Origin of the sequence: Rhodococcus sp. A14, assembly GCF_011603105.1 — a bacterium.
Taxonomy (GTDB): domain Bacteria; phylum Actinomycetota; class Actinomycetes; order Mycobacteriales; family Mycobacteriaceae; genus Rhodococcus_F; species Rhodococcus_F opacus.
Map to the genome: position 1 here is coordinate 1 of NZ_JAAOQS010000026.1, position 57,671 is coordinate 57,671.

General features: G+C 62.3%; 46 protein-coding genes and 6 pseudogenes (1 of these 52 running past the window's edge). 5 read left to right on the forward strand and 47 right to left on the reverse strand.

Going from position 1 to position 57,671, the window contains the following annotated elements; genetic code table 11:
- The 4 genes from G9373_RS16010 to G9373_RS16025 all read right to left on the reverse strand — a co-directional run.
- Nucleotides 1-376: helix-turn-helix domain-containing protein (locus G9373_RS16010; RefSeq protein ID WP_167115731.1), on the reverse strand; the 376-nt coding region annotated here is incomplete at its 3' end.
- Between the two features lie 2,098 nt (nucleotides 377-2,474).
- A complete protein-coding gene (locus tag G9373_RS48190) occupies nucleotides 2,475-3,119 on the reverse strand; it encodes a PaaI family thioesterase (protein WP_164065580.1) in 645 nt (214 codons plus the stop codon).
- Nucleotides 3,120-3,507: 388 nt separating this feature from the next.
- On the reverse strand, nucleotides 3,508-4,374 hold the full coding sequence (locus G9373_RS16020; protein WP_141471507.1) for an enoyl-CoA hydratase/isomerase family protein: 867 nt from the start codon (nucleotides 4,372-4,374) through the stop codon (nucleotides 3,508-3,510).
- A 362-nt stretch (nucleotides 4,375-4,736) separates the two neighbouring features.
- On the reverse strand, nucleotides 4,737-5,486 hold the full coding sequence (locus G9373_RS16025; RefSeq protein WP_240960532.1) for an SDR family oxidoreductase: 750 nt from the start codon (nucleotides 5,484-5,486) through the stop codon (nucleotides 4,737-4,739).
- A gap of 304 nt (nucleotides 5,487-5,790) precedes the next feature.
- On the opposite strand from G9373_RS16025, the gene G9373_RS16030 reads away from it, so the two are divergent.
- A complete protein-coding gene (locus tag G9373_RS16030) occupies nucleotides 5,791-6,360 on the forward strand; it encodes a TetR/AcrR family transcriptional regulator (RefSeq protein ID WP_206032248.1) in 570 nt (189 codons plus the stop codon).
- A 194-nt stretch (nucleotides 6,361-6,554) separates the two neighbouring features.
- Here the strand turns inward: G9373_RS16030 and G9373_RS16035 are convergent, their stop codons facing one another.
- The 35 genes and pseudogenes from G9373_RS16035 to G9373_RS16195 form a co-directional block, all read right to left on the reverse strand.
- Nucleotides 6,555-8,084, reverse strand: a complete 1,530-nt coding sequence (locus G9373_RS16035; RefSeq protein WP_164065579.1) for a carotenoid oxygenase family protein — start codon at nucleotides 8,082-8,084, stop codon at nucleotides 6,555-6,557.
- A 712-nt stretch (nucleotides 8,085-8,796) separates the two neighbouring features.
- Nucleotides 8,797-9,012, reverse strand: coding sequence for a hypothetical protein (locus tag G9373_RS16040; RefSeq protein WP_167115734.1), 216 nt, complete (start codon nucleotides 9,010-9,012; stop codon nucleotides 8,797-8,799).
- A gap of 30 nt (nucleotides 9,013-9,042) precedes the next feature.
- A complete protein-coding gene (locus tag G9373_RS16045; protein WP_164065122.1) occupies nucleotides 9,043-10,212 on the reverse strand; it encodes an acyl-CoA dehydrogenase family protein in 1,170 nt (389 codons plus the stop codon).
- Nucleotides 10,209-11,408 (reverse strand): acyl-CoA dehydrogenase family protein, encoded by a 1,200-nt coding sequence (locus G9373_RS16050; RefSeq protein WP_164065121.1) that lies wholly within the window; start codon nucleotides 11,406-11,408, stop codon nucleotides 10,209-10,211. The genes G9373_RS16045 and G9373_RS16050 overlap by 4 nt, the downstream gene beginning before the upstream one ends.
- Before the next feature lie 1,028 nt (nucleotides 11,409-12,436).
- On the reverse strand, nucleotides 12,437-13,288 hold the full coding sequence (locus G9373_RS16055; protein WP_241962034.1) for an alpha/beta hydrolase: 852 nt from the start codon (nucleotides 13,286-13,288) through the stop codon (nucleotides 12,437-12,439).
- A gap of 488 nt (nucleotides 13,289-13,776) precedes the next feature.
- A complete protein-coding gene (locus tag G9373_RS48195; RefSeq protein ID WP_346842828.1) occupies nucleotides 13,777-14,073 on the reverse strand; it encodes a hypothetical protein in 297 nt (98 codons plus the stop codon).
- Nucleotides 14,070-15,341, reverse strand: coding sequence for an AMP-binding protein (locus tag G9373_RS16060; protein ID WP_346842829.1), 1,272 nt, complete (start codon nucleotides 15,339-15,341; stop codon nucleotides 14,070-14,072). Before G9373_RS16060 ends, G9373_RS48195 begins: the two co-directional genes overlap by 4 nt.
- Complete coding sequence (locus tag G9373_RS16065) at nucleotides 15,310-17,148, reverse strand: class I adenylate-forming enzyme family protein (RefSeq protein ID WP_240960533.1); 1,839 nt, start codon at nucleotides 17,146-17,148, stop codon at nucleotides 15,310-15,312. The genes G9373_RS16060 and G9373_RS16065 overlap by 32 nt, the downstream gene beginning before the upstream one ends.
- Nucleotides 17,149-17,158: 10 nt before the next feature.
- Nucleotides 17,159-17,275: pseudogene (locus G9373_RS16070) on the reverse strand (SDR family oxidoreductase); the annotation flags it as partial.
- A gap of 70 nt (nucleotides 17,276-17,345) precedes the next feature.
- Nucleotides 17,346-18,125 (reverse strand): 3-oxoacyl-ACP reductase FabG, encoded by a 780-nt coding sequence (gene fabG / locus G9373_RS16075; RefSeq protein WP_141471500.1) that lies wholly within the window; start codon nucleotides 18,123-18,125, stop codon nucleotides 17,346-17,348.
- A 409-nt stretch (nucleotides 18,126-18,534) separates the two neighbouring features.
- Nucleotides 18,535-19,416: an enoyl-CoA hydratase-related protein gene (locus G9373_RS16080; RefSeq protein WP_164065117.1), complete on the reverse strand. Its 882-nt coding sequence runs from the start codon at nucleotides 19,414-19,416 to the stop codon at nucleotides 18,535-18,537.
- Between the two features lie 25 nt (nucleotides 19,417-19,441).
- Nucleotides 19,442-20,611 (reverse strand): thiolase family protein, encoded by a 1,170-nt coding sequence (locus tag G9373_RS16085; protein WP_164065116.1) that lies wholly within the window; start codon nucleotides 20,609-20,611, stop codon nucleotides 19,442-19,444.
- Nucleotides 20,612-20,692: 81 nt separating this feature from the next.
- On the reverse strand, nucleotides 20,693-21,481 hold the full coding sequence (locus tag G9373_RS16090) for a crotonase/enoyl-CoA hydratase family protein (protein WP_105417939.1): 789 nt from the start codon (nucleotides 21,479-21,481) through the stop codon (nucleotides 20,693-20,695).
- Nucleotides 21,482-21,506: 25 nt separating this feature from the next.
- On the reverse strand, nucleotides 21,507-22,658 hold the full coding sequence (locus G9373_RS16095; protein ID WP_164065115.1) for an acyl-CoA dehydrogenase family protein: 1,152 nt from the start codon (nucleotides 22,656-22,658) through the stop codon (nucleotides 21,507-21,509).
- A gap of 55 nt (nucleotides 22,659-22,713) precedes the next feature.
- Nucleotides 22,714-23,478 carry an SDR family NAD(P)-dependent oxidoreductase gene (locus G9373_RS16100; protein WP_164065114.1) on the reverse strand — a complete coding sequence of 255 codons (765 nt, stop codon included), beginning with the start codon at nucleotides 23,476-23,478 and terminating at the stop codon, nucleotides 22,714-22,716.
- A 443-nt stretch (nucleotides 23,479-23,921) separates the two neighbouring features.
- Nucleotides 23,922-24,355, reverse strand: a pseudogene (locus G9373_RS46465) (DDE-type integrase/transposase/recombinase); the annotation flags it as partial.
- Nucleotides 24,356-24,531: 176 nt separating this feature from the next.
- Nucleotides 24,532-24,841, reverse strand: a pseudogene (locus G9373_RS16105) (IS701 family transposase); the annotation flags it as partial.
- 96 nt (nucleotides 24,842-24,937) lie between these two features.
- Nucleotides 24,938-25,813, reverse strand: a pseudogene (locus tag G9373_RS16110) (IS5 family transposase).
- Between the two features lie 64 nt (nucleotides 25,814-25,877).
- Nucleotides 25,878-26,039: a hypothetical protein gene (locus G9373_RS16115; protein WP_167115739.1), complete on the reverse strand. Its 162-nt coding sequence runs from the start codon at nucleotides 26,037-26,039 to the stop codon at nucleotides 25,878-25,880.
- Entirely contained in the window at nucleotides 26,036-27,169 is a 1,134-nt protein-coding gene (locus G9373_RS16120; RefSeq protein WP_167115742.1) for an IS701 family transposase, read from the reverse strand. Before G9373_RS16120 ends, G9373_RS16115 begins: the two co-directional genes overlap by 4 nt.
- 66 nt (nucleotides 27,170-27,235) lie before the next feature.
- On the reverse strand, nucleotides 27,236-27,406 hold the full coding sequence (locus G9373_RS16125; RefSeq protein ID WP_164065113.1) for a hypothetical protein: 171 nt from the start codon (nucleotides 27,404-27,406) through the stop codon (nucleotides 27,236-27,238).
- Between the two features lie 111 nt (nucleotides 27,407-27,517).
- Nucleotides 27,518-28,303 carry a hypothetical protein gene (locus tag G9373_RS16130; RefSeq protein WP_164065112.1) on the reverse strand — a complete coding sequence of 262 codons (786 nt, stop codon included), beginning with the start codon at nucleotides 28,301-28,303 and terminating at the stop codon, nucleotides 27,518-27,520.
- A 122-nt stretch (nucleotides 28,304-28,425) separates the two neighbouring features.
- Nucleotides 28,426-28,551: pseudogene (locus G9373_RS16135) on the reverse strand (IS701 family transposase); the annotation flags it as partial.
- 425 nt (nucleotides 28,552-28,976) lie between these two features.
- Nucleotides 28,977-29,834, reverse strand: a complete 858-nt coding sequence (locus tag G9373_RS16140; protein WP_164065111.1) for an SDR family NAD(P)-dependent oxidoreductase — start codon at nucleotides 29,832-29,834, stop codon at nucleotides 28,977-28,979.
- Between the two features lie 749 nt (nucleotides 29,835-30,583).
- Nucleotides 30,584-31,306, reverse strand: coding sequence for a hypothetical protein (locus G9373_RS16145; protein ID WP_206032249.1), 723 nt, complete (start codon nucleotides 31,304-31,306; stop codon nucleotides 30,584-30,586).
- Nucleotides 31,307-31,374: 68 nt separating this feature from the next.
- Nucleotides 31,375-32,340, reverse strand: coding sequence for an MlaD family protein (locus tag G9373_RS16150; protein WP_206032250.1), 966 nt, complete (start codon nucleotides 32,338-32,340; stop codon nucleotides 31,375-31,377).
- On the reverse strand, nucleotides 32,337-33,356 hold the full coding sequence (locus G9373_RS16155; protein WP_167115745.1) for an MlaD family protein: 1,020 nt from the start codon (nucleotides 33,354-33,356) through the stop codon (nucleotides 32,337-32,339). The genes G9373_RS16150 and G9373_RS16155 overlap by 4 nt, the downstream gene beginning before the upstream one ends.
- The gene (locus G9373_RS16160; RefSeq protein WP_141471490.1) at nucleotides 33,353-34,384 is read right to left on the reverse strand and encodes an MlaD family protein; all 1,032 of its coding nucleotides are present in this window, start codon (nucleotides 34,382-34,384) and stop codon (nucleotides 33,353-33,355) included. The genes G9373_RS16155 and G9373_RS16160 overlap by 4 nt, the downstream gene beginning before the upstream one ends.
- Before the next feature lies 1 nt (nucleotide 34,385).
- Complete coding sequence (locus G9373_RS16165) at nucleotides 34,386-35,387, reverse strand: MlaD family protein (RefSeq protein ID WP_240960539.1); 1,002 nt, start codon at nucleotides 35,385-35,387, stop codon at nucleotides 34,386-34,388.
- Nucleotides 35,384-36,397, reverse strand: a complete 1,014-nt coding sequence (locus G9373_RS16170) for an MlaD family protein (RefSeq protein ID WP_164065108.1) — start codon at nucleotides 36,395-36,397, stop codon at nucleotides 35,384-35,386. The genes G9373_RS16165 and G9373_RS16170 overlap by 4 nt, the downstream gene beginning before the upstream one ends.
- Nucleotides 36,394-37,485, reverse strand: a complete 1,092-nt coding sequence (locus tag G9373_RS16175; RefSeq protein ID WP_206032251.1) for an MlaD family protein — start codon at nucleotides 37,483-37,485, stop codon at nucleotides 36,394-36,396. The genes G9373_RS16170 and G9373_RS16175 overlap by 4 nt, the downstream gene beginning before the upstream one ends.
- 4 nt (nucleotides 37,486-37,489) lie before the next feature.
- Nucleotides 37,490-38,278 (reverse strand): ABC transporter permease, encoded by a 789-nt coding sequence (locus tag G9373_RS16180; RefSeq protein ID WP_240960552.1) that lies wholly within the window; start codon nucleotides 38,276-38,278, stop codon nucleotides 37,490-37,492.
- A gap of 85 nt (nucleotides 38,279-38,363) precedes the next feature.
- Nucleotides 38,364-39,281, reverse strand: a complete 918-nt coding sequence (locus G9373_RS16185; RefSeq protein WP_167115751.1) for an ABC transporter permease — start codon at nucleotides 39,279-39,281, stop codon at nucleotides 38,364-38,366.
- Nucleotides 39,282-39,689: 408 nt separating this feature from the next.
- Nucleotides 39,690-40,757 carry an ABC transporter ATP-binding protein gene (locus tag G9373_RS16190; protein WP_167115753.1) on the reverse strand — a complete coding sequence of 356 codons (1,068 nt, stop codon included), beginning with the start codon at nucleotides 40,755-40,757 and terminating at the stop codon, nucleotides 39,690-39,692.
- Between the two features lie 1,990 nt (nucleotides 40,758-42,747).
- Nucleotides 42,748-43,200, reverse strand: coding sequence for a MaoC family dehydratase (locus G9373_RS16195; RefSeq protein WP_167115756.1), 453 nt, complete (start codon nucleotides 43,198-43,200; stop codon nucleotides 42,748-42,750).
- Nucleotides 43,201-44,208: 1,008 nt separating this feature from the next.
- On the opposite strand from G9373_RS16195, the gene G9373_RS16200 reads away from it, so the two are divergent.
- Complete coding sequence (locus G9373_RS16200; RefSeq protein WP_206032252.1) at nucleotides 44,209-45,414, forward strand: FAD-dependent oxidoreductase; 1,206 nt, start codon at nucleotides 44,209-44,211, stop codon at nucleotides 45,412-45,414.
- A gap of 229 nt (nucleotides 45,415-45,643) precedes the next feature.
- Here the strand turns inward: G9373_RS16200 and G9373_RS16210 are convergent, their stop codons facing one another.
- Together G9373_RS16210 and G9373_RS16215 are read right to left on the reverse strand one after the other, a co-directional pair.
- The gene (locus G9373_RS16210; RefSeq protein WP_167115762.1) at nucleotides 45,644-46,438 is read right to left on the reverse strand and encodes a DUF2971 domain-containing protein; all 795 of its coding nucleotides are present in this window, start codon (nucleotides 46,436-46,438) and stop codon (nucleotides 45,644-45,646) included.
- Between the two features lie 49 nt (nucleotides 46,439-46,487).
- Nucleotides 46,488-47,153, reverse strand: a complete 666-nt coding sequence (locus tag G9373_RS16215) for a DUF2510 domain-containing protein (protein ID WP_206032259.1) — start codon at nucleotides 47,151-47,153, stop codon at nucleotides 46,488-46,490.
- A 463-nt stretch (nucleotides 47,154-47,616) separates the two neighbouring features.
- On the opposite strand from G9373_RS16215, the gene G9373_RS16220 reads away from it, so the two are divergent.
- Entirely contained in the window at nucleotides 47,617-47,919 is a 303-nt protein-coding gene (locus tag G9373_RS16220) for a hypothetical protein (protein ID WP_167115765.1), read from the forward strand.
- A 55-nt stretch (nucleotides 47,920-47,974) separates the two neighbouring features.
- On the opposite strand, the gene G9373_RS16225 is transcribed toward G9373_RS16220, so the two are convergent.
- The 4 genes from G9373_RS16225 to G9373_RS16240 form a co-directional block, all read right to left on the reverse strand.
- A complete protein-coding gene (locus G9373_RS16225; RefSeq protein ID WP_167115768.1) occupies nucleotides 47,975-48,139 on the reverse strand; it encodes a hypothetical protein in 165 nt (54 codons plus the stop codon).
- 266 nt (nucleotides 48,140-48,405) lie between these two features.
- On the reverse strand, nucleotides 48,406-49,665 hold the full coding sequence (locus G9373_RS16230) for a hypothetical protein (RefSeq protein ID WP_167115772.1): 1,260 nt from the start codon (nucleotides 49,663-49,665) through the stop codon (nucleotides 48,406-48,408).
- A gap of 845 nt (nucleotides 49,666-50,510) precedes the next feature.
- Entirely contained in the window at nucleotides 50,511-50,981 is a 471-nt protein-coding gene (locus tag G9373_RS16235) for a hypothetical protein (protein ID WP_206032253.1), read from the reverse strand.
- Nucleotides 50,978-51,172, reverse strand: a complete 195-nt coding sequence (locus G9373_RS16240; protein WP_167115775.1) for a hypothetical protein — start codon at nucleotides 51,170-51,172, stop codon at nucleotides 50,978-50,980. The genes G9373_RS16235 and G9373_RS16240 overlap by 4 nt, the downstream gene beginning before the upstream one ends.
- Nucleotides 51,173-51,360: 188 nt before the next feature.
- On the opposite strand from G9373_RS16240, the pseudogene G9373_RS16245 reads away from it, so the two are divergent.
- Both G9373_RS16245 and G9373_RS16250 read left to right on the forward strand, forming a co-directional pair.
- Nucleotides 51,361-52,154: pseudogene (locus G9373_RS16245) on the forward strand (phosphoadenosine phosphosulfate reductase family protein).
- A 94-nt stretch (nucleotides 52,155-52,248) separates the two neighbouring features.
- Entirely contained in the window at nucleotides 52,249-52,674 is a 426-nt protein-coding gene (locus G9373_RS16250; protein WP_167115778.1) for a YciI family protein, read from the forward strand.
- Nucleotides 52,675-52,888: 214 nt separating this feature from the next.
- Here the strand turns inward: G9373_RS16250 and G9373_RS16255 are convergent, their stop codons facing one another.
- Nucleotides 52,889-54,217, reverse strand: coding sequence for an MmgE/PrpD family protein (locus G9373_RS16255; RefSeq protein WP_167115781.1), 1,329 nt, complete (start codon nucleotides 54,215-54,217; stop codon nucleotides 52,889-52,891).
- Between the two features lie 571 nt (nucleotides 54,218-54,788).
- Nucleotides 54,789-57,671 carry the 3' portion of a protein kinase gene (locus G9373_RS16260; RefSeq protein ID WP_167115783.1) on the reverse strand. 369 nt of this gene lie beyond the right edge of the window, so the window shows 2,883 of its 3,252 coding nt (coding positions 370-3,252); the start codon falls outside the window, past its right edge; the stop codon is at nucleotides 54,789-54,791.

The following is a 57,671-nucleotide window of genomic DNA, read 5'->3' on the forward strand; positions in this document are numbered from 1 at the left end:
CCTTCGAGACTCCGACATACTCGGCCATCGTCCGGCAACTCCAATGAGTCTCGCCTTTCGGGCGGTAGTTCTGCGTCAGGTCCACGATCTCGTCGATCTTCTCCTGCGGGATCGAGGGCTTGCGACCTCGACCCTTGCGCACCTCGCCCAACCGCGCCATGCCATCCTCAGCGAACCGTGTCCGCCAGTTCGCCACCGATCCCGGCGATACCGACAACGCCTGCGCGATAGCCGTGTTGGCCACACCCTCGGACGCCATCAACAGCGCCTTGGCCCGCACCACCTCCCGGTGCGCACCCGTCTGCGACCGCGCCAACGACTCGAGCACAACACGCTGCCCATCGGAAATCTGCAAAGCGGGTACCGGATTCCTCATGCACGGATTCTATCGAATCAATCCATATTTATTTGCGAGACACACCACTAGCTGCGTCGGGCGAGGGTGGTGAGAGCTCCCCGAGTTACACACGGTCGGCCGGCGGCATTGATGTACACGCACGATCGGGAGGCAGCCGTGACAGTCGAGAATTTTGCGTAAGTCATTGCTGCTCTGATTTTTTGACACAACAAGCCGGGTTGCCGAAGGCTAGGATGAGGGACCGAGTCCGGCGCTGCAGCCGACAATGGCGCAACGTCCACGACTGCGGTCGTGAGCGCCATCGATGAACTCAGACTCTGACAGTCACGGGTGGCGTTTCACCTCGATGTCATGGACGGTCACAGCAATGTGGCCACAGCTTGGTCGCTGCAACCGCTCCCGGGAAACTCCAAGGCGCGACTGCGGCCGCGTGCGTGTGTCAGGTTCGAATGGCTCTGGCTCATTCTCCGTGATGGTTCCTGAGTATGTCAGTGGCTGAGGTGTATTCGCATGTGTGGGAGGTCGAATCCGGCGCGTCCATCCCTCTGCCGCTCGCGCGTTTTGATTCGATTTACGTTTCCCTCGACAGCGCCGGAGTTGTCGGGCAGGTGGTCAGCCCGTTGAGGACCGCGGCTCGGTCGCGTCCGATCCCCCGGACGAATCGATGCAGGTTCGGCAGATCGTTCGAGGAGACGGCCGCCTTCCAAGGTTGACACGGTCGCCGTGTGCTGGTCAGCATCTCGGGCGAACGAGGTACGAACGCGGCGGTGGTCTCAAGGTGCTGGCAGTTGGCGAGGACTTGCTGCTCGTCGTCGGTGATGCCCTCAGGTCGGTGCAGGATCCGCGAGGCGACGCGCCGAACGTTCGGGATTTTCGACCGTGCAGATGTACGGTGGACTCGTCCAACCCGAGTGCCGACCGGCCTGCGGGGCGGCCAGCAGTTGGCGACGCTGCCAAACGGCCGACGCACGGTTCTCCTCAGCGCGCCCGAGCCCCGTTGGATCGGTTTGATCCACTTGCCCTGGGCCTCGAGCGCGGAAACCGCTTTCATAGCGGCGCTGGGTGGAGGCGACGAGGACGGATTGCTCGCGGCGCGCGGTCAACGCTTGTTCGGCGGTCCGCCGGAAGTCCTCCGCGGCTGTGAGTTCGGTGTGCCGTTCGGGATCGTCTGCAGCCCTGAGTCGGAGACAAACGCTTTGAGCGGCAATGTTTTCCGCGCGGCTTCGGCCAGGTTATGCCACAGCTGTCAGCTTTCGGCGACCTCGATCGCGTCGGGCGCCCCCGTGCGCGCCCCTTCGACGCAAGCGCCGGCGCCAACACGGCACCACGGTCGTGCCCGGGCACGCGGTCGGCCAGTCGGCGAAGGTAATCGACCTTCCTGTCGGTGAGGACGTCGCCGGGGAGGGCGGTGGCCATGTCGATCAGGACGATCCCGGACCGGTGCCGTCGTCGAAGGGCGAAGTCGTCGACTCCGAGGACCTTCAGCGCCCGATGCCGGGTCTGGAAGCGCACGGACAAGTCGTAGCTGGGTGCTGTGTCCCGACAGTTCTGTCGCTGGGTTCCGGAGCGGCCGGCAACCGCCAGCCAAATTCTTTCGAGGCTTCCCTTCAGCATCTGGGGGTGCGCCGTGCACATCACACCGTCTATCTGCTCGGCGAAGGTACGCCCGGGTCGCAGTCGGTGGTCAGACGCAGGAAGCGCCACATCCCGCAGCACGAGGCGACTCAGCCGGTTTCCGATCGATGTCGGCCGCACCGTGCATTCGTAGCTATGTTGACCTTCGTGCAGGACGCCGGCGTCCGGAGACGTGTGGATCCCCGCAGTGAGGGGCGCACCGGCCTCACGGAGGCGATCGAGGCAACCCGTGCCGACCGCCACCGGATTGGCCGGTTCGGCGCAGACTCTTCGAGCAGTCGCTAGAGCCAGGCCTGGCTTTCCCTGAGCGAGACGACGTCTGCAATCTTCGAGATCGTCTCGTGGCCCCGAGGACCGGTGGCACGGCGAGGCGTGCCACCGGATGTCCGGTAATGCTCCGACGCCGAAGGCCAGTTGTGCGGGCATCCTGCGGAGGTCCCGGTCATTCTGCTCGCAAGAAGCAGAAGCCAGTCGATTCCAGTCAGGCGAACTGCTTCATAAGCTTCGCCGCCTGCTCCGGGCGCAGCAGGCGGAAGTGCCCGTCCGCCGTCACCAGTCGCGTCCCCGGCTCAGCAGCGGCGGCTATCCACGCCTGAGCGAAGACATCGCCGTCCCCGCTGGCGACCACTCGCCCGCGCACGAGCAGCTCCACCCCGGAGGGGACGGGGCGCAAGTATTGGACGACGAGCTTCCGGGTCAGGCCCGGTTTGCCTGAGTCTGCCACGACATGCCCCAGCGCGTGATCCATCAGCATTGCCGAGATCCCGCCATGTACGTGGTGCGGCGGGCCTTCGAATGCCTCACCGAACGTACAGGTGGCGCTGGCCACGCCGTCGACAGTCTCGAACGATAACGGAGCAACGAATGGACTCCCCTCCCCGGTCATTGGTGAGAACATTCGTACGCCGTTGTACGGGTCGTCAACCGAGGAGGGCACACCGGCCTGCCGGCTCGTCGCGCCTAGGATCGAGGTGGCCTCGGCGACCAGAAGCCTCGCCTGGCAGAGGATCTTGGTAGGCACCTCCGACATGACCGAGGCGGTCCCGAGGGCGCGGAGCGCCCGACCGAGATCACGGACCGCGCGTCGTCTATCGACGAGATCGCCCGGGACGTCCTGCTCTGCCACAGTTGTCGCTTGACCGAGCAAGGGTCCCCAGGCGATCGTTGGTACCGGGCCGATTCCCTCCAGGTCCTCGCCGTCCCTTGCCCCTCGGCCGACCCTTTCAGATGGCGACTTTACGAATCCCTCATTCACGCGAGGACTCCTGGAATCTACCCGGTTGAGGCCTCGACGGGTCAAACAAATACCGGAGAGTTCCGCATCCCGCATCCCGTATGCCGGCGCCTGCAGCAGCGCCGAACTTGGGGATGCGCATGCTCGGCGCCGTCGGCACTTCGTCGCGGGACGGCTCGGCGCGCCGCTCGCGGATCGATCGTACGACGATGGCGTCCATGTCTTCAATGCCCTGCATGGTGTTCCTTCGAATCGTGGATGAAGACCGGATCACCTCCGGTCAACGGCCGACGTACGTCCCCTTCGTGCGTGTTTTAAATGCCTCGAAGGCCGCGGCAGCGTCCTCGGTGGCAAAGGTAATGCGCTGGTTGTCCCACTCCAGGTCAAGCTGCTCGGCCAGGGTATTCGTCTCAGCACCTCGCAAGGCACGGACCGTCGCCCGCAACCCGAGTGGCGGCAGCTGCGCTAGATCCTTGGCAACCTTCAGCGCGTGCTCCAGCACCTGGCCGTCAGGGACCACCTGGTTGACGAAGCCTGCACGGTGCGCATCTTCCGCCGACATCGGCTGGTCCCGCAGCAAGAAGTCCGTCGCCGCCGATTGTCCCATCAGCTTGGTGACGAAATAACTGGCTCCCATGTCGGGGCCGAATCCAAGTGTGCCGAACGCAGCTTTGAACTTCACCGACTCGCCCGCAATGCGGTAAGTGTGCAGGCCAGCCCATCCGATGCCTCCGCCAGCCACGGCTCCATTGATGGCCGCGATGGTGGGCTTCTGAAAGTTGTTAAGCATCTGAAGAATCCATCGGCCCGGCCCCAACGGGTCGAAACGTCGAGCTTGAGCCGAGACCCCGAGCGAGGCGTGATCACCCTGCATCACTCCGCCGTAAAACATGACATCCGCGTCCGCGCCGGGACCGAGCTTGCCGTCCAGCTGGGCAAAGTCGACGCCGGGGCTCCACGCCGTCGCGCCGTCCGAGACGTTCGCGGTCGTGACGATGACGCGAACGCTGTCGTCACGTTCGAGCTCGGCGGAGACGTCCAAGAGTTCTCTCAGCAGAGACCCTCCGAGTGAGTTATTGGCGAGCGGACGATCGACCGTAAGCACGGCGACGTGCTCATCCACCGACACGTGCAGTTCCTCCGACATAGGCAGCCTTTCCTCGCGCGGGGGCTCCGGCGGACCGGGGAAGCTCCCGAGACATTTTACTGTACATTAAACTTTGGGCGAACAGAAGCATTCGTTCGAACCCCCCACGCGATCAATACCGCGTGGTCGATGATCTGAACCACATCTTCGACGCGCCCGATCAGGACCAGCGATGCCCGCACGGTCGCCGTCGGAGGACCTTGGCCGCTCACTTTGGGTCGGCGCGGTGTTGCCCGAAAAGAGGGCCAGGTCTTCGCACCCCCGACCGCGAGCCACCCGAGTCCCGTGTGACGCAGCCGGGGATTTACCGGTGACACTCAAACGCATCGCGCACCAGAGGATGCTCACGACGCGAATCGCGATCAGACTCCGTACCCTCCATCGACGTTGAGAGTCTGGCCGGTAATCCAGCCGGCACGATCTGACATGAGGAATCGGACTGCCTCGGCCACGTCAGTCACGTCCCCGAACCGACCAAGGGTCGTCTCCGACTTCGCCAAGGCCAGGCCTTGTTCCGTGAAGACCCCCGATTTCACCAACTTGTCGAACATGCCCTCCCCCTCGATGACGCCGGCGCCGACAGCATTCGCGCGAACGCCGAATCGCCCCTCTTCGCCGGCGATGCCCCTGATCAATGCCTGAACCCCCGCCTTGGGGGCCGACGACATCAGGTCCATCTTGCTGTACCGCTCGATCACCGGTGTGACGATGGCGGTTACTGCACCCGACGAAGCACGGAGCATCGGCAGGAAAGGCTGCACCAAGTTGAAGCAGCTCTTGAGGTCGTTGTCGATCACGCGTGAGAAGGTCTCGAGCTCAGTCTTGGCGATGAACGACATCGGAATCACCGGGCCCGCCGCGTAGACGACACCTCGCACGGCGCCGGCATCCGCGACTCGGCTCGCAAAGGCCCGAGCCTCGTCGGGAATCGCAAGATCAACCTGCTCAATCATGGCCTTTCGACCACTCGAACGGACGAGCTCCGCCGTCTCGTCGGCCCCCGCACGATTGCCTCGATACGCCACGACGACGTCATGGCCATCCTCCGCCAGGCTACGAGCGATGGCCCGACCCAAACCACCCGACGCCCCGCCGACAACCGTCCAGCTCATCGATTCCACCATCTTCTCTTCTCACTCCAAACTCAAGGATCGTTCGGCACACGAAACACATCGCGCGTCATCACGACTTCACGGCGCGCTACGGGCCAGCTGAACGAGGACCAACATTCCCGGAAGTATCTAATTCAGACTAAATAATAGGTGCATGTGACCGGGATCGTCAACAAAATCAGGGTGTCGCAGGCATGACCGTAGAAGGGCAGTTAGAATCGGGTTTGTGCCACGCCTAGCGACGAACAATGCCAGCAGCGCTCCCTTAGCGACTACCAAGTCCGCCAAGACCCGAGCCCGGATCTTGGATGCCACGGCGCACATTTTGTGCCGCAAAGGTTTCTCCGGAACTCGCCTGAGCGATATCGCCGACCGCGCCGAGTGTCAAGCACCGGCAATTTACTACTACTTCGAATCGCGCGAGGACCTGATCGAAGAGGTCATCTGGCAGGGAATGGCACACTTGCACGACCATGTGCGCAAGGCCCTCAAAGCTGCGAGCAGCGTGTCACCCGCGGAACGCCTGAACATCGCACTGGAGCAGCACCTACGCTTCATTCTGACCGAGTCCGACTACACAATGGCCGCGATTCGCAATGCCGCCCAGATGCCCATCGAGCTGCGCGATCGGCAACTCGCCGAGCAGCAGAAATACGCGGTGCTGTGGAGGAAGCTGTTCCGGGACGTGCGAACGGCCGGGCAACTTCGGCCGGGCGTCGACGAGCGGCTCGCACGCATGCTCATCCTCGGTTCGCTCAATTGGTCCACCGAATGGTGGCAGCCACGCGGAGAGTCTGTCGACACCTTGGTCCAGAACGCCAAGCGCATGCTCAACGGAGGATTCCTCAAAGAGGTCGATAACGAGGTCGACTGAGCCCCCGATGACAAGCCGGGGATCTCACGGGCCGATGACGGCCCACGAGATCCCCGGTTTCCAGCTACCCGCCTCCACCGACCACCACGTGTTCCGTTAGCAGGCGCTGGGTGGCCGCGCCCTCCGCTCCCTCGGGCGTCGGCTCGCAGGTCTTCGATGTGGCCGTCCGCCTCGTCGCCAGCGAAGCTGGGAGTTCAGCTCTCCAGCTCGACGGAGAGCATGTGCGGTGACGGAACACTGCGAAAGTCCATCCAGTGCCCGTGAGGAGTCCATCCCATGTGGAACGGGAGCTCGATGCGACAGATCGGCCCAGTGCTGATGTCATCCGTATCAAAGATCTGGAACTCGCCGAGGTGCTCCTTGAACTTGGACACAGGAACGATGAGGTAACCATCGCCTTCGGGGGCGTCTACAGTCCGAGGGACAAACGCCGGCTCGAACGGGGACTCGTGGCGATTTGCGGTCAACTTCACTCGCTTGTCCGACCCACTGCGCATGTTGCGTCGAATTAGCGTGTCCATCCGCATCGCGCCTGGCCTGCTATCGCTGGGCGAGCCTCCCACGAGAACACCCCAGTCGTAGGGTCGGCCGAAGTGCCGTTCATCGATCTTCGGGAGCTCGCACATGACATCGTCGAGCACCTCACTCGTGACTGTTCGTGTCTTGAGGTTGATCGTCCATCTGCCAAGCACACTCGGCGCAACCTGGAAGAACGGAATGAAAGGGTCACCTGGTGCTGACATCTCGTCGGTTTGGAACGGCGGACGCCCGAACAACGGTGCGTCGAGCTGGATCGTGTCACCGATCTCGTTAGCCGACAGCATGTGCATCATGTACTGCGGCGGCAAATCGGCAGTGATCCAGATGATCTCCGAGTTGATGTCGAAGCGGTTGATCAGCGCCAGCATGATCGGCTTGGCGACTTCCCATCCGTACCCACCAAGGCCCTTATTCGCCTTTTCGCTCGAGAGCGTGAACGGTTGGAACGGCAGAATGAAGTAGTTCTCGGACAACCACGCGTCGTGGGCGACGGTGTTGTACGGGGCATCGAGAATAGGACGCGACTGGACATCGCCGTTGGGCTTGATCCAGTGAAGGGTGACGAACGGGCGCACGTCGCTGTAACCCCACGCATACAGCATCCCCGTGTCCGCATCCCACTTCGGGTGCGGCGCCATATTGCCGTCATTCTCGTCGATGGGCTCACGGATACCCCGTGAGAGGTCCTTGCCCCAGGAGGGAAAACCCTTGGTCTCGAGCGTTATTGGATCGATGCGAAGCGGAGCCCCGGCCTGCTCACCAACCGCGAAGATGTCGCCAGCGAAGGGGAAAGCATTCACCAGCGCCGTGTTGTGAGAAAGCAGACGCGTCTGCTCATTGCGGATGATGTCACCGAGACCCATCGCACGCCAGTCTTGGCTGATCGCGCAGTCCTCCCACTCGAAGAGGGCTTCTCCGGCCTTCTCCTCGGCCCGGAACTTGGGCGTCCTTACCCACCGGTTGCGGAAGGACGCCTTTCCGTTCTCGAGAACCAAGCCCTGAACCATGCCATCAGTGGTAAAGACACTCTCGACCCCCTGACGCGCAGGGCGTCGAACGGTCGGGCCGTTATGGTACAGCCCACCGTAGATGTCCTTGGGGATCTGACCCTCAATGACTCGACATTCCGGAACCGTGGCCTCGAAGGCCATGGGCCAGAACACTCCCCTTTGCTGCATGCTCATCGCTCCTCAGTCTTGAATCTACTTTTTTGAATCTTGATTTAATTATGCTCTTGGCTAGGATCACGTGTCAACACGACGAGTTCAGAATGAGCGCAGCATGACCTCCGACATATCGGCCGCTCAGGGCATTTCGCGCTTTTAGGGTGGCCACCGCGAGCTAGTCGTTAGCGAGCAATTCAGCGCCATCATCGATCGCGCCTCGCCGAACGGCTCTGTCGGCGGTGAGGGGCGAGTACTTCAGCCTCTGGATGCTGCCAAGACGGTCCAAGACACCGGAGTCGGCGGGCTACGGTCGGCACAGACCGCCATATCTGATCGTCAGGTGGCTGCAGGAGCGCCATGCCGGCGGATTCCTCTCAGCGATGGGCCGCTGGAGAAGAGGCTTTGAGGTCCGTCATCGGCTTTGCCATTAAATTCGAGCCTCCGGCCCCCGTGCAATCGGATCAACGAGGAGTAGGAGGAGCCTCTCCTCTTGAACGGCGAGGCATCGGACCCGAGCTGGCTGCTTTCACTTCTCACATAATCTCATGCCAGACGGAGGATAGTCAGACCAAGCATCGGGTACCGCTCGAATGCACGTATTGCACTCCGAAGACCTGCCGGGACAGCACCCGTCGGGGTGGCGCCTCAAATCGCAGCCCGCCTATCCGCGAAGTCCTCGCGGAACGGCTCATGCTTACAGAGACGGGCAAGGTTGGCGGCTGGCTTCGAATCAGAAGCGAACGACTAACGCCCCTTGACCGCTGATCCGCCCACCGCGAGTCGTGCCATCCGCTCCCCGAGAACCCGCCGCGACTCGCTCGTCCGCGCCCAGCGACTCGAGCATCTCGGGTATCTGCGCGTTGAGGATATCCTGGCGGTTGAAGGTGATACGACAGCTGCCGTCCGTCTGGGCAACCAGCAGTGAGCCGGATGTCAACGTCGTCATAAAGCACCTCCGTTGTCAGGACGGTGGCACCTAGGGATTGTGCACGCTGAATGACGAGGCGATGTCACGCCCGATGATCTCTTTCATGATCTCGGTCGTACCGCCGTAAATCGTCTGCACGCGCGAGTCGATGAAGGCACGGGCAACGGGATACTCGATCATGTACCCATAGCCGCCATGCAGCTGGACGCATCGGTCAACGATCCGTTTCTGGAGCTCAGTGGTCCACCACTTACCCTTCGCCGCATCCGTGGCCGTCAGGGTCCCAGCGTTCTGGCGGACGGCGAGGCTGTCGACATAGGTTTCCGCGATGTCCAGTTCGGTCGCCATTTCGGCCAGCGCGAACCGTGTGTTCTGGAACTCACCGATCGGCTGACCGAATGCCTTTCGCTCGAAACAGTACGCAGCGGTCAGGTCGAAGATGGCGCGAGCATCCGCAACCGCGCCAAGTGTCGTGCTCAGCCTCTCGCGTGGGAGGTGCCTCTTGAGCTGTGACAACCCGGTCCCGTACGTGCCGAGCAGGTTCTCCAGTGGTAGACGCACATCGTTGAAAAAGAGCTCGCCGGTGTCCTGCGAGTGCAGACCCACCTTCTGCAATGGCCGCCCGCGCTCGAATCCAGGCATGCCGTCCTCGACCACGAACAAACTGAAGCCCAGAGAACCATCGTCTTTCACCGTGCGCGCCGCAACGATGACGATTCCGGCAATCGTGCCGTTCGTAATAAATGTTTTGCGACCTGATAAGACCCACTCGTCACCGTCTCGGCGCGCCATCGTTGACATCCCCCGCAAATCGCTGCCCGCTTCCGGTTCGGTCATAGCGACGGCTCCGACAATCTCGCCCGCCGCAAGACCAGGCATCCAGCGATCGAGCTGCTCGTCCGTACCGAGGTCCAGCAGGTAGACCAGAACCATGTCGTCCTGGTTCGCCAGGCCGATCGAGAAGGTGGTCGCTCTCGCCAGCGCCATCTCCTCGCTGACCACCATCCGGAAGCGCACATCGGTCTCGCCCGGTCCCCCGAACTTCTCCGGGATCCCCAGTCCGTAGATTCCAGCGTTGATCGCGGCGGTGAAGGCTGACAGGTCGATTCCACCCTCCTCCTCCCAACGGGCGTAGTGAGGCGTGACCTCCCGTTTGATGAAAGTCCTTACCGTGTCGCGGTACTGCTCGTGCACGTCCTCGTAGATCGCGCTGCTCATGAGACCGGAGCCATCTGGGGGGCGCCCGCAGAACGCTGTGACACGCTGACGCCAGGAAGGATCAACGCGGCGATCGCGTTCCTCAACACTGGCGGGCTGCCGCCGGCCACAATTGTTGCCACGACGTCTCGATGGATGCGCTCGATGGCGTAATTCGTGGTCGCCCCGTAGCCGCCATGGAGCTCCAGCGCCTTCAGCGTGATCTGCGAGGCCACTCGCGCGCCGTAGAGCTTGGCGGCCGTTGTCTCCAACGCCCGCGGGTAGTTACCGTCGATTGCCGAGGCCGCGGCATTTCGCGCCATCAGCCGCAGCGCCTCGAGGTCCGTCCACATGTCGACCAGGGCGTGGTAGACGGCCTGGAACTCGGCCAATGGCCGTCCAAAGGCGACTCGTTCGCGGACGAACCTCTCCGCTTCGTCGTATGCGGCGCCAGCCATGCCGAGGTTGAACGCACAGTTGTGCAATCGCTCCATGTTGAAGGCAGTCATCAGGTCACCGAAGCTGCCCGGCCCCCGAATGATGTTCTCGACAGGAATCACGACGTTCTCCAGCGTCAGGTCCCCGTGAGGGATACCTCGGCACCCAAGGAATTCGGGGCCAGCCTCGATCGTCACACCAGGCATGCCTTCTTCGACGATGACCGCGCCGATTCCTCGGTGCCCCGCAATGTCATCGAACCGAACGAACACGGCATAGAGCTGGTTTACCGTTGCTCCGGTCACAAAGTTTTTCTTGCCGTTGAGGACCCAATCGTCGCCTCTTCGCTCTGCAGTGGTGACAAGGGAGGTCAAGTCCGACCCAAAATCCGGCTCGGTGAGCGCAATGGCGCACTGCCTTGCTCCGGTGACGAGGTCCGGAAGAAACTTGTCCCGGGTCGTCTGCGACTCGGCCATCATCACCATGCACGGTCCCGGTCCGGCTGTGGCGAACAGCGGCTCGCCGATCGCCCAGAACTGCGAGTTCCTGAACATCGCCTCGACGGTGATCAGATAGTCCATCGCGGTCAGTCCCTGGCCGCCGTACTCGGTAGGCATCGTCAGGCCAAGGAGCCCGTGCGCCCTGACATGCTCCACGACCTCGGAGTACGGCACCTTGTTCGACCGATCCCATTCCGCCGACCTGCCACGAAGGGCGGCTCCAGCGGCCTTCGCACGCTCCTGCAGTTCCAGCTGTTGCGCACTGAGGGTGAAATCCACAGCATTCTCCCGTCCTCATACGCTCGACACGAGCGCATGCTTTTGAAGCTTGATTCAAAACTGTATACTACATGAAGAACGGAGGCGCGTCACGGCCTCGAACCCCTCAACGATTCCGAAACGTGTCGAAGAATGACGGTGCGTCGCATAGTGTTCGAGAAGAAGCCGTGAAGACTCCCGCGCGATGGTGACGCCATTCCTGAGTCTTTCGCGTCCTGAGTCTTTCGCGATCGTAGTTGCGACGCGGCAGACGCCCTCGCGTCGACCTCCTGCGGGGTGCCCCGGATGCGGATTGACCACCACGGGTCGCTGCGTGCAGGTCGACGTGCCGACTCAAAGTTCGGCAAGTCCCACCGACCGCTGCTGTATCGGTCGCCCGTCTCGGCGTTGCCGACGCTCGCGTGAAATCGAAAATACCGAAGTGGTGGGCACGTCCCGTCCGCCGCGGCCAGCGGTCCAGATCCCGATCACCACTTCGGCGAGCTGTTTCCCGATCAGCGCATGCAACCGCGCGATCCCGTCCACTCCTTCCGGAAGCCCGCCTTGCTCAGCCTCCGTCCGGGCCGGGCCCATCAGCTCGAGATCATGATGATCCTGAGTTCAAACGTCTCCTACAAACAGCAACATCAGCGGCGCGTCTCGCTGCGTCATGTTCGCCACTCCCTGCCGTCAGCGTGCGGAAGAACTGTCAGCAATCTATGTGGCAGTGCTTCAGTGGCACTGACATTCCATCAGCGATTCCGTTCTGCCCGGCGGACCGGCAGGGCACGATCATTTTCCAGGACTCCAAGTCCAGCAGGAAGAGCACTCACCTACCCGCCGCTACCGGTCACGAGTCTGCCGCATGGCCAGACCCGCTAGCACTCGATAGGGACTCGGGAGGCGGGGTTGGGCGCGCGGCTACTCGCCAAAGGCGACCAACGAAGGCTTGGACCGATGACGAAGAAGCGGATCCGGGATGCGGGCCGAGGTGACACTCACGACGAGACCCGAGCCGACGTGGTGTGGATCCCCCCGCCAGACAAGCCTCAGCCGAGGTTATCGAGGAATTCGACCACATGGGTGGCGAAGACATCGTTGTCGTCACCCGCGATCATGTGGCCGGCGTCTGCCGACTCGACCTGGGCCTGAGGGATGAGCGCCTTCATCTCCTGCACGCCTGCTTCGCTGACGACGTCTGAGTGCTTCCCGCGGACCAGCAGGGTCGGGACGGTGATTGCTCCCGCCGCCTGTGCAAGGCGCTCGACGTGAGCAACGCTCATTCCTTCGTCGGACTGGGTGAGAAACTGAGGATCCCAGTGCCAGTACCAACGGTCGTTCGCATGCAGACGGACATTCTTCCTGAGCCCATCCAGTGATGCGGGTCGAGGACGATGCGGGTTGTAGCCATGGATCGCGTCGGAGACTTCTTGCAGGTCGGCGAAGCCATCAGGCGAGGCCTCCATGAAGTCACGAATGCGCGCCGCGCCTGACTCTTCCACTCGCGGCGTGATATCGACGAGAACGAGTGCCCGCGCGAATCCCGGAGCCTCACCTGCTGTCAGCATGGCCACGATGCCGCCCATTGATGCGCCCACCACGACCGGGTCTCCGCCTACGAGCGCACATGCGCGACTGAGGTCGCTCACCATCGCATCGAACCGGTAGTCTCCGGTCGGATCCCAGTCACTGTCGCCGTGACCACGAGCGTCGTATGCGAGGACTTTCCAGCCCGCCCGAGCGAACAGCGCGCTGCTGACCCTCCAGGAATGGCGAGTCTGTCCGCCGCCGTGAAGCATGACTATCGAGCCGCGAGGTGGCACCACAGGGTCAGGAAGCCACAAGTCGCCGACTAACGCAATGCCGTCATTCACCTCGAACTTGACGATCTCGTGCGACACGCCGTTCCTCTCGTCGGCAAGGAGAAGCCTCCTCGCGCGTGTTGTCTGATCTAGGCGCATTCGATGACAGGTGCCATTCCGTGGCCGCCACCATGTCTGCGGGCGGTGAGGCCGTGCGGCATTCTTCGCCAGCAGATCTCGGGATGTGGGTACATACAGCGGCGATATTCTTGGCGGAACCGGCCTTCTGTCAATCGTGCTCCCAGCGCCCGTCACTTCTGCTCGTTCGCGGGCCGTCGTAGCCCCCGCCGGATTGTCGACTGACTTGACGAACCCGTTCATCGGCCTGTCTTAATATAGATTAAGTCATGCTTTGGCGTACCGGGCGCCGGATCCGCGCCTATGAGCAGAACACATTGCCTTCTTGGGCTCTACCGTCCCATCAATCACTTCCCGCACGTCGAGCAGTCGAATCCTGCGGCGGACGTCGCTGTCCGGGGCGGGCTAGCGAAGTACAAGCGTTACCCGAACGGACTGTTCGGTCTAACTCAGCTCGAGTTCACGCCTATCAAACTCTCCGGCCGCAGTGCGTGGTATGTCGTTGACGAAGTCAACCCTCTGAGGTGCCTTCTCGTGCGCAACTCGGTCGCGGGCGTAGTCGATGATATCGGCAGCTGGTCGGAACATTCGCGGACTTCCGGCTTGACCCTCACGACTGCTTTGAACTGCTGTCCCCGCTTCAGATCGTCGACGCTGATCACAACAACGTCGTAGATTGCCGGGTGCATCATCAAGACGTCTTCGACCTCCTCCGGGCAGCGGTCGACTCTGCTGAAGGTGGTCATGTTGCTGTGCGATCGGCCAGGAACAAATAGCCATCCGCATCAAGAAATCCGTGGTCACCCACTGCGGTCCAGGTGGGATGGTCGGGATGTCGAGCAGCAGCAGTTTTCTCCGGGTCCTTGTGATACTCGAACGGCTGGTCTTCACGTTCGAAATAGACGGTGCCAACCTCGCCGGCGGGTAGCTCTGTCCCCTCGTCGTCACAGATATGCAGTGTTCCGAGCACACTGCGACCTACCGAACAGGGTTTCGTGAGCCATTCGTCCGACGAGATGGTGGTAAATCCGTTTCCCTCGGTGGGCGAGTAGTACTCGTTCAAAATCATTCCTACCCAGTCGATCATGGACTTCTTGACGGAGGGAGGACATGGTGCTGCAGCGTGCACGACACTGCGCAGACTGGATAGGTCGTATTTCGCGCGAACGGCTTCGGGCAGCTGCAGCATACGCACGAACATAGTCGGCACCATCTGGGCGACGGTAACGAAATGCTGCTCGATGACCCGCAAAGCCTCCTCCGCGTCGAATTTCTCCATCACTACCACGGTGCCCCCATACGCGTGAACAGCACCGCACCAACGAAGAGGTGCAGCGTGATAGATCGGGGCCGGCGAGAGATACACATCTGAAAAGGTCAATTCATATGCAGAGCCGATGGCGCTCGTGGTGGGATCACCCGGCTGATCGACCTCGATCTGCAGCAGCGGCGATTTCATCCCCATTGGGCGGCCCGTAGTTCCAGAGGAGTAGAGCAGGTCGGAGCCGCGGGGACACTGGACAAGCGGCACACCTACGTTCGCACGCATGTCCTCGTAGGACCGATACCCCTCGATCTGACCGCCGAAACAGAAGCGGTCCGCGATCTGCAGGGTGAGCGGAACCAACGCTTCGGCAAAGGCCCGGACACCCGCCGAAACGACGAGAACCTTCGAATCACTGTCGTGAATGATGAAGGCAGCGTCGACGGGTGAGAGATTGCGATCGACCGGTGTCACGTACAGACCGGAGCGCAGGGCAGCCCAATATAATTCGAAGCACTCCGGCGCGTTGTCCGACACAAAAGCGAACGCGTCGCCCTTACGAAGCCCCAGGTCGTGGAGTACCCGCGCGAACCTCGCCGAGTTCTCGTTGAGTTCTCGATAGGTCAGAGTGCGTCCCGACTCGCTCATGACTACAGCTGGCCGGTCAGGCGATGTCACAGCATGCACACCGGGAAACATGTCGCTAAACCTCGAGTCGTTATCGACGGTGGGACGGTGGGTGACGATCATCCAGAGAGGCTTCTGCGGCCGTCTCGCAACGCAGGGTTCCGTCGGAGATCATCTGGCGAACTTCGAGGGCGCGAACCTTGCCCGAAGCAGTGGTGGGGAGCGTGTCGGTGAAGTACCACCGCTGTGGCACCTTGTACTCCGCCAGATGCGTCGCACAGTGCCGTTCCAGATCCTCTCGAAGTGCGTGATGGTCGGTGGCCGCGTTGCACACCACCACTCCTGCGACGATCTCACCGAGCCGCTGATCAGGTATTCCGACAACGACCACCTGAGCGACAGCGGGGTGACCGCTCAAGCAGTCGGACACTTCGTTCGGAGAGATGTTCTCCCCTCCCCGGATGATCAACTCTTTGAGCCGGCCGGTGAGCGTGATCATCCCACGCTCATCCATCGATCCGAGGTCGCCGGTGTGGAGCCATCCGTCGAGGTCTACGGTGCGGGCAGTGGCCTCAGGGTCTCGAAAGTACCCCAGCATCTGCTGGTAACCACGCGCGCATATTTCTCCGGGGACGTCGACCTCTTGCGTATGCCCCGTGACCGGATCGGCGATGCGGCATTCGACCTGCGGAAGCGGGCGGCCGACTGTTGTGGTGATGCCCCTCGCGCTGTCGTCGCGTCGCGTCGCGGTCAATGGGGCCGATAGCTCCGTTTGACCATAGACGTTGAGCACCGTGCCACCGAACAATTCCCTAGCCTTCTCGATCATCGAGGAGGGTACGCTTGCGGCGCCGACCAGGATGGTGGGAATGGTTTGGGGTGCAATATCACCCGCCTTCGCCGTCTGCAGGAGACCATGCAACATCGCGGGTACTAGAAGAATCGTCGAGACCCCCTCACGTTCGACGGTCGCCAGTACCTCCGTCGGATTCCAGCGGTCCACGATGACGAGGGTGCCGCCGACCGCGAGCGCTCCGAGGGTCGAGGTTACGCATCCGGCGGTGTGAAACTGCGGAAAAGGCGAGAGGATGACCGAGCCGGGTTCGACGCCAGCGGTCAGCAGCGTGATGCGTGCAACGTTGACCATGGACCGGTGTGCGAGGAGAACGCCCTTTTGCTTCCCCGTGGTGCCCGAGGTGTATTGCAGCATGGCGGCAGTGTGGGGATCAACGGACGGCCACTCGAACGCGGGATCATGCGATTCCGTTGCCCAACGGGCGACGGTATCCAGAGAGTGAGCTGCTCGCACAAGTGGGCAATCGGGCAATATCGCCTCGATGACGGCGCCTAAGTCACGGTCACGGTAGGACGTCGTGAAGAGAAGCATCGTCGCTTCGGAGTTTGCAAGTGTGTATCGCAGCTCGTCGATTCCCGCTTGCGGGTTGAGGGCAACCAGGACCCGGCCGGTCATCGCGGCCGCGTACTCGATGAGCGGCCATTCGACGACATTGGCCACGAGCAGCGCGACATGTTCCCCAGGACGGGTGTGTTCGAGGAGAGCAGCGGCGATCGCCCGCGCCTTTTCGAGGATCTGGTGATATGTCAGGCGCTGATTCTCTCCGCGATGATCGTTACCGATCAGAGCCAGACGGTCCCCGAACTGGCCTGCCTGTGCTGTCAGCAGGGTGGCCGAGGTGTGGTCGAGCAAATCGATGCTCTCGTCTCGAGTCCAGTGTGCCTGCCGAAGCGGCGTGCCGATCCCTGCGGACATTATGTCTTCCATTCTCCCAAAAGGCACCCGCTGCCCGGTCGGTCGTGAGCGGATGGTGTGAGACTCGTCCGACCAGGTGCCGGTTATCGCGATTTTCAGCTGCTGACGAATTACGCTGGCGGATTCGTAATGTCGTTCAGGACGTCGGTTCGCGGCCATCCCACTCCCCCTATGTCTGCCATCCGCCGTCGATGACGAGATTTTGACCGGTGACGTACGACGACTCGTCCGACGCGAGGTACACCGCTCCTGCGGCGATGTCGTCGCCTGTTCCGAAGCGCTTGACAAGCATGTGATCGAGGCGCCTGGTGTCCGAGGTTCGACCGCCTGATGACAGATTTGGAGCTCCGACCTTCCTACATCAGCCGTCCGCCGCCGACCTCGAGGACTGCACCCGTCATGAAGCTCGACAGATCCGAGGCCAGGAACAGTGCCGTACCCGCGACCTCATGCGGTTCCCCCGCGCGCTTCATCGGAATCGTCGATTCCAGGTTCGCGAACGCTTCGGCAGACATCGCTGCGGTCATGGGTGTGCGGATGAGTCCGGGCGCGATCGCATTGACACGAACAGCCCTGCTCGCGAGTTCCTTCGCGGATGCTTTCGTCATACCCACGATGCCGGCCTTTGCCGCGCTGTAGTTGGTCTGGCCGAAGTTACCGCCCTTACCCGACAGGGAAGACATATTGATGATCGAGCCGCGCCCCTGCTCGCGCATGATCGCGCCGGCGGTCTTCACACCGAGCCAGGTGCCGGTCATGTGGACGTTGACGACCAGTTCGAAGTCGCTGAGCGACATTTTCGCCATCCGGTTGTCGCGGGTGATACCGGCATTGTTGACCCAGATGTCGAGTGATCCGAACTGTGACACAGCACTGTCGGCTACCCGTGAAACCGCGTCTTCGTCGGTCACATTGCATGCAAGAGCCACCACATCCCCGCCACCAAGCGATTCCGCGGCGATCTCGGCCTTGGCCTGGTCGAGATCGGCGATGATGACCTTCGCGCCGTGCTTGGACAACGCCGCGGCGATCTCGTAACCGATTCCCTGAGCGGCTCCGGTGACGACGGCCACCTTTCCTGCTACCAAGCCCGGCTCTGTGACAAGCAATTCCGGAGCCAATGCAATTTCAGACATTCGTCAAACCCTCTTTTCATAGCATGCTCGGCCGATGATCAGCTTCTGCACTTCATGGTTGCTTCGTAGATGCGTTACATATGGGGATCGCGATGGAACCGCTCGGTCGGGGGGCGTTCCGCATCTGCCCGAGGGCCTTTACACCTCCGGTCCGCGATGCCGTGGTTTCGTCCCGAACAGAGACCGGAGGACTAAGTGGCCGAATTCCACTGCGCGCTGTACGTCTTCTCGCATTTTCAACCCATGCCCGCCGTACTCCTCGGGAAGGGCACACCCGAACAGAGGCACCGCAATGGATGTACTCGGCGATAGCGTCGGCCTCGTCGCGGCGAAGTCCTCTGCTTGCGTATGAATACGATTACTGCCGTGACTATCTGGACGAAGCCGTCTTGGTCGATGACTCGAGTTCTTATCTGTACCGAGTCGTGCTGGGAGGTATACGCTCAATGCCTTCGTAGGCGGGTTCGGGACGCCAGGGGAACCATTCCGGAAGGTCGGAGCCCGGGTTGAGTGTCCACACCGGGGGACGCTTGTCCAGGAACGCCTTGACTCCCTCTGCGGCGTCCGGGCCCGATCCGGTGTACGCGATCGCCGCGGACTCGATCTCATGCGCGACCATCGGGTGGTCGGCGCCCATCATCTGCCACAGCAGTTGGCGCGTCAGCGCGACGGATACCGGGGCGGCGCTTCGTGCGATTTCCTGCGCAATCTCGGTGGCGACGGCGAGGACTTCTTCGGCGGGATGGAGGCTGCGCACCAGCCCGGCTTCAAGAGCTTCCTTGGCCCGGAACACTCGCCCGGTCATCGCCCAGTCCAGGGCACGGTTCGGTCCGACGACGCGCGGGAGGAACCAGCTTGCCGCGCCGTCAGGAACGATGCCACGAGCTGTGAACGGGAACCCAATCTTCGCAGAGTCCGCGGCGACCCGGATGTCCATTGGAAGAGTCAGTGACGCACCGAATCCCACGGCCGGCCCGTTGATCGCAGCGATGACGGGCTTGAGGGAGCGGAAAATGCGCAGGGTTACTCGCCCACCGGTATCACGGGGCGGACCTGATTCGCCGTTTGTCCGGTTGAACGAGTCCCCCCCGGAGGAGAGGTCCGCCCCAGCGCAGAACGCGCGCCCGGATCCTGTCACCACGACGGCGCGCACCGAGTCGTCGGCGTCGGCAGCGTCGAAGGCGTCGATGAGTGCGTCGCACATGGCGGTGGTCACTGCGTTGAGGTTCTCGGGGCGATTGAGTGTCACGAATGCGACGTTGTCGGAGACCTCGTAGAGGATGTCGGGCACGGTCTGTGGTCCTTTTCCGGCTTGTTCAGTGGTTGAGGAGTTCGAGGATCGTGGCGTTGGCCATGCCGCCGCCCTCGCACATCGTTTGGAGCCCGTATCGGATTCCGTTCGCCTTCATGTGGTGGACGAGCGTGGTCATCAAGCGGCCACCAGAGGCGCCGAGCGGATGGCCCAGGGCGATGGCGCCACCATTCGGGTTCAGACGGGTCGGGTCGGCACCGGTCTCGGCCAGCCAGGCCATCGATACGCTCGCGAACGCCTCGTTGACCTCGAATGCACCGATGTCGGCGATGCCCAGCCCGGCCTTACCGAGGACCTTCTCCGTCGCCGGAATCGGACCGGTCAGCATGAGCACTGGGTCGACACCGGCCAGCGCGAAGCTGTGCAGTCGTGCGAGCGGCTTCCATCCCAGCTGACGTGCACGTTCGCTGGTCGTGATGAGCAGTGCGGAAGCGCCGTCGGAGATCTGCGAGGAGTTCGCGGCCGTGATGACTCCGTCCTCGGAGAATGCCGGCTTGAGCTTGGCTAACGACTCGAGCGAGCCGCCGCGCCGCACACCCTCATCGGTGTCGACGACCGATGACGTTCCGTCCTCACCCGTCACCTCGATGGGAGCGATTTCGTTCTTGAAACGGCCTGCATCGATCGCCTCGGCGGTCTTGGCGTGCGACTCGAGTGCATGCTGGTCGAGATCGGTGCGGCTGAAACCCCAGCGGCGGGCGATGGTCTCCGCGCTCACTCCCTGGTTGAACTCGATTCCGTCGTAGCGAGCAAGAGCTTTGGGTCCGTACGGTTCCCCGAACCCTGCCCGCCGCGGTGAACCCATCGGCACGCGACTCATCAGCTCGACACCGCCGGCGACCGCGATGTCGTACTGACCCGACATGACACCTGCGGCGGCGAAGTGGACTGCCTGCTGCGACGAACCACACTGACGGTCGATGGTCACCGCGGGGATGTCCTCCGGCCAGCCGGCTCCGAGCACGGCGAAGCGGCCCAGGTTTCCACTCTGTTCACCTACCTGCGACACGCAGCCCCAGATCACGTCCTCGACCAGGGTGGGATCGAGGTCGTTTCGGGCCGCGAGTGCCTCGAGCACCATGGCGGACAGGTCGACCGGGTGGACGCCGGCCAAGGCGCCGTTGCGCTTCCCTACGGGGCTTCGTACTGCATCGACAATGACGGCGTCTCTCATTGGACTACCTTTCTCGGCTTCTGACTACGGTCGCGACGGCACCCTCTGGCCGTCGTGGGGGGTCGATCGATTTGTGGGTCTTCAGGATCCGGTCCACTTCGGCGTCCGCTTCTCCGCGAACGCCCGGGCACCTTCTTGTGCGTCGGAGGACGCGAAGACAGGACCGGTGATGTCTCGTTGGCGATCGAACTGCTCGGTGGTGGACCAGTCACGCGCCTGCGCGACCACTTGCTTGGTGGCGCGCACGGCGAGCGGACCGTTGGCCACGATCCGTCCGGCCAACTCGAATGCCCCGGCCAGCGCCTCGCCCGGTTCGGTTACCCGATTGATCAGTCCGAGTTCGAGAGCGCGGTCGGCGGTGAGGTGCTCACCGGTCAAGGCGTACTCGAGTGCGACTCGTTCGGGGATCAGCCTGGGCAACCGGAGCAGTCCCCCGGCGGCGGCAACCAGACCCCGTTTCGTTTCTGGCAGGCCGAAGACAGCGGCCGATGAGGCCACGACCAGATCGCAGGCAAGTGTGATTTCGAAGCCGCCTGCCAGGGCATAGCCCTCGACTGCGGCGATCAGGGGCTTCTGTGGTGGGTTCTCGACGAAACCTGCGAAGCCGCCCTGGGGTGTGGCCGGGCGGATTCCTTGTACGAACGCCTTGAGGTCCATTCCTGCGCTGAAAGTGCCGCCGGCTCCGGTAATGATGCCGACGACCAGATCGTCCCGCCGGTCCAGTTCCGCGAGCGCCGACTCGATTCGCTCTGCGACTTCCAGATCTACCGCGTTCCGTGCGCTGGGCCGATTGATGGTAATCACCAGTGCGCCATCTGTGACTTCGGTGAGCACGACTGGGGCATGCGTCTTTGGCTCAACTGCTGTCATCGCGATCCTCCTGTGGCAGTGCGATTCATAAGCCCAGCGACTTGCTGATGATCGTTTTCATGATCTCGCTGGTTCCGCCGTAGATTCGGGTCACCCGTGCGTCGGCGTAGAGACGGGCGATGGGATATTCGAGCATGTATCCGTATCCGCCGAACAGTTGCAGGCACTTGTCGACCACTCTGCCCTGTAACTCTGTGCAGAAGAGTTTGACCTTGGCCGCGTCGACGGCGCTCAGTTCGCCTTGGTCGTGGTCGTCGAGCGCCCTGTCGACGAGCATCTGCCCCGCCTCTATCTCCGTCGCGCATTCGGCGAGAATGAATTTCGTGTTCTGCATGCTCGACAGCGGCCTGCCGAAGACGTTGCGGTCCTTGACGTAGGTGGTGGTTTCGTTTAAGGCGGCGACTGCGGCAGCCTGTGATCCCACTGCGATCGACAGCCGTTCCTGGGCGAGATTGTGGCCGAGGTAGTCGAACGCACGACCTTCTTCGCCCAACAGGTTCGCAGCCGGCACCCGCACGTTGTCGAAGTACAGTTCGACGGTGTCCTGCGCCTTCATCCCCAGCTTGGACAGGGTGCGGACCACACCGAATCCGGGGCTCGAGGTTTCTACGACGAGGATGCTCAGGCCCGCGCGCCGGTTGTCCAGGTCGACCGGTGCCGTCCGTGCGACGACGAGCATCAAGTCTGCGTTGACGCCACCGGTGATGAAGGTTTTCGACCCGTTCAGCACGTAGGTGTCACCATCGCGGGTGGCGGTACTGCTGATGCCTGCGAGGTCCGATCCGGTCCCCGGTTCGGTCATTGCGATTGCGGAGATCAGGTCGCCGCTGGCGGCGCCGGGAAGCCATCGTTGCTTTTGTTCCGCAGTGGCGTACTTCAGCAGGTACGGCAGCACGATGTCCATGTGAACTCGCAGCGACCCCAGGCCGAGCTTCGCGCGCAGGGTCTCCTCGGTGAGGACGGCGCTGTACTTGTAGGTCTGCTCGCCGCTTCCTCCGTATCCTTGCGGGATCTGGATTCCGAGAATGCCGAGCTCGCCAACCTCGTTGTAGAATTCGCGCGGCGGAGCGCCCTGCTCTTCCCACTTCTCGAAGTTGGGTACGACATTCTTTTCGAGGAACCCTCGTACCATCCGCCGGAATGCGTCGTGTTCGTCCGTGAAAACCTTGCGTTTCATCTCGACTTTCCTGATCAGTGAAGGGGTAGTCGTGGCCGTGGTGGTCCAGCCTCAGTTATCGCGGTGCCATGCGGTTGGCGCCGTCGAGCCGGAGGGTCTCACCGTTCAGGTAGCCGTTGTCGATGATTGAGCACGCCAGCTTGGCGTACTCGTCCGGTTCACCGAGTCGCGCCGGGTGGGGAACCCCACTTGTAAGGGACTGGCGCACGTCGTCACGCAATCCTGCAAGCATCGGGGTATCCATTAGGCCCGGCGCGATCGTGCACACTCTGATGTTCTTTGTAGCAAGGTCGCGTGCTGCGCAGATCGTCAGGCCTGCGACACCTGCCTTGGATGCGGCGTATCCGGCTTGTCCGATCTGCCCCTCGAAGGCAGCGATGGACGCGGTCCACACCATCACGCCACGCTCGCCGGCGATCAGCTCGTTTCCGGCCATGTTTGCGGCGGCAACACTTGACACGTTGAAAGTCCCGAGGAGGTTGGTGCGCACGATAGTGGCAAACAAGTCACCGTCACCCCGCGAGCCGTCCTTGTTCACAAGCCGGACCGAGCCTCCACGGCCGGCTGTGTGCACGAGCACTCGGAGCGGTGATCCGAGCGATGCCTCCGCAACGGCGTTCTCGACTTCGCCGATGTCAGTCACATCGGCAGGAACGAATCGTGCGCGTTCACCGAGCGATGCCGCGACTTCCTTTCCCTGCGAGGACGGAAGATCAGCGATGACAACCGACGCACCCAGGTCGATCAGTCGGCGAGCTGTTGCGAGCCCCAGTCCGGAGGCTCCGCCCGTCACCAGAGTGGACTTGCCGTTGATATCCATAACTCCCTCACCAAACATGTAGGTGCGACCTACTGGCGGCAGCAGTTCAGCCACCCCGTGCCGCGTCGCGGTCGGCGAGAGCGATCGTCGTGCACCGATCCGCTCACATAGATTTTATACTAGATTAAATCTAGCAGGGTCAAGGGGATTGCCGTGCGGATCGACAGGACCAACTAGTGTATGGACACAGAGCGGTGACACCCAAGCACTGTTGCGCCGTCATTCGCACTACCCGGGCCAAACAACGGTCCGCAGGGCATTTCTACCCACGGTATGCCGTGCACCCCAGACCCATGCTGGGACACTGCCCGGTCCGTTGGCTGCCAAGTGGACGCGGAAGTTTTATGCCGACACCAGTTTTCTAATGTAGATTCATACTATGATGTGGTAGTCACTGGTAGTTTGGTCTACTGCGAGAATTTCGGACATTGAAGGGGATTGATTCAGGCCGCGATCGTCGGCTGCTGGTAACTGCAGTGGACGTCGTCCGGGTACCGGTAGCCGAGCGCAGAATCCCGGCGCCGCGAGTTGTGAACCCTTCGATGCACCTGACGATGTCCTGTCGCGCTCGCTGTTTCGTTGCATAGAACGTGCGGTAGACACATTCGTTCTTTAGCGCTGCGAAGAAACTTTCGGCCATACTGTTGTCCCAGCACACCCCCGGTACGCCCCATCGAGGATCGAGTTCCCAATCCGGCCACGAGCCGCCGAAATGCGCCAGAGGTGTACTGGGCGGCCACGACCGGAGTGAAAGACCGCCCCCGGCTCGATCAGGGTCGTCGAGGCCGCGTTCGCCAGCTCGGCTGCGATCAAGTCAGTGCGCATGTGATCGGGCGATCGACCACCCGACAACCTTGCGGGAGAAACAGTCGATGACCGCCACAAAGTACTGCAACGACAGTTTGCGATGTCGACGTTTGTAGTGGCCGGCGCGCGCTCTGGCCTGGCTGGCGCGGCGCCAGTTCGACCAGTGCCAGACATGCACGAGGGCGTGTTCGACCGGACAGTCGACGCGGTTGAACAATTGCCGGATCTCGTTGATTGTCAGAGGTATTAGATCTCGGGTACCAGCCGGAGATCCCGCTTTTGAGCGCCGCGGCGCACGATCGTCAGGAAGGCGGCCTCGGCCATCGACAAGGTGATGTGCAAGTACGAGGCCGGGGTACCCGCGCACCTGGTAGTGGTCGAGTCCGGTCTCGTTCTTGGTGGTCTGAAAGCACTCCCCGATCGCCCAGCGACTGCCGGCCACCCGGACCAGCTCGGCGGGTTCGGTCTCGGCGTGGCCTTAACAGATGTAGTAGGCCATCTCGTCGGGGTCAGTGATCGACCGGCGGGCCAGCAGCCGGTGATCGCGACCCCGTTCGCCACATCCGGAGTCGCCCGAACCCAGCCGGCGCTTGTAGCCGTTGGGCGCGCTGGCTTCTGGCTCTCGACCACTCCGGCGCCTAGAGCGTGTCTGCTATTTACGGACGCGATGATGAATGACGAGCGCAGCGACGAGTACGCCACCGAGGAAGGTGGTGGCGTACTTGTCGTAGCGAGTGGCGATGCCACGCCACTGCTTGAGACGCCCGAAACCACGCTCGACGGCGTTGCGTTCGCGGTAGCGGTCCTTGTCGAAGGCCGGCGGCCGACCCCCGGCCGATCCTTTCGCCTTGCGACGTCGGATCTGGTCGCGGCGTTCGGGGATGGTGTGCGAGATTCTGCGTTCCCGCAGGTCTTTTCGGGTGCTCGGGTGCGAGTACGCCTTGTCGGCCAGCAGGCGAAACGCTGCGGTGTCGTGGGCGCGGTGCGCGTCGAGCAGCGGCGCCAGGTAGGGGTTGTCGCCTGCCTGTCCCGGCGAGAGCAGCAGCGTCAGCGGGCAACAGAACGTATCGGTGAGGGTGTGGATCTTGGTGCTCAGCCCGCCGCGGGAGCGGCCGAGTGCGTGGTCGGCGGGTTCGTTGGCCAGATTCTTGTCATTCGACCGAGCCCCCTGTGTGCGCACCGGTCAGGGCGCCGGCCGAATGCTGGTGGCGCGGACAATCGTCGAGTCGATCGACAGCAGACGTTCGAGCTGTTCCTCTCGTTCGGGGGCTGCCGCCCGCACCGCGGCGAACATCCGGATGTAGGTGCCGTCGTCCGACCAGCGGCGATGCCGTTCCCAGATCGACTGCCACGGGCCGAAGTATTCGGGCAGATCGCGCCACGGTGATCCCGTTCGGAACCGCCAAGCGATTCCTTCCAGGGTCAACCGGTGGTCGTTCCACGGACGCCCCCTTCGGCCCGCCAGTGCGGGTAGGACGGGCTCGATCACAGCCCACAGGTCATCGGAAATCTCATCGGCGCGCAACACATACCCAGCATCACGCTTCAAGCATCAAACATTAAGCAGACACGCTCTAGTACTGCAACGGCACTTATGGGAGGTGTCCGCGACGTCGGTAGTGGGAGGTGCGGGCCTGGTGTTGTCGGCGCCGTCGCCAGTTCGACCAGGACCAGATGTGCTCGTCCGGGTGGGCGTGTCGCAGGATCAGTTGCATGAGCAGGCGGCGGATCTCGGGTAGCGTGTACGCGATCATGCCCTGATCTTCGATCCCGATTCCCCTTTTATCGCTTCGGTTTTCGTCCCGGCGAGCCAGGCGAGGGCGAGCATCGACAAGGTGATGTGGGCGTACCAGGCCCGGTAGGTGCGTACCTGGTACTGGTCGAGGCCGGCCTCGTTCTTGGCCTGCTGGAAGCATTCCTCGACCCGCCACCGGGAGCCGGCGATGGTGGCGAGTTCGGTGAGCGTGGTGCGGCGGGGTCCGGCGCAGACGTAGTACGCGATCTCGGTCGGATCGGAGAGGGATCGGCGGGCGAGCAGCCAGTGCCCGCGCCCGGGTGCCCAGGCGATCCGGATCGGGATCCGCACCCAGGAGTATTCGCGCCGGCCGTGCGCGCCGTCGCCGACGGAGATCCGGCGCCACTGCTTCGCCGGGACCGCGGCGATCATCTCGTCGGCGCGACCGGCGCGGCCGTCCGGGGTGAACACGTCGTCGTTGCAGCGCGTGGCCAGGACGTAGGAAATATCGCGTTCCTCGAGCCAGACCCGCAGGTACTTCACCTGCCCGTAGGCCTCGTCCGCGGTGACCCAGGAGAACGGGACCTGTGCGTCGAGGGCGCGTTCGATCATGTGTTGCGCCAGTCTCGGTTTGGTCGCGAACTCGATGTCGTCAGTGATGCCGGCGGCGCGGCACCGGTCGCGGTCGGAGGTCCAGGATTCGGGCAAGTACAGATCCCGGTCGATCAAGGCGTGGCCGGCGCCGCTGGCGTAGGCGAGGAAGACCCCGATCTGGCAGTTTTCCACCCGTCCGGCGGTGCCCGAGTACTGGCGTTGCACCCCGGCCGAGCGGGTGCCCTTCTTGAGGAATCCGGTGTCGTCGACGATCAGTACACCGGCCGGATCGCCGAGGCGTTCGACCACGTAGTCACGGACGTCGTCGCGGACGCCGTCGACGTCCCAGTCCGCGCGCCGCAGCAACCGTTGCATCCCGTCCGGGCTGATCTCGCCGGCGCGCTCGGCGAGGGTCCACCCGTTCTTGCGTTCCAGACCTGCAACCAAACCCGTCACATATTCACGGACTCGGGACCGCGGCTCCGACCGGGCGAACCGACCGGAGATCCGCTCATGCAACGCTTCCAACTCGGCAGCAACCAGATCGAGGACCACACAATCAGTATCGCGTACCTGTCAAGCAAGTGCCGTTGCAGTACTAAACGGCCGCCCAGTTCGAACTCATCGATGCCGGTGGTCATCGACCTGAACCATCCCGTCGGTGGTGAACACGCTCGCGACGCCCTGGCGCGGGGCCGCTGGGCAGGTCCGTTTCCGGTAGAAGCCACCGAACACGTCCGTGGGGATCTCCCCGATCGCCTGGCATTCGGGGACCGTCGCCTCGAACGCCATCGGCCAGAACACACCACGCTGACAGATATGTTTCCCGTCTCCGTAACCAATCCGGTTGATCGGCCTCAAGTCCCCAGCGGACGGCCCGGTGGGGGACTCCTCCGCGCGGGGTCAGCTCCAGGGTTGGACTAGGTCAAGCACGAAGGCCATCACGCCGATGCTGATGTAGAAGGCGGTCGGGCAGATTGCGAAGCCGACTGCGAACAACGTCCAGGGCTCGGCTGAGGACCGGCCGGGCAGGCGAGGGCTGTCCTCGGTCACAGCGGCGGACGGGCGCGACCCGGCACCAACCGGAGTGATGACCCGCTGGTCCGCATCGACGACCGCCGGAGGACCGTTCACCGCCATCGTCCCGCGCTCGTGCTGCATCCGCACGATCCCTCGGCCGGTCCAGGCCATCAGCATCAGGATGATGTTGACCCACACCAGGTTGGTGTAAGGGACGCCGAGAACCGTCCACTCCTCCCGGTAGCCATAGCGGTAGATGTCCAACGCGTAAATCGTCAGGCCCTCGACACTCACATCGAGCACCGCGAAGAAGACCGGCAGCACGACGTACTGCCAGCGACCCAGTTTTCGGTCGAGCCAGTCACGGTAACGCAGGATCAGCAGGGTGGTGATCCCGAAGAACGTCGCGTACGAGCACGGCGACCACAGCGGCTCGGGCCGGCCGGCGAGCGTGAAAAGGTTGATCGACCGAGCATCGTAGGTGAGATTGAGGAACCAATGATCAGTGAAGATCCAGTCCCAGAAGAAAATCGATATACATCCAGCGTAGAGGCCGGCGAGAAATCGGGTTCGACCAAACCGGAACACCAGGTATCCACCGAACACCGTGCCCAGGACTTGGGCGAACTCGTAGAGCCGAAGGACCACCAGCGGCGTCTCAGCCAACATGCGCCCGGACCCCGCTTTCGTAATCAACCGGCTCGATCATGACCCCTCGACCACTCGAACGGACGAGCTTCGCCGTCTCGTCGGCGCCCGCGCGATTGCCTCGATACGCCACGACGACGTCATACGCCCTTGTCGGCGTCGCCGATCGTCTCGACCACGACCACACGCACGTCGTCGCGGAGCCCCTCACAGTCCCAGGAGTAGAAGTTCAGCAGCCGCTGAATGCCTCCGGGCCCGCATCACCCGGCCCTCGAGCCACGTCGGATGCTTCTGATGCCAACTGCGGCACTTCCGGGGCCGGACGGCAAGACTCAGTTTGCGGCGCCACTTCGCGACTACCACGCCCCCTGGAATGGACCTCGAAATCAAGAGCGATACCACCAGCGCCGCAGTGTATCCGAATTCGGTACAGTACCGGGAGATCTCGGCACCGTCTACCCCGTTGTCCGCCCGCAGCAATGCCCGCGCCTGGACTACCTGTCGGTGCGGCGGCGCGTCGATCCAGCAATCCACCCGAGCTCTGCCCGTTGTTCGCCACTGACCATCAACGTCACGGCAACCATGAACGCAGCATGAAATCGGCTGCTACTTCACAGACGGACCATTCGCTCAAGCAATCGTTTCGATGGACAGGCCGAATCCTGCGGCGCGAAAACCCTCAGACACCCGGTTGTTAAGATTCAGCGTCTGTAGCGCGGGAGATGCTGGCCACGACGCGCGCCTCGTAATCTTTCCGGGTCCCTTGATCGATCTGGGGGCCTAGACGGTCGATCTTCGTAACCCGAAACAGCAACGAACGGAGTGTGTACGGCAACGCTCCGTAGACGTGGGCGGCTATTCCGACTACACCAGGCGAGAAGATTGCGTGCCGCTTTCGCTTCAGGCCTTCGATGATTGCATCGGCGACTTCTTCTGGTGTAACGCCGCGCATCCCGCGCATCTCCTGTAGTCCCGCCGCCAGTTCCGTCTTGACGATGCCGGGGCCCACCGACGACAGATTAATACCACTGCCCGTCAGTTCGAGACGCACACTATCGGTGAGACCAACGATCGCGTGCTTTGTGCCGACGTATGTGGCGACGCCGGGAGCGGGCAACCACCCACCGGTCGACGCCAGGTTGACAATATGGCCGGCGCCGCGCGGCTTCATGCGCCGTAGGGCTTCCTTCATCCCGATGAGGGTGCCCCGGTAGTTGACGTCGACCAAGCGGTCTGTCATCTCGTCGGTTTCGTCAATAAAGTAGCCCACCGGCATGATGCCGGCGTTGTTGACGAGGATGTCGAGCGGACCGAAGTGCTGTTCGGCGGCATCGAGAACCGAGCGGAACTGCTCGCGGTTGGAAACATCGAGTGACCGACTAATGGCGTTCTTGCCGATGGCGGTAGCGACGGCCGCAGCAGCAGCTCCGTCGAGGTCGGCGACGACGACTCGTACCCCCTCGCGTGCGAGGGCCTCGCACGTCGCCCTTCCAATTCCTCGGCCTCCGCCGGTGACCACGGCGACTTTGCCGCTCAGTACAACTTGGCTCATGAATGTCTCCTCAAGTCCCGCTCCGTTGCTGACTGCGGATCTGCGCTATCTGAACCGCGACCCGCGTAAACAATACACCTGACACGCTTTGTATCATAGTAACAATTCGGCTGTCACCGGTCCGGTCTGTGCATCTGGATGGCTCGGTGGGCACCTGACGTTATGCGGTGTCAGCCGTGCCGCTTCGGCGCATGACGATGCGTCCGTCCGGTTCACTACTTCCAGTGATTTCAGTGGAAGACCATTGCCGAATCAGGCAACGTGCACCTTGGTGACGTGCAGTTGCTCGCTGGCGGCCTTCTTGTTCCCAGATGATGCACTGGCAGATCACACGCTGGACTCCTCGCGACGAGCGGAATTGTCGGCCTCGAACGCGAGTATCAGCGCACTGAATCTCACGGGACAATATCCGAAGTCCCACATGACTGATGTCGGCCACCCGTCGTCGGCCAAGGGAATCGGCAACTTTGGTCAGGATCGGGGCCCGAGAATGTCAGATCGTGTTCGGTCCGGATGTGCGACCTTCTCTTCGATCACGTGGCGTTCGGTCAGGCTGAACGATTTCAGGCTTCCGCCCTCGGATAGCGCATCGAATCCCTTGGGGCCGAGAACGTTCTATCTCAGTCTCGACGCACCACACCGCAGGCCTGGACACGACCAAAAAGGGGCCCCTGCTTGCCGGTTGACCGTCGAGCTGAACACCGTGCAATGAATATGCGGCCGATCCGCCATGCAGTACTGGAACCGGATTACCGCGGAGGCACTGCCGGCGCCGGCGGCGACTCCACAGTTGGCGGGGCAGTCGACGAGGAAGAGGGCGGCGGATTGCCAGCACCGCCGAGCGACGCATCGTCTCCCCCAATGTCCGAAATCTTCCAATTGTCGCGGCCGTCGACCGTCAACTGATAAGAGGCAGTCGAATCGATTCCGTCGGGCGCCTGACTGTTCGTTGTCAATACCTTTACGAAGGCAGTCACGGTATACGAACCGTTATTCTCGGACACTACTTTTGCTGCAACCGGTTTCGCTGTAGCCACCCATTGCAGCGGCGTGATGATCTGCTCCATCGACGATGCTGCGTGTGTCAGCCGATCCGCCAATTCATCGCTTGTGCCACTGGTTAAGCGCGAACGCCAGGACGCGAGATCGCGAAAATCCATCTGCGCGGCGCCGGTCGAGTAGTCGAGAGCCACCTGCTCTGCATGCGAACGGGCGTCCGCATTGTCACGCATGCTGTTCAGGTCGTCCGTTTTCGCATGGAGTTGCCACCCGAGGATTCCGATCGATCCGATCATTGCAAGGAGTGCGAGGGCGACGATGAACGAGCGGACCCGGATGACGCGGTCGCCGTTTCGCAAGCGGCCTGCAACGGCCCCGGGCTTGTGCTGGACATCACCCTCGCGGCTCTCGACGACCGCCGACTCTTCACTTGCCTGCTGTTTAGTTGTTCTAGCTTCAGTTCTGCTGATCATGTTCCCAATGCCTTTGAATGTATCGGTTTTCTTGATGGCGCTCCGAGTAGTAACTCGGTGGATGAAACTCAGCCTCCTTCCAACCCACGGAGGTGCAGCGTGAGCGCATCGCCCGCATCTGCCGCAGCGAGTGCATTTGTAAGCAGATCTGACACCGGGAGTGTCCGAAGCGACGCTGCTGCAGCAGTCATGCTCGGAAGCAGATCGCCACCGATCACGTGCAGATCCATCGCGTTCTTGTCGAGAAACGCTTGCGATTCAGCGAGAAAGGGCTCCACTCCGTAGGGAATGGAATCCGGGAGGGACGCCAGGCCGACAGCGTCGAAATAGCGGTTGATGACGTTCGCGAACCCTTGGCCGAACTCTACGATGTTGGGCGTTGCTCCGTTGAGCGCGTATGGCACCGGCGCACTTTGTTGGAGTAGCGGTTGTATTATCTGCAACAGCTTGTTGAGATCACCCCTCCGAGTGATGATCTCGTTTGCCAGAAGTTCACCGACTCTATTTAAATTGTTGAGCACGCTGGCATCTTGGGGCAACGCGACATCAACACTGGCGAAGATCTCCCGTACCCGGTCGGGGTCGACCTGCTCCAACATCAAGGTGAGTCGCTTTGAGAAATCCTGGAGCGAAGTTGGCTGACTTACCCGCGAAGAATCCACTACCGAACGATTCTCGAGGAAGGGGCCTCCCGAAGAACTGCTCTGGATAGCCATGTACCCCTCGCCGAGCGCCGACATGTTGTCAACGCGAAAGGTGCTTTCGATCGGAATCTCGTAGCTCCGGTCATAGTTCCACTTGAGTTCAACACCGTTTGCAGACGCGTTCAATGCGGTCACATGTCCGATTTGCACTCCGCGTAGCAGCACTCTGGAACCGACGACCAAACCATTCGTGTCGGTCACCGTCAGGCTGGCCTCGTTAACCTTCTGCAACGGCGAGACGTTCAGCCCGAGATTCCCCAGGTAGGCAAACGATGCCACCGCCATCGCAAGCATCCCCACGACGGAGATGCGCGTCTTTGTGAAGATCATTTCACTGCTCCGAACATGCGCAGAATGTTCTCGACATCAACCAGAACTTGATCTCCGTTCGCTGCCTGGATCGACTTGATATCAACCTGAGGATTCTTTGCGAATGGAAGAAGTGTTGTGCGAATGAAATTGTCCAATTTCTCGCCCGAAGTAGGCCCCTCGTCCCACATATAGCGAATAGACTGCCCCGCATCGGCAACAGAATTCAGCATCGGAACCAGCCACATTCCGCCCTCGAAGACACTGCCAACGTTGGGCAGTACGACGCTCAGATGACCGATGAAATTCTGGTTCAAGCTCCGCCAGTAGTACGTGCCTGTGTGATTCTCGTCGCCTTCGAACATGATAGAGAGCGCATCGGACTGGCCATCCACCGCGACGGCTGTCGAATTCATGCCGTCCAGCATCCGATCGATCTCGCTGACGTGGTCCGAGAGGTCGCGCAAATCGACTGCGACTGTCGATGCGATCGCCCTCACATCCTGGACCTGCGGCATCACGTTGTTGAGGCGTTTCATTGTGTCTTGAACCTTCTGGATGCTGCCGCCGTTAACGAAGTAGGCGAGCACCGCCATCGTGTCCTCCAATTGCGGCGGCGATGTGGTCTGTGCGGCAGTAATCAGCATGCCTGGCTTCAAATACTCCGCCTGAGCCGAATTCTGATTTGTTTCGAGTGCGATATACGTATCGCCGAGCAGCGTGTCTTGGCGGATGACCCCGTGTATGTCGGGGGGGATGCGGGCGTCACCTGCCACGTTAACGGTCACCGCAACCACCGCCCCCTGCACATCCACGGCCGTGACCTGTCCGACTCTCAGCCCGTTGAGCGTTACATGCGCGCCGTCGGGAAGGTTGAGCGCACTCGCGAACTGAATCGTGATGGCGTAGCCGTCTCGGACACTGCCTTGCACCGATGGCAGGTCCTTCGGCCCCAGGGAACACGATGTGGTCAACCCGACCACGAAACACATCGAAATGGCGCCGAGACCGAGCTTCCATCGTTTGGCATGGCTCATCGAACGCCCTCAACTAAGAGTCTGTCGAGATTTCCAGTCAGGACAACCGGTTCACCGGATCCATTGTCGACAGTCATCGGCTGATAGTTCATCGTCGGTCCACCCGGACGGCCGAACTGTTGCTGTAGCACGGTCGTCACCGAAGGGAGGGAATCAAGCAGACTTGCAAGATCTTTGGACCGGGTCGCGGCAAGGTGGATCGCGTCGCTGACCGGCCCATGCATCGTCGGCCACAGCAGATCACCGTAATGATCTTGAATGCTGTACAACACCGCGATGAGGTACCCGGTGCCATCAACCAGCTTCGTGACGCCTGGCCACAGGTCAATTCCCTCGGCAACCACATCCGGCAATTCATTCAGGAGCGAGCTGACAGTCGACCAGTTGTGCAATGCTTCCTCTGTCAAGGGCGCCATGTTGAGAACGCTCGAACCGATATCGGAGACCAGTTGGTCTGGACTCTCTGCGGCAGCCGATGCGTGCTCCAACATCGCGCGTGCGTTTTCACCCTGCCCCTGTAACTCCGTATCGAGACTTCCGATCGCGTGAGCCAGGCTCTTGTCCCCCTCTGCCGGAGTCATTGCATCTACGAAATCTGCTGCCGACCCGACAATTTCGGATATGCTCTTCGGCGTGAAACTGCGATTCATTGGGATACACTCCCCTGGTTCGAGATGCGGGCCGGAATCGTAGTTGCCAACTAGTTCGAGGCTACGGTCAGCCAGCAAGGATTTCGACCGTGTCACAACCTGCACGTCTGCACGATATTCGCGCCCTGGGTCTAGCGAGAAGCTCACGATCACGCGATCACCCGCAGGTTCGACGTTGTCAACTCTTCCCACGCGATAGCCCATCTGGGTCACCGGATTGCCTGGGTACAACCCGAGGGAGTCTGGCATTTCTGCGCAGAATGCCGACGTGCTGTCGTGCGAGTCACCGCCTACCACGTACAGGCTTCCAGCTACTACAAGCGCAATCGCTACAGCGCCGGTCACGGCTACGACGAGCTTCCGATTGATGTGTGACATGTCAGCACGTCCCTCCTGGAACAGGAACACAGACCGTCGAGGCCAATATGGTTCCTCCGCTGATCTGGGCGATTCCCGCCGGCGTCAGCCATGCAGCCAGCCGATCGCGGAGCTGTTGGAGTTGATCGATGGCGGGACCCATGTCCTGCTGGAAGGCACCGATCGAATCGCGCAGTTGCTCGATCTTCGGGCGCATTTCAGGTTCGTGGGCAAGATAGAATTTTTCGAGCGGAATGACACGGTATAAGATCTCACCGAGGAGCGTATAGGCCTCGTTGAAGCCGGCGTGCGTATTGTGATAGGTGGACAGTACCAACTCGATTCGGCGGATCAACTCGAATACGAAGTCACGCCGTTGATTAAATTGCTGTAGATATTGTGCCGCCATATTCACAATGTCACGAATCTGCTCACGCTGGTGGTCCATCACAGTCCCGATGCTGTCCATTCCCGAGATGATCGTGGCGATCGAACCCGGATTTCGTTGCAGGGCATCTGCTGTCTGATCGATGTTTGCGTCGATCGTGCCGCCATCCACGCTGTCGGTGACGGTCGGCGCGGCCTGAAGCACATCAGCGATAGAGTACGGGACATTCACGCGGTCGACTGGTATAACAGCCGAACCAAGGTCGTTGTTGCCCAACGGAAGCACCGAGACCGCATACCCGCCGACCGGAGTCAACATTCGCACGTCAATTCGGGAGTCGGAACCGATGAAGACCTCTCTTTTGATCTCGGCGGTCACCCGGACGAACGAATCCCCGATGGACAGGGCAGTGACCTTACCGACGCTGATGCCGGCAACACGGACGTCGTCACCGATTTCAATTGCTGCAGCGTCTGTCGTTTCGAACGAAAGTTGTTTGCGGCCCGGCGGTTGTACGTACACCATCACTGTGATCGTCAACGCGATGACAACCACGACCACGACCGCGACGCCGAGTGTCAGCTCACTGCGATACCCCTGGGTGATCCGCCTCAATCCCCTGACCGCAACGGTCATCGTGCGTTGCATACAACTACCTCGCTGCCATTGAGAAGCACCTGGACTGTCGTCGGCAATGTGGCGACTCCGTTGGTGCAAGATACGTTGGCCGAGGTCGCCGACACCTGCGGTAACTGCAGGCCCGCGATCGACGCGGGGAGCAAGCGCAGTGCATCGGCCGCAGCCGGTAGAGATTCGAACGCGTTTGTCAGCATCTGGTCGACATCCATGTCATGCGTCAGACCGAGTTGCTCGATCAATCGGAATAGCGGCCTCATAAACTGAGGCCCAAACACGGATGTCTTCTGGAACTTGTCGAGCACTGTCATCGCCTCTTCAATCGAATAGTTGAGCGAATCCAGGAAATCCATCACCTGCGGCGAACGGCTGCCCATTGTGTCGGCGATCCGCGCCATGTTCGCGGTCAGCGTCGAGAGGACTTGTTGACGGTCGCGTGCCATCGCGGCGAGTTTGTCCGCGCTTTCGAGCATCGGAGCGAGCCCCCCGCCGTCACCCTGCAATAGCGAAATCGCATTCTCAGTGAAGTCGTTGATCTCGTCGGTGCTCATCGTGGTCAAAACGGGCTGCAAGCCGTTGAACAGCTGCGTGATGTCGAAGGACGGCTTCGTATTGGCTGTGGTGAGATGACCGACCGGCGTTCCTGGATTCTCAGCCACCGTCAGCTCGACGTACCTGGCACCGGTGAGATTCTGATACTTGACCGCGAGCTCCGTTGTGTTCGTGAGTTCGTACGGTTCTTTCAGTGTGAACGCTACCTGGGCGAGGGTGTGACCGTCCTGGCTTGTGAGCTCAACCGAAGTCACCTTGCCGATCTGCACGCCTCTGGTTCTGACGTCACCATTCTCGTGAAGTCCGGATACGTCGGTGAATTGCGCTGTGTAAGCACGGGTATCACCCTCGACAGGGCTCTTCATCGCGTTGACCACAATGACGAACAACAGTGCAGCGACCACCGCCACCACACCCAATTTGAGCGCCGTAAGCCCTAATTTCATATGCGGCTTCATCGAGGTACGTCTCCTTGCTGCGCCGCCGTCGCCCCCGCCATCGCACTGAGTGGCGCTGCCAAGGACGGTAGGTCGTCGAGCGCGACGCGAAGGTTGAGGACCCTTTGGTCGCCGTTCGTCGAAAAAACGTTGTTGTACCGATCGATCAGGCTCGCGAGTTTGCCCAGCGCCGTGCCATTGTCGAGAAGGTTCGGCAGTGCGGTGGCGAACGCCCGTGCGATCTCCGTCAGTGGTGTCAACTCTGTCGCGTGTGAAGCCAGCAGAATGCCGGCCGAACCAAACAGCTTTTTCGAGGCCAGGTCAAGTCCTGCGCCACCCCGGTCCATCATCAGATCATTGACACCAAACGAGCCATCGGGCCTCTTGTTGAACTTGGTATCGAACAGGATGTAGAACGCCTGGATGGTCTGGTCGCTGAAGGCCGGCATCACGTCCAGGATGTCGTTTACCCGAGACAGCAACGCGCTCGGTATCTCCTGCTGCGTTTTCGCCACTTCGTCAGCCAGGACAATGCCGGTCTGGATCAGCGGCGTCACTCCATCGCTGTACCGGATGACCTTGTTCAAGGTAGTGATCATGCTCGTTGTAAGGGTCCCATCGATAGTGTGTGACCCCTGTTCGAGCAGTGTCGACATCGTGTAGTCACCGACCGTTGTGCGCTGGAGTTCCGCCCCGGAGACCAGGTTGGTACCCCCCTCCTTGGCCACCAGATCGACGGCCGCGACCCCAAAATAGTTGAGCGGACGGAAGTCCAAGTCCATCGAGTCTGTCAACCCCTCGACCTCATCAGGCTTCAGAGACAATTGGATGCGTACCATGTCTTGATCTGTCTTCTCGACGGACGTCACCTCACCAACTTCGGCACCTCGCAAAATCACCCTGGTGCCTTCGGCCACGCCAGGTCCGACCTGAAGAGTTTCGACTGTGAGGCGCAATCCGTCGGGTTTTGTCAGAAGCGGACGAATCCAGATAGCCGTTACAAGCACGATCGCCACCAGCACGATGGTGAGACCGGCAGCAGTGTTGACCATTCGGGTTTGGTGCTCGTCGGACCCACGGATGAAATCCTGATTCCTCGGTTTGCTCATTGTCTTATCCTTTGAAGGTCAACACCGGGCTCAGACCCCAGAGCGCCACCGTCATGCAGAAGTTCAGTACCACGATTAATACGAGGCTGGCCCGAATCGCCCTGCCTGATGCCAATCCGACCCCGGCCGGCCCGCCGCTGGCAAAGTATCCGTAGTAGCAATGGATGATTGTAACGACGACGCAGAACGTGATTGTCTTGAGAACCGATGCTCCCAGATCCGGCCAATTTAGGAATTGCGCGAAGTAGTGGTCGTACGTTCCGTGTGGTTGTCCTTCGAAAGTCTTCACGATTACACCGCCGACGAAGAAGCTCACCACCAGCGCCATCAGGTATCCGGGCAAGACCACCAACAGACCTCCAATGAGCCGGGTGCCTACGACGAATGGAATTGATTGCAGACCCATAGCTTCCGTGGCGTCGATCTCCTCCGAAATTCTCATGGCGCCAATTTCTGCTGTCATGCGGCAGCCGGCCTGTGCGGCAAACCCGATTCCGGTGATAATCGGCGCGATAACGCGAATATTGCCGAACGATCCGATGATGCCTGTGAGGGGACCGAAACCGAGCAGGTCGAGCGCTAGGAACGCCTCGATGGCGACCACAGCGCCGACCGCGACACCGAGAAAGAACATTAGGCTGATTACGCCGCCGTCGACAACCAATGAACCACTGCCCCAAGCCATGTCGTTCATGGTCTTCCAGGTGGCCTGACGGTAGTGTTTGACGGTTCGGGGAAGGGAGATGACGACTTTCCACACGAACACCGCCAGCTGGCCGATCTCACCGGCCATGCCTGATATGCCGCTCCCCACCACCCTGAAGGGCCGCAACATGACCGGTGCAACCGGACTGTATTTTGAGGAAGCATTCATTTCATCAGGCCAATCGGGTCGGATAGAACATCAGCTGCAGCTGGCTGACCAACAGATTTGTGATAAAGATGCTGAAGACACTAAGCACCACTGACGCGTTGACGGCGTTCGCCACCCCCTTGGGCCCGCCTTTCGCCTCGAGTCCTCGCAGACTGGCTATGGAGACGACGATTGCGGCGAACAGAAACGCTTTCAACACCGAGAACGCTAGATCGGTGGGAGAGGTAAATGCGCCGAACGACTGCCAGAAGCTGCCCGGTACGACGTCGGCGACATTCACAGAGATGATGAGGCCGGCAGCGACACCGGTCGAGATGATGATGATGCAAAGGATAGGAGAGATTAGGAGCATCGCCAAAAATCGCGGCATCACCAGACGTTCTACCGGGTCCACGCCCATCACCCGCATCGCGTCGATTTCCTCGCGGATTGACCGTGCACCCAAGTCGGATGAGATTGCCGAGGCAGCCGCGCCACTCATGAGCAGACCCGCCGCCATCGGTGCACCCTGGCCTACGACACCGAGTCCGCTTGCCGCGCCCGCGAGTGAACTGGCACCGACCTGATTCATGATGCCACCGACCTGGACCGACACCTCGGCGCCGATCGGGATAGCCATCAGCAACGCGGGCAGCGCCGTCACCTTGAACAGCAGCCACATCTGATCCGCGATCTCATGCACGGGCAGACGCAGCTTGATCGTGTCAACAACGGTGTACCGCAGTACTTCGGTAACCAGATGTACCAGCCTGCCCAACGTCTCCAGGCTCCGGACTGGCGCACTTTTGTTAAGGTACCCGGCCGCCCGCTGCGTCCGGGCAGGCCGAGCGTTCGCGCCTGTGTGACCGCCCTTGAATGTCCCGTTTGCCGAACCTCGCTGATCATGCTCCAGCGGAACCTCGGTGGTTGCCAGCGTCCCCATCGATCCTCTCCTCGCGTGTAAGCGCACGACAATTCCGTCGCCCTCGAATCGGCGAATTCGGCTCTTGTTTCCCGCCTATGGTTCGACCCATCATCGGCACTTCTGGAAGAGCCGGCGCAGGCTGTTGCCGGCTCCGGCAGGCTCAAAGATTTCGTTCGCCGGATCAGGCCTGAGTGCCGAGCGTCACTTTCGATTGATACTGTGATACACGCAACGTTCTGCGTATCATGCTAGTCAGAGGTGCCCACTTCTGGCAAGCGAAACCGAGCAATAGATCGCATTTCGTACTTTTCGTCTCCGGCAACGCTGCAATTCGTTAGGGGAGAGAGGATTTGCGATCTGTGACCGACCAACGTCCCCACGCTCCTACGTGCAGTCACGCGCCGGAGAGGCTTTGGACTAGCCAGGTCACGGCTTCAGCATCCGTCGCGACTCCTCAGCTGGCCCCCACAGAGGAGGAATGACCTCAGTATTGAAATCATCGGCAGGAAACAGTGTTTCGTCGAAGCTTTGCTGAATCGCGATCTGAGCGTTCTCCGGCAGGGTGTGCATGATGTGCCGGACACGTTCCTGCCGGCGGGCGACAGCCTGCCGGAACGGCATCCCCGGCGTCGCCTTCATCTGCGGGACGATGCCCTCCACGTCGTCGACACCACCGGCATGGTGACCGGCATCGACCATCGCCTGCTCCTGCGCCATGGTGGCCTCGTCCTTCTCCTCGGACATGCCGATCGGACCGATCATGGTGCCGTTGAGGAACTGCTTGACCACCGGCTCCTCACTGGTGAGCAGCACCTCCCGCGGACCGAACATCACCAGATGACGGCGGAACAGCATGCCGATGTTGTCCGGCACCGTCCGCGCGAGATTGATGTTGTGCGAGACGATCAGGATCGTCGCGTCGATCTCGGCGTTGATGTCGATCAACGTCTGGGAGATGTAGGTGGTACGCACCGGGTCCAGGCCGGAGTCCGGCTCGTCGACGAGGATGATCTGCGGGTCCAGCACCAGGGCGCGGGCCAGGCCCGCACGCTTGCGCATACCACCGGAGATCTCACCGGGCAGCTTGTCCTCGGCCCCGAGCAGGCCTACGAGCTCCATCTTCTCCATGACGATCTTGCGGATCTCGGACTCGGACTTCTTGGTGTGCTCGCGCAGCGGGAACGCCACGTTGTCGAACAGGTTCATCGAGCCGAACAGGGCGCCGTCCTGGAACAGCACACCGAACAGCTTGCGGATCTCGTAGAGCTCCTTGCTGGAGCACTCGAGAATGTTGGTGCCATCGATCACGATCGAGCCCTGCTCCGGGCGGAGCAAACCGATCAGCGACTTCAAAAACACCGACTTACCCGTACCCGACGGCCCGAGCAACGCACTGACCTCACCAGCAGGGAGGGTCAACGTGACGTCCTGCCAGATCCTCTGCGAGCCGAACGACTTGGTCAGTCCCTCGACGGATACCTCGACTCCCACCATTACCTCCGCGTCTTTTCAGGCATCCCCGAGCACCAACGCGGACACGTCGACCGGATGGACGCGGCCACAGCACTGTCGCATGTCCTTACAGGGCTTCTTACTGAACCAGCAGTGACGGCGTCTCTCATCGGACTACCTTCCTCGGCTTCTGATTACGGTCGCACCGGCGCCCTTAGGTCACCGTGTAAAACACCCGGGCCTTGGACCCGGTCCACTTTGCGGGCACGCTCGGGCGCCTACATATGTGTCGGAGGTCGGCGATACGCCACGATCAGAGTGATCTTCCTCGTGAAATAGTCGCCGCCCCATGCTCGAATCGAAATCGCATATGAGCCACGGACGAACGAACATAATTTAGAATAGATTCGACTATGTGTCAATGCTCACATCAGATGGGGGAAGGTGGCCGCGCACCCGGGACCATCGAACCGCGCGAACACGGCAGAAGGATCGTTCTCACTACGGCCCGCCATGTAGCCCTCGGAAAGCTGCGGGAAGTGGACAGAAGGGAGCGGGTAGGGCCGCCTCAGACAGTGCTTCCTTGTTCGCGATCTCGCATGGCTTCTCGTCTGCCGCATCCTCGTTGCGCCAGATGATGTAGCGGCGAATCATGCTGCTCTGCTCCTTGTGACCGATGCCGATCGAGGCGCAGTTCCCGGCACTGCGGGCCTTCGCCCTCGACGGGCACCTCAAGCCGCCGAGAACCGCTCGAAGTCTCTCGTTCTTCCGGTACCTGCGCAGCCTGTATCCGACGGACGTTCGGCTGTCGATCGTGCACAACTACACTTGTCCTCGCCCAAGCCGTTACGCGGCGAACAGGTGCCGCACCCCGTGTAGTCGGGTGTAGGTAGCGCGCGACGTCCTCGCGACTCCCGCCCGAGTGCAGCGTGCTTGCCGCCGCGTTCGGCCCGCTGCCGGCCCGGATGCAGCTGCAGATTGCAGATTCAGCAGCTCGAACTCGTAGAGACAGACCACCTCGGCGACCAAGAACTCGGCGAGCTTGGTCAGGCTCCAGGTCGATACGGCAGATCGTGCTCGGTGGAGGTGGACTTGACGATCTTCGGAACCGCCATGCCCTGCATGGGCAGTAGGGTATCTGGCTGCGCTGCCAGGTCATACCAACCGGAGGCCACGACAGATTGCCTGCACCAGTCGATGCCCCTCGTTATCGTCGAGCGAGTGCACTCGTACTCTGTCACCCGACCAAAATGACCGGTGCCGTGCCCGTTACACCGCAACCGGACGGCGTGCCGACCCGAACAGGCACAGGTTCCCGGGTAGGGCACTAGCGGAGTTGCGGGGGGTGTCGTCGATCGGCCCGAATCCTTCGGGAGCAGAAGCGTCGACTGCCTGCTGCAGCCGCTCTGCGGTGCAAAGGCGTCGAGTGCGACCGACTCGTCCACATCCCGTGCTCGCGATGATGGATCGTGATCGCGTTTGGTCGTCTAGATCTGGCCACACAGGCGGCAGGCTTGTCCGCCAGCTTGGTCTCGGTCACCGGGCCGCGGGTTCCGATTCAGTTCATCTCGGATCTGTCTCGTGTTCGTTGTCCGAGACCGTCGACCAGAATCTCAACGCTAGGCTTCCACCTCTTGTGGCCTTCCCTACCCCAGGGACAACAAGGCGCGGTTTCGGGTTCGCTCGCGGCCGCACGATTCTCCTTCCGCGGCGATACCCGATAGGGGCCTGCCTGAAGGCTCTGCCTCGGGACGAAGGGGACGCGATGCCCTTTCCGGCAAACACGGATATGCATGCCCCCGTGACGACGGCAGAGGTAACCTCTCGGCGCGCTCATACACAACCGCTCGGGTTGCGATGGAATCGGAAGATCGACGCCGAGGCTGCTGACCCGTGGCACACATCAACTCGGCGGTTCGCTTCTGATCACCGCGGCTGCCAGGGACTCGGCTGGCACGTCACGTCATCCGCCGCCAAAGCGGCCGATCGGGGTGCCTGGCTAACCAGTGCTCCCTTGCGGATGCTCTGCCCCTCAAGGCACTAGGACGCGAACAGACTCTGCAACACACGCAGGCTTGTCCTCACCCTTGATCTCGATGGTGTACTTCACGACCACCCGCGAGCCCTGCCTGGCGTGCTCGAACGACGCAATCTCGCCGCCTACCCGGATCGATGCCCCCACCCTCACTGGCTGTGGGAAGCGCAACTTGTTCAGCCCGTAGTTGATGACAAGTTTCACGCCATCGACGCGCATCAGGTCGGCACTGAGCCTCGGTAACAGCGAAAGCGTGAGGTAGCCGTGCGCGATCGGGCCACCGAACGGACCCTGCGCCGCCCGCTCGGGGTCGACATGGATCCACTGGTGATCATCGGTGGCGTCGGCGAACGCATTCACGCGGTCCTGCGTGATCTCAAGCCAGTCGCTGTGGCCGAGGTGATCGCCGACGGCGGCCTCGACCTCGTCTATTTTCTGGAATAGGCGCATTGACTCTCCTTGTGTCTGCCCGGTTATGGAGCGGTTATGGCAGCTAGTTCAACTATGGTCGGGCAGCGACGAGCCGGGATGGCCCGCAGTTGACCGCCCGAACACTACTGTCCGCCTCCTGGAAAGACCCGTCAGACGCTACCGCGAGCACAAAGCGAATACCCGACGCTGATCAGCTGAAAAGCACCTCGTTATTTAATAATGAATAGAAAGATAGGCGGTCTCCGTCTCGACGTCAAGGACGAGTACCTAAGCTGCAGATTGCCCATCGGGGGTCCGGCCCGGCAGGCAGCGTGCGCGTCATACCCTCAGTCGGCACGCTTTTGTGGCAGCCTGAACTGCCCGGCGCTCGCGGCTACCGGGGTCAACCACGCCACGACCTGCATCGATCTGGATCAACGGGTTGCGGCCAGGGCGTCGAATCGCCTTAGACCGCGAGCTTCACCAGCCCACCATTTGCAGGGTGGCGCGCGAGACGAGATTTGAGACGATGCATCAACGTCGCGTCATGCGAGTGACACCAGCCCGATGTGGCGATTGCGTCCTGCCGGAACCGTAGGGGATCTGTTCGTCGACAATTGGACTACACTCGGGTGGCATTGGAACTGTCCGCTGATGATATGTCACGTCGCGGTGAAACACGGAAAGTCAAGGCCGCCGACGCATGCGATGGCGGCCTGACACCCTCTCGGGCAACGGAATCGCGGTGTCCTCACTGATGGTCCGCGCTGTGGGAAGACTTCAACATTAAGGTTGCCCTTGAAGGTGGACCTCGGATTTCATGCGGAAATTGACAACGTAGACGACACGATCGGCGAGCAGCAGTCACCTCCAATTCCTCGCCGCCGACAGCTTGACAGCAATAGGAATATCTATCGTAATGGGCGCAACCCCGGAATTTCATTACCGCTGAGACGTATTCACCGCGACCGCATGGACCTCGCAGCACCCCGTTTGATATGACTTGTACACACACGCGATGGTGATCATGCCCGTCGCACGGGCAGAATGGGCTGGTACGGGACAGTGCAGAAAATTGTGATCGTCGGAGCGGGCCTGGCAGGTCTGCGCACCGCCGAGGAGCTCCGGCGGGCCGGATACGAGGGTGACCTGGTTCTTCTCGGCGGTGAACCGCACCTTCCCTACGACCGTCCACCGCTGTCGAAGGAAGTGATGCGCGGGGAGACGAGCGACACCACGCTCAAGCCGCGTGAGTTCTTCGACGAGAAGAACATCCAGTTGCGTCTGGGTGTCGAGGCGGTCGCGGTGGACACCGGTTCCCGCATCCTGAGACTCGCCGACGGCAGCGAACTCGGCTACGACGAACTGGTGATCGCCACCGGCCTCGTGCCGCGGCGGATACCGGGTCTGCCCGACCTCGCGGGCGTCCACGTTCTCCGGTCCATCGACGAGAGCCTGGCGTTGCGCGCGGACCTCGCCGAGGGCAAGCGCGCACTGATCGTCGGGGCGGGGTTCATCGGCTGCGAGCTGGCGGCGAGCATGCGGGCCGGTGGTCTCGACGTGGTGCTGGTGGAGCCGCAGCCGACGCCGCTCGCGTCCGTGCTCGGCGAGAAGGTCGGCGGACTCGTCGCCCGCCTGCACACCGGCGAGGGGGTCGACCTGCGGGCCGGTGTCGGGCTCACGTCGCTGGTGGGCACCGACCGGGTCACCGGAGCCGTCCTCGGCGACGGAACCGAGGTGGACGTCGACGTCGTGGCGATCGGTGTCGGGTCGGTGCCGGTCACCGCGTGGCTCGACCGCTCGGGTGTCGAACTGGACAACGGTGTGGTGTGCGACGGCGTGGGACGCACGGCGGTCCCGCACGTGTGGGCGGTCGGCGACGTGGCCGCGTGGCAGTTGCAGGTGGGCGGGCGCAAGCGCGTCGAGCACTGGAGCAATGCCGGTGAGCAGGCCAAGATCCTCGCCGGGGCGTTGACCGGGACCGGCGACGAGAATCCCGCCGCTCAGGTGCCGTACTTCTGGAGCGACCAGTACGACATCAAGATCCAGGCACTGGGCACGGTGGCGGCCACCGACGAGGTGCACGTGATCAAGGACGACGGCCGCAAGTTCCTCGCCTACTACGAGCGGGACGGCATCCTGGCCGGTGTCGTCGGCGGTGGAATGGCGGGGGGCGTCATGAAGATGCGGGGCAAGATCGCGGCGGGAACTCCGATCGGCGAGGCCCTCGAGGCCGCGTCAGGGACCTGCTGATCGGGGTTCTCCCCACCTTCCAGGGCGGCAGCGCACGGGTATAAGTAAGTGTTTGGAAATGGTCACGATTCGCGGGGCGATTGCCATAGTCGGAGTCCGGTCGGTGCGAGTCGTCGTGTCATGAGCCCGATCATGGCCCACTTGATGAACGGCTCCGAGTGTGCGGGCAGGCGCACATAGTCGTGGTCGAGGCGGCGACAGCGCACCAGCCACAACAGCGTCCGTTCGATCACCCAACGGTGCGGTAAGACCACAAGGTTCCGCCGTCTCGATACGCGTGGGCGCCGTAGTAATTGAGGTCGACGTAGCGCCACTCTTTCTCCTCGAAGAAGCCCGGATGCTTGATCCGTGCCGCCAGCGCTGACATCCACCGGACGCATTCGCTCAACATTTGCCCCGTCGGCTTCGTCGCCTGGGTCTTCGCGTAGACCCAGTGGTGCAGCCACTGCTCGAGTTCGGCGGTCACTTCGGCCGGCACTTTGTCGTGGCCGTAGTGAACGGAAGTGAGGAAGGGCTGTCGATGAAAGAATGACCCTTCCGCGCGGCGCTTCGGAAACTTCGAAAAGTCCACGCCGATGGCGAATCCACTGGTTCCGCCGCCGTTGCCGCGCCACTGGCTGAGCACATCTGGTTCCGTCGAGAACGAGGTCGTGTAGCAGTGGATGTGGTGCTCGTAGCCTCGGGCGGCGATCTGGTCGATGCAATCACAGAGAGCTCGAAAGAACTTCGCTTTGTCCGCGGGGTTGGCGATCTCATGCCGGTCGTTCGGCCCGTAGTTGATTGCCTTCAACTGCTCGGCGTAGGCCACGATGGCTTGCTTGAGGAACTGCGGCCCGTGGATGATTTCCAGATGGTCGTTGAGGTACTCGATCGCAGTTGCCCGAAACACGGCCTGGAATTCGGATCCCGAAACCGTGAACCCGTCGGAGGACGTGATCGTGGCATCCCCGGCAGCCGCGTTGTCCGGCTGGGTTTCACCTTGCCGAGGATTCCGAGGAGTCCCGCGGCGGTCGTGTAGTGCCACAAGGTGTCAGGCAGTTTGGTGGGGTAAGTCTCCGGTGCCACGGCTCTGATCACCGCGTCAGGTTCACGACGCAGGTGTCGAGGGCTTGGACGATCTCGTCACCGGGGGAGATCTTCAGCGGGGCGGCGCTGGCCTTGGGCCAGGTGGTGGTGTTACGGGCGCCACCGGTCGAGGCATAGACCGCGCCGTTCGCGATCACCCAGACGTCGGAGCGGTTCTTCATCTTGCCGGTCGTGTCGACGGTGGTGCCGCCCAGGAAGGTGTACGGACCGGAGTCGATCACTGTGCCGTTGATGAGCGAAAGGCCCGACGCGGAGAACCCTGACTCGACGAGGGCCACGAGCGTTTCGTTCGCCGGGGCGCAGCGCGGGTCAGAAGCCGGAACCGCGGGTCGCGGCGCCGGGGCCGGGGCCTGCGTCGTGGTCGGTGCGGCCGCGGCCGGTGGAGTGGTCGATGAGGGTGCCGCCGACGTCGTTGTAGGCCGTGGCGTGGTGGCGTGTGTCGTTGTGGCGGTCGTTGTCGCCGCCGCGGCCGCCGGCTTGTCGTCCTTCTTGTCCCCACCACCGAAGACCGCACCGAGAATTCCCATGACTACCAGCACCGCCGCCAGAATGAGCAGGACCTTCCCCACGCCGCCCTTCCGTGGAGTGGGTGTCTGGGACGGCTTCGGCTGGGTCTGCTCGGTCCACTGCCTCCCGTCCCAGTAGCGCAGCAGGTTCGCGTCTGCCGGGTCCTGGTGCCATCCGGGGGGCCGTCGGAGCGGTCACTTTGGGAGTTCTCCTCGATCTGTGCTGTGGCCCGCCGAACTGTCAGGCGCCGGTGGGCACGTCCGCTTGCCCTTGAGATTCGGAAACGGTTGCGGATTCTCCGTGGATTGTTACACCTTCACTGCCGCGCTACGTCCGGTGACCTCCTTCTACACGCAGTGTGTATATCGTGCGAATGACATCAGGCGACAGTGCCTTTCGGCCGAGGGCGCACACCACCCCCACCGTTTTGGTGGTCGATTGGCCCGCGACTGGACTGGCCCTCGCCGGTGTCGTCCTCGCCGCAGGCGGCGTCTGGCTCGGGTGGCGATCCCGCAACCGCAACTCGGACCGCACAAGTTAGGCCGGCGCGAACACCACCCCCGTTGCGCGTGATCCGCCGTTGCCGCCTGCCGACCGAGAGGAACCCCAGTGCCGACACCCGAACCTGACGACCAGAAGATCGTCAGTCTGAACGCCGTGCGTCAGAGGAGAACCGACGACCTACTGTCCGGGCACATACCGCTGACGTCGCTGCTGTACCGCCGACGCGACCGGATCGCCGCCGACCTACTCGTCTTCGACGTCCTCACCGCGTACATGCGCGGATCCGGGATCGGGCCGGCCGGGGTCATGGTCATGCTCGGCATTGGCGACGACGCCCGGGTCCGCGACCTGACCGCCGAGCAGCGCGGGCAGATCACCGACGCGATCGCCGCGACGAGCGGGCGATAGCCCACGCGAGGGGACGTGTCATCTCCACTGTTCAGATGGCATTTCTTGTCTGAGGTCAGGACTCGACCGGAACCAACCGGTCGAGGCGGGCATGGAAGGGGAAACGACCGGGAACGTCGTCGCGCACCGACTCGATCACCGCGTCCTCGCCGTCGATGCTCACGATGACGAACTCCGAGGTGCCTTCGGCGTGCACCTTGACGCGGTCACCCAGATTCAAACCCGCTCGGGTTCCCGGATTCTCGGCCTAAGACATGACTAACCCGTACGGGTTCGGTGTGCAAGCCGCCGATATTTGCCGGGTCCAATCGTGGCTAGACTGCCGCAACGGGGCGGCGCCACAGTGCTGCGCCGATAGCGGATCATCAAGCGGAACGCGTTTCTGCGACGGTAATCGGCGGTGCCAATCGATCCGGACCCGCGCGGTCCCCACTATCGCGTCGGGCGATACGTGTTCAGATCACCGTCTGCGTCTCAAGCAATGGTTCACGTTGTCGCCTTCTTCTCCAGAATGCGTGCCCTGGCGAGGCGAGCAACGAGCCCGGCTGGCGCATCGCCGGGTATCCGGCCAGCCAAGTGTTGTTCGAGGACCGCGATTTCACCGCGGTAGTGCTTGAGCTTGCGGTAAATGATTGCCGCCTGCTCGGTGTAGTAGCCCGATGTTGGCCGGTCCAGAATCTTATCTGCCTCGGCCTGGGCTGCAATCACGGGAAGTAGTATTGCGAGCGCTTTTTCGTACTCCCCGGCGCGTTTCAGCTCATCGATCGGGCCGCTCCATTCGTGAGTCGGCTTTCCCTGATACTGATCGGCTTTAGCTGCGCGTTCCCATTGGTCCTCCCATTCGGCATGCTGCGCGTCGTCTCGGGCTTGCCGCTCATCCGCCCACAGAAACCGCTCACCGGAGTGTTCGCGGGCCAACTCGTCGGGGTCGTCGATGACACGCTCGGTGAACCCCGGCAGCGCCACCTGAAGCTCGACGTTGTCCGGCCATTGATGCAGTTTCGCGATCCCTATCCGGCAGCCCGCACGCACATGGGCGATCAGTGCAGCGTGCTCATTTCGGGACTGGGGCCGCAGGGTCCCGAGATGGATATCGTCGACGTACACGTCGACAGCCATTCCGTCTTCAGTTGTTCCGAGCAGGAGTTCACATCCGACGATTCGATGCGGCTGTCCATCCAGAGCGGCGCGAAGTTGCTCCTGAAGGACGGATTGCCGGTCAGCCTTGTGCCATGCGAATTCGAAGAATTCTGAACCCCGTACGTTCGCAGGCATCGCCAGCCACGCGGATAGATTCTCGGGCCATGTGCCCCGAAGATCCAGATCGGCGTAGCCGCTGTATCCATCGGGGTCGAGTTCGGATCGAAGAACCTTCCCATTCTTTGTCTTCAGCATCCGTCCGTGGCGCACTCGGAACACTTTTGCATGCGCCAGTACCTGGTAGCCCTGACGATTCGCATCGACGACAACGGAGTGCATCGATGCGGCCATCCCTCGTCGTAAGTACCCGATGCGTAGCCCATCGACATCTAGAGCTACGGCAAGAGCGTCGGCTGGATTGCCCGGCTCTGGTACCAGCTCCAAGGAAATGACTTCACCGAGTGGGAGTGACTCGAGGAGCTCCTCGTTGTCATAGCCGGTGACGCTCTCAAGCGGTACGGATCCATCAATCCATAGTGTGTCCGATGGTCGGGTGTACTCATGTTGTGGGCGGAGATAGGACTCGTTGCCCAGACTTTCGGTCACGTGCTCTCGCTCTCCTTGATTCAATTCTAGGAGATCGTAGCTACGGAGCGGACAGTCAACTACGAAGGCTGCCGAATCGAGCTGAAGGCCAGCGGGATTCTGTCCAGAAGAATCATTTACATGTACGGACTTGACTCCTGCGAGTCTCCCGACTCGTAGACGGAGGTGAGCCAAACAGCGGCGGCAAATCTACAGCAATGCCTTGCGCTGAGACCCGGTGATTCTGCACGGAGTTCGCCTTAGGCGCGACGCGTGTGCAAGTTGTCAGAAAGCGATCATCGCGCCGGTTGGACGCACGCCCGGATAACCGAACGCTGACCGGCACCGTCCCGGACAGGCGTTCACCGGCATCGGTCTGAGCTGGCGGATCGCCGTTTGACCCGTCCGGTGAAGGTCGCCGGTTGGGTACGTTAAACGGTGCAGAAAGCTGTGGGTTGGTGACCTCCCGGCCGACGAGAACCGGAATCCGCTAGCAACTCGCGGATTGCACACGTAACTCATGGCATCCACCAGATACGAGTGAAACCATGCGCGAGTTACAAAGTCCGGCGCCCAACGTCATGACCAGCTGAGATCGGTCGATACCTCGCGCAGCGACCTGAACGAACCTGCGCACACTCCAGTACCGGCCCAGTCCTTCCGTTAGGGGACCTGTCATCACTGCAGGTCAAGACCCCATATGCCGGATCGATCGCCGGTCGGACTAATCGCCATCACTCCGCCGGCCGTGTATCGGCGGCCCGTACCCTTGCCCCATGTCCGCTGATCCAGGCAGCATCCGCGCCGACGGCCACCAGGCGCTGCCGAACCTGGCCGTACAGGACGCTTCGCGGATCACCACATCATCACAGCGGGCGCGCACCGGAACGGAGATCGAACTGCGGATTCACACTCACGTGCACCCACCTGGCATCAGGCAGAAGATGTTTCCGGCCCGGCCGCAACGGCACGATCGCCGCCGTGTCCGCGCCGACCGGGATGGAGAGCACCCAATGTAGCAGTGCCGGGTTCGCCGCCCGCAGCGTCGCCGGGCTCCGGGTGATGACGTGTGCGTCCGTACGCAGCGGCCGGTTCCGGTACACCCACACGCACACCGCACACAGGCGCCTGCCAGCCAGGTCCGTCCAGGACTCGAACCCGGTGAACCGTCGGGAAATCACCTGCCCGACCGGCGTCATCTCCCTCGTGGCGTGGCCGCACCGCGCGCACCCAGCCACCCGATCCGCGGGCTCGGCGTGTTCCGGGACTCCAACCGCGGCGACGTAAGCGGTCCACACCACATCCGACTCCGCCCCCGTCAGCTTCGGCGCCGTCACGGCGCCGAAGTGCGGTGGACGTTGTCGAGGGGGTACTGCTCGGCGATCTCGCGCCAGGCAAGCTCCCCCGCCGCTCGATCCCCGACCGTCATCAGATCCGCCCACTCACACTGCGAACCCCGGACACACACCAACGCCAACCCGTTCTCGGACAACGTCTGCCACAGCTGCTCCACCGCGGACGACCCCATACCGCCCATTCAACCGCAGCACACCGCCGGTACCGAGGAGCGGAGACGCCATGTCGCATCGCGGCGCGGCCACCGGGCCCCACCGTGGCGTCGCTATCGACTATTAGCACCCATATGGGCCATAGGTCCCCACGTCGACACGGGAGCGGTTCAGTGACGTGTGGGGTCGAGGCCGTAGCCTGACCCCTGTGGTGACGACACCGGACCCAGGCCTGGACCTCGCCACCTTGCGCGGGCTCCGGGCACCGTCGACCAAGAACAGTGCCGCGGCCGTCGTGGACATCACCGCGCGGATCGACGCGCACCTCGCCGCCCATGACGGGTACGTCGCGTTCTCCGGTGGCAACGACTCGCTGATCGTCCTCGACCTGGCCCGCCGCGTCGAACCGGAGGTGCCGGTGGTGTTCTTCGACTCCGGCCTCGACTACCCCGAAACCTACGACTACCTCACCGAACTCGCCCACACCTGGCGCCTGGACCTGCACCGCATCCCCACCGACCCGCCGTTACTGCAGGTCCTCGCCGACTCCGGCCACTGGGACCACTGCGCCCCGGTCGGCACGCCCGTCGATCTGCACGAGGTGCTGATCACCGCGCCCGCCCGCCGGGCCCACCAGCTCCTCGGGCCCGGCGAGCTAGGGGTGTACGGGCCGACGAATCCGCCACCCGCCGCCTGCTCTACACCCGAGGTGGCCGCAGGGACGGCGTCATCTCCCGCGGCGACGGCACCACCGCGTACGGGCCGATCTGGGACTGGACCACCGAGGACGTGTGGGCATACATCGCCCGACATCAACTGCCCGTGAACCCGGTCTATGCCAAACTCCGTGAGCTGGGTGTCCCCGAGCAGCAGCACCGCCTCTCCCACCTCATCGATGGTGGCCACCTCGACCGCGGCCGTCTGACCTGGCTCCGCCGCGGGTGGCCCACACTCTTCGAGCAACTCGTCGATGTACTCCCCCGCATCCGACAACTGAGCTAGGAGATGTCGCCGGGGTATGTCGAGAACCCGCCCACGGCTTCGTCCCCGGAGTGAAACGGCCAGAATGGGCCGCACCGCACCAAAGGAGAACATGATGGCCAAGTACCTGCTGCTCAAGCACTACCGTGGCGCGCCCGCATCGCTCAACGACGTCCCGATGGACCAGTGGACGCCGGAGGAAATCTGCGCCCACGTGCAGTACATGAACGACTTCGCCGCCCGGCTCGAGGGCACCGGCGAGTTCGTCGACAGTCAGGCCCTCTCCCCCGAGGACACGTTCGTCCGCTACGACGGCGAGGGACGGCCGCCGGTCACCGACGGCCCGTTCGCGGAGACCAAGGACCTGATCGCCGGCTGGATGGTGATCGACGTCGAAACCCACGAGCGAGCACTCGAACTGGCCGGCGAGCTGTCCGCGGCCCCAGGAGCGGATGGGAAACCCATCCACGAATGGCTCGAGATGCGCCCGTTCCTGGCGGCCTCTCCGACCGTTACGGAGTGCGGTTTTCACCACGGGTGATGACATGTCCCCTCGATCCTCTGATCGCGGCGAGAGAGTAGGCCTGCACCGCGTCGCTTACGCGAACATAATGAGTGAGGGCAGAACCACTGGGGATCCGCCCTCACTCATCCAGAGGGACTTACCTGAGGGCGCGAAACGCACTTGACCGAGAGGGAGGGACTCGGACGGCATTGACGATCGCGATAATCTGTCTGCGGGATGGTCACCGGGATCAGCTGAAATAGGCTGTCAGTTCGGTGATCTTGTGTGCTTCCCAATCTCCTTCGACGATCGTTTTCAGCTCGTCAGCGCGCCCGTCTCCGAGAATGGGTTCGGCGGTCCGCAGGTACTTCGCTACTACCTCGTCGGCGTTGAGGCCACGGGGTCCCGGGTTGAATTCGTCACGGTCAGTGATGTCAGAACTCAGTTCCGAGCCGGAAGTGTCGGCTATGCGTACCCAGCTACGCCCGTCTTCCTGGTAGCGCACGCAATTTTCAGCCTTGCGGACTGCGCGGGAGACGTTCGCTGGATCGTACAGTGTTGTGCTGTCCAAGTTCTGGCCGTCGAGCAGAAGGGCCGTCAGTGTGGGCAGGCTGAAGGCGAGGTCGGCTGAACCTGCCGGCGCCCAATCCATGAACCTTCGCAGGGCAGGCGGACCTCCGTAGGTGACCACCACGTCCTGCCGTCCACCGATCGGGCTACGTGTCAGCAGGTCTGCCACGGTAACCAGCTGTTCTTGGATGTGCCAACAGGCGGGGTATTGCTTGAAGCCGACCCGTTCAATCGCGGCCATTGCATCGCCGGAAGGCTGCCAATCCCATTTGTCGGAGCCGGCCATTACCCACAGTCCGTTGGGGCCGTCCAGGACGTTCGTGACGCCTGAGACACCTTGTTCGGCTAGCTGTGTGGACATGACCCCGATCGCGGCCGCCCAGCCGAGGTTGTTCTTGACGGAGGGCACCGGCCGTTCATACCACTTGCCTAGGTATGGAACTGGGGCGTGGGTTGCTACAACGCCCAGTGCGCGGGCGATCGTCGCCTCGCTCGCTGAGCGTGCAACCGCGGCAGCAGCAGTTGCAGCCACTGCTTCCCAGGCGGTAAATCCGCGAACGATTGACGAGCGACCTGCTGAGGGATGAGCGGCCCTGGACAGCGCCCAATGGACTTCGTAGCCGGCCATGACTCCGCGGGCAGCATCAGCGAGCGATCCGCCGTTACTTTCACACGCCGCAATGGCTGCGCTGATGATCGCCGAGCCGGGATGCCCGACGAGCATGTCGTCCCAGTCCAGGCCATTCGCCGTCTGACCGTTGACGTACGCGGCGAGGAATGCGGGTAGTCGGCTACCTCCTACGGCCGTTGCTTCTTCTGCACCGCCTGCGGCCACGGCCCACTGCCGTGGAGCTGCCACGTGTGGGCATTTTTGTCCGGCCAGCAGGCACGTGAGATGGTCGAGCACGCAGCTAACCAGCTTTTCGCGCCCAGCAGTTCCCGATGCGGGAATCCGGCTGGTAGCGGCGAGTTCTGCGACTTGGGCGGTTGCCGTGATGGGTGTGCTCATCAGCGATCCGCCTTCAACAGAACGATGTTCTCCATCTCGACGAGACCGTTGGCCAGGACCATGCCGGGGCTAGTGAGATGCGTTGCGCCAGCGTTGATGACAGGATCCCCCGGGGGTCGAGTCTTCCTCTCTCTGTTAGCGATATGACGATCGCGACGATTATGCATTGCTCACCTTTCGACTATTGCAGCGTCACCGAAGCGAGCAGAACAGCCTCGCCCGCCCGTGAGTCCATGCACCGGACCTGGGATACCCGCCTTCAGCGTGAACGGCTTGACGACTTGCTCCTCCAGAGACCCCGATACCCGGCCTCGCGCACACCAATGTAACTAGTTACATTTGATTAGTTACGTACTAAACCATGCGATTGTGTGGAGAGTCAAGACCCTCCAACCGGGGGGGCTCACCTTGACCGACGGCGTATCCCCCCTGGAAAGCAGTCGCATCACCCCGCCCTACGACGCAGATTTCCGGAACTCTCCGAAAGAACTCGCTACAGTCCCCACCCCATTCCGCGAAAACTGCAAACAGCAGAGCTCGCTTGACCACTCAGGCGGCGCGTTCGTTCACTTCATTCGTGTGCCTGCTCGGCGACCCAGGCTGCGACTTGTGCCCGAGAGATGAAGTCCAGCTTGGCCAGGATGTGCTCCACATGACCTTGTGCGGTGCGGGGTGAGATCACCAGGCGTTCGGCGATGGCCTGGTTCGTCAGGCCTTCGGCGATCAGTTTGGCGACTTGGCGTTCCCTCTTGGTCAGTCGCGGCGACGCGTCGCCGGCGGGCGTGGAGGTGCTCGGCGTTTGCTCGTGCAGGGCGTAGGCGATGGCCGCGTCGAAGCCGAGCTGTTCGCCCTTGCGATGGGCCGCTCCGAATGCTTTGTCCCCGAGTTTTTGCCGGGCTTTCTGTTCGCAATTCTGGTGGTAAGCAATCAGATTGAAATGCGTGATCGCCGTACTGCCAATCGACCGCGCGAGCCCGTCTGCAGCTCCCATCAGAACTGCTGACCGGAGTGCATCGTGTTCAACGCTGATCCAGGCCAGCGTCTCGAGGCATGAGGTGGTCACGCGGTTGTGCAACTGCCTGTTCAGCTCGAGAGATTGTTCGAGGAGCCGGACCGCACGACCGGCATCACCCTGTCGCCACAGGTCAGTTCCCAGAGCCCACAGAGACCGCGATCGATACATCTTCTCGCCGTATATTTCCGTGATCGCGAGTACACGTTCATGGCATTCGATCGCCTGCTCCGTCAAGCCGCTCAGCCCATACGCCAAACCCAATAGGTACAGGGTGCTTGTTTCGAGTGTCCGTTGCCCCCGCGCGCTGAACTCCGCGAGTGAGGTTTCGAGGTGCAAGGACGCGCGTGGGAGGTCACCGCTGTAGAGGGCAAGCATTCCGTCCGCGTTGGCGACAAATGCGCGCATCATCGGGTCGCTTGTGGCCGCGATGAGGGTGCGCCCCTCCTCGACGAGTTTTGCCCCGGTGTGGAGGTCACCCTGCGTTTCTGCCATCACGCTGGCGCAGTAGAGCCCCTTGACCCACTCGAGTGTGGGTGGGCCGCTCTGGTGAGCGAGCAGTTGGTCAATCCAGCGCCGCCCCTCGCTGTAGAGCCCTTGGGAAAGCCAGAACCAGTACAGGGTAGTCGCGGTGCGCAGGCCAGCGGCGGGATCGTCGTCGATGCTGAATTCGAGGGCCTCCCTCAGATTCGGCTGTTCCCGCTTCAGGCGGGCGATCCAGTCGAGTTGGTGGGCACTGATCCACTCGACCTCCGCATCCAGCGCCAACGCCTCGTACCAGTCCCGGTGCCGGCGACGCAACGCCACAGCCTCACCGGTCTGCTCGAGTTTCTCGAAGCCATACTCACGGAGAGTCTCGAGCATCCGAAACCGCACCACCGACCCGTGCTCCTCCCGGATCAGGATCGACTTCTCCACCAAAGACGTCAGCGTATCCAGCAACTCGTCCGGGTCGAGGCCCTCGCCACACACCTGCTCCGCCGCATCGAGTTCGAAACTTCCCGCGAAGACCGCCACCCGATCCCACACCAGTTGCTCACCGGCGGTGCACAACTCGAAACTCCAGTCGATACACAACCGCAGCGTCTGTTGCCGCGTCGGCGCACCCCGGCTGCCGCGGGTCAGCAGGGCGTAGCGGTCAGTCAGCCGCCCAAGGATCTGCTCGGGCGACATCGCCCGCAACCGCGCCGCCGCCAACTCGATCGACAGCGGCAACCCGTCGAGACGGTGACAGATCCCCGCCACCGTCGCTGCGTTGTCCTCGGTGAGCGCGAACCCCGGAACCGCGGCAGCAGCGCGTTCGACGAACAACGACGCCGCATCGTATTTGGGCAACCCCCGCAACGAGGTCCGCCGCCCGGGATCCGGGACAGCCAAAGGAGGAACCCGAAGCACCGCCTCCCCACCGATACCCAGGGGTTCACGGCTGGTCGCCATAACCCGCAACCCCGGGCAGACTCGCAACAGGGCCTCCGCCAATTCCGCCACGGCGTCCACCACATGCTCACAGTTGTCGAGGACCAACAGCACCTCCCGCGGCACGAGGAACTCGACCAGAACCTCACGCAGCGGCCTCGCCGAATGGTCCCGCACCCCCACCGCGGCGGCCACCGCATCGACCAAGGACGACCCATCACGTAGCTCACCCAACTCCACCAGGCGCACACCGTCGCTGTAGTCGCGCTGCACACTCGCCGCCACCCGCATCGCCAACCGCGTCTTACCCACACCCCCGATCCCCGTCAACGTCACCAGCCGAGAACCGGCCAGCAGATTCTTCGCCTCCGTGAGCTCGTGTCGGCGACCGACGAAACTCGTCAGTTCCAGAGGAAGGTCTCCCGTGGTCGAGGCGCGTTGCGGTGGGCGCCGGCCACCCGACGTCAGTAGTCGATCACTGACCTCTGAATCGGCATCTGCGCGGAGGGCCATCTCGTCGACGAGGAAGCCGTGGGCGCGTTGCAGCCCCCGCAGCTCCTCCCCGAAGTCGGCGGCGGTGGCCGGGCGCTGACCGGGCTCGCGGGACATCGCCCGCGCGATCACCGCGGACACGTCCTCGGGGATCCCGTGCTCACGCAGATCGGGCACCGCCTGCGTGGTGATCCGCAGAAACTGCGCGACCACCTGCTCACCGCTGCGCCGCTCGAACGCGGCATGCCCGGTCAGCGCACTGAACAACGTGGCGCCGAGCCCGTAGACATCGGCCGCCGGACTCGGCGGATCACCGCCGAGCACCTCCGGCGCGGTATACGCCGGCGACCCGGTGACCGCCCCGGTCGCCGTCTCGAAGCCGCCGCTGATGTGCGCGATGCCAAAATCGGCCAACTCCGGCTCGCCGTACTCAGTGAGCAGAATGTTCGCCGGTTTGACGTCGCGATGCAGGATGCCGAGCCGGTGCGCCGACTCCACCGCGCCGGCCATCTTCACCCCCAACCGAAGGACCTG

Excerpts from the sequence above, each read along its gene's own strand:
- G9373_RS16020 (WP_141471507.1), bottom strand. The coding sequence starts at position 4,374 with ATGTCGGAGGAACTGCACGTGTCGGTGGATGAGCACGTCGCCGTGCTT.
- G9373_RS16025 (WP_240960532.1), bottom strand. The coding sequence starts at position 5,486 with ATGAGCTGGACGGTTGTCGGCGGGGCGTCGGGTGGTTTGGGTCGGGCC.
- G9373_RS16035 (WP_164065579.1), bottom strand. The coding sequence starts at position 8,084 with ATGAGCATGCAGCAAAGGGGAGTGTTCTGGCCCATGGCCTTCGAGGCC.
- G9373_RS16040 (WP_167115734.1), bottom strand. The coding sequence starts at position 9,012 with ATGACGACGTTGACATCCGGCTCACTGCTGGTTGCCCAGACGGACGGC.
- G9373_RS16045 (WP_164065122.1), bottom strand. The coding sequence starts at position 10,212 with ATGAGCAGCGCGATCTACGAGGACGTGCACGAGCAGTACCGCGACACG.
- G9373_RS48195 (WP_346842828.1), bottom strand. The coding sequence starts at position 14,073 with ATGACCACCTTCAGCAGAGTCGACCGCTGCCCGGAGGAGGTCGAAGAC.
- G9373_RS16060 (WP_346842829.1), bottom strand. The coding sequence starts at position 15,341 with ATGATCGTCACCCACCGTCCCACCGTCGATAACGACTCGAGGTTTAGC.
- G9373_RS16065 (WP_240960533.1), bottom strand. The coding sequence starts at position 17,148 with ATGGCCGCGAACCGACGTCCTGAACGACATTACGAATCCGCCAGCGTA.
- fabG (WP_141471500.1), bottom strand. The coding sequence starts at position 18,125 with ATGTCTGAAATTGCATTGGCTCCGGAATTGCTTGTCACAGAGCCGGGC.
- G9373_RS16085 (WP_164065116.1), bottom strand. The coding sequence starts at position 20,611 with ATGAGAGACGCCGTCATTGTCGATGCAGTACGAAGCCCCGTAGGGAAG.
- G9373_RS16090 (WP_105417939.1), bottom strand. The coding sequence starts at position 21,481 with ATGACAGCAGTTGAGCCAAAGACGCATGCCCCAGTCGTGCTCACCGAA.
- G9373_RS16095 (WP_164065115.1), bottom strand. The coding sequence starts at position 22,658 with ATGAAACGCAAGGTTTTCACGGACGAACACGACGCATTCCGGCGGATG.
- G9373_RS16100 (WP_164065114.1), bottom strand. The coding sequence starts at position 23,478 with ATGGATATCAACGGCAAGTCCACTCTGGTGACGGGCGGAGCCTCCGGA.
- G9373_RS16115 (WP_167115739.1), bottom strand. The coding sequence starts at position 26,039 with ATGATCGCGTACACGCTACCCGAGATCCGCCGCCTGCTCATGCAACTG.
- G9373_RS16125 (WP_164065113.1), bottom strand. The coding sequence starts at position 27,406 with ATGGCGTTCGAGGCGACGGTCCCCGAATGCCAGGCGATCGGGGAGATC.
- G9373_RS16130 (WP_164065112.1), bottom strand. The coding sequence starts at position 28,303 with ATGTTGGCTGAGACGCCGCTGGTGGTCCTTCGGCTCTACGAGTTCGCC.
- G9373_RS16140 (WP_164065111.1), bottom strand. The coding sequence starts at position 29,834 with ATGAGCCAAGTTGTACTGAGCGGCAAAGTCGCCGTGGTCACCGGCGGA.
- G9373_RS16145 (WP_206032249.1), bottom strand. The coding sequence starts at position 31,306 with ATGATCAGCAGAACTGAAGCTAGAACAACTAAACAGCAGGCAAGTGAA.
- G9373_RS16150 (WP_206032250.1), bottom strand. The coding sequence starts at position 32,340 with ATGATCTTCACAAAGACGCGCATCTCCGTCGTGGGGATGCTTGCGATG.
- G9373_RS16155 (WP_167115745.1), bottom strand. The coding sequence starts at position 33,356 with ATGAGCCATGCCAAACGATGGAAGCTCGGTCTCGGCGCCATTTCGATG.
- G9373_RS16160 (WP_141471490.1), bottom strand. The coding sequence starts at position 34,384 with ATGTCACACATCAATCGGAAGCTCGTCGTAGCCGTGACCGGCGCTGTA.
- G9373_RS16165 (WP_240960539.1), bottom strand. The coding sequence starts at position 35,387 with ATGACCGTTGCGGTCAGGGGATTGAGGCGGATCACCCAGGGGTATCGC.
- G9373_RS16170 (WP_164065108.1), bottom strand. The coding sequence starts at position 36,397 with ATGAAGCCGCATATGAAATTAGGGCTTACGGCGCTCAAATTGGGTGTG.
- G9373_RS16175 (WP_206032251.1), bottom strand. The coding sequence starts at position 37,485 with ATGAGCAAACCGAGGAATCAGGATTTCATCCGTGGGTCCGACGAGCAC.
- G9373_RS16180 (WP_240960552.1), bottom strand. The coding sequence starts at position 38,278 with ATGGCCGGTGAGATCGGCCAGCTGGCGGTGTTCGTGTGGAAAGTCGTC.
- G9373_RS16185 (WP_167115751.1), bottom strand. The coding sequence starts at position 39,281 with ATGGGGACGCTGGCAACCACCGAGGTTCCGCTGGAGCATGATCAGCGA.
- G9373_RS16190 (WP_167115753.1), bottom strand. The coding sequence starts at position 40,757 with ATGGTGGGAGTCGAGGTATCCGTCGAGGGACTGACCAAGTCGTTCGGC.
- G9373_RS16195 (WP_167115756.1), bottom strand. The coding sequence starts at position 43,200 with ATGCGCCTATTCCAGAAAATAGACGAGGTCGAGGCCGCCGTCGGCGAT.
- G9373_RS16200 (WP_206032252.1), top strand. The coding sequence starts at position 44,209 with ATGGGCTGGTACGGGACAGTGCAGAAAATTGTGATCGTCGGAGCGGGC.
- G9373_RS16240 (WP_167115775.1), bottom strand. The coding sequence starts at position 51,172 with ATGGGGTCGTCCGCGGTGGAGCAGCTGTGGCAGACGTTGTCCGAGAAC.
- G9373_RS16250 (WP_167115778.1), top strand. The coding sequence starts at position 52,249 with ATGGCCAAGTACCTGCTGCTCAAGCACTACCGTGGCGCGCCCGCATCG.
- G9373_RS16255 (WP_167115781.1), bottom strand. The coding sequence starts at position 54,217 with ATGAGCACACCCATCACGGCAACCGCCCAAGTCGCAGAACTCGCCGCT.